The sequence below is a fragment of the Salmonella sp. SA15303 genome (assembly GCF_029962125.1).
GTDB classification, from domain to species: domain Bacteria; phylum Pseudomonadota; class Gammaproteobacteria; order Enterobacterales; family Enterobacteriaceae; genus Salmonella; species Salmonella enterica.
Genome location: NZ_CP123924.1, coordinates 173,015 through 230,685, shown reverse-complemented (window position 1 = coordinate 230,685; position 57,671 = coordinate 173,015). Strand labels below are relative to the sequence as shown.

At 52.9% G+C, this 57,671-nt stretch carries 51 protein-coding genes, 1 tRNA gene, 1 other RNA gene and 1 pseudogene (1 of these 54 cut by a window edge); 24 read left to right on the top strand and 30 right to left on the bottom strand.

Features of this window, described 5'->3' with window-relative positions:
- Window positions 1-44: 44 nt before the first annotated feature.
- From dppA to QEN31_RS01075, 3 genes are all read right to left on the bottom strand, one after another.
- A complete protein-coding gene (gene dppA, locus QEN31_RS01085) occupies window positions 45-1,652 on the bottom strand; it encodes a dipeptide ABC transporter periplasmic-binding protein DppA (RefSeq protein WP_000028047.1) in 1,608 nt (535 codons plus the stop codon).
- 555 nt (window positions 1,653-2,207) lie between these two features.
- Window positions 2,208-3,533, bottom strand: a complete 1,326-nt coding sequence (locus QEN31_RS01080; RefSeq protein WP_001136079.1) for a uracil-xanthine permease family protein — start codon at window positions 3,531-3,533, stop codon at window positions 2,208-2,210.
- A 57-nt stretch (window positions 3,534-3,590) separates the two neighbouring features.
- A complete protein-coding gene (locus QEN31_RS01075) occupies window positions 3,591-4,715 on the bottom strand; it encodes an aryl-sulfate sulfotransferase (RefSeq protein ID WP_000940803.1) in 1,125 nt (374 codons plus the stop codon).
- Window positions 4,716-4,864: 149 nt separating this feature from the next.
- On the opposite strand from QEN31_RS01075, the gene QEN31_RS01070 reads away from it, so the two are divergent.
- Window positions 4,865-5,872: a LacI family DNA-binding transcriptional regulator gene (locus QEN31_RS01070; RefSeq protein ID WP_000290692.1), complete on the top strand. Its 1,008-nt coding sequence runs from the start codon at window positions 4,865-4,867 to the stop codon at window positions 5,870-5,872.
- On the opposite strand, the gene QEN31_RS01065 is transcribed toward QEN31_RS01070, so the two are convergent.
- From QEN31_RS01065 to QEN31_RS01025, 9 genes are all read right to left on the bottom strand, one after another.
- Window positions 5,863-5,996: non-coding RNA, RtT sRNA (locus tag QEN31_RS01065), on the bottom strand. The two genes, QEN31_RS01070 and QEN31_RS01065, sit on opposite strands and share 10 nt — an antisense overlap.
- A 35-nt stretch (window positions 5,997-6,031) precedes the next feature.
- Window positions 6,032-6,108, bottom strand: a tRNA-Pro gene (locus tag QEN31_RS01060).
- 90 nt (window positions 6,109-6,198) lie between these two features.
- Entirely contained in the window at window positions 6,199-7,890 is a 1,692-nt protein-coding gene (gene eptB / locus QEN31_RS01055; RefSeq protein WP_001269259.1) for a kdo(2)-lipid A phosphoethanolamine 7''-transferase, read from the bottom strand.
- Between the two features lie 217 nt (window positions 7,891-8,107).
- Entirely contained in the window at window positions 8,108-8,635 is a 528-nt protein-coding gene (gene lpfE / locus QEN31_RS01050; RefSeq protein ID WP_000792957.1) for a long polar fimbrial protein LpfE, read from the bottom strand.
- Window positions 8,636-8,640: 5 nt separating this feature from the next.
- Entirely contained in the window at window positions 8,641-9,720 is a 1,080-nt protein-coding gene (gene lpfD, locus QEN31_RS01045; protein ID WP_099949591.1) for a long polar fimbrial protein LpfD, read from the bottom strand.
- A 17-nt stretch (window positions 9,721-9,737) separates the two neighbouring features.
- Window positions 9,738-12,266, bottom strand: a complete 2,529-nt coding sequence (gene lpfC / locus QEN31_RS01040) for an outer membrane usher protein LpfC (RefSeq protein WP_099949590.1) — start codon at window positions 12,264-12,266, stop codon at window positions 9,738-9,740.
- Window positions 12,267-12,288: 22 nt separating this feature from the next.
- Window positions 12,289-12,987: a long polar fimbrial chaperone LpfB gene (lpfB, locus tag QEN31_RS01035; protein WP_001082123.1), complete on the bottom strand. Its 699-nt coding sequence runs from the start codon at window positions 12,985-12,987 to the stop codon at window positions 12,289-12,291.
- 84 nt (window positions 12,988-13,071) lie between these two features.
- Window positions 13,072-13,596 carry a long polar fimbria major subunit LpfA gene (gene lpfA / locus QEN31_RS01030; protein WP_001519917.1) on the bottom strand — a complete coding sequence of 175 codons (525 nt, stop codon included), beginning with the start codon at window positions 13,594-13,596 and terminating at the stop codon, window positions 13,072-13,074.
- Window positions 13,597-14,113: 517 nt separating this feature from the next.
- The gene (locus QEN31_RS01025; RefSeq protein ID WP_000637070.1) at window positions 14,114-14,818 is read right to left on the bottom strand and encodes an autotransporter outer membrane beta-barrel domain-containing protein; all 705 of its coding nucleotides are present in this window, start codon (window positions 14,816-14,818) and stop codon (window positions 14,114-14,116) included.
- 156 nt (window positions 14,819-14,974) lie between these two features.
- On the opposite strand from QEN31_RS01025, the gene tag reads away from it, so the two are divergent.
- Together tag and QEN31_RS01015 are read left to right on the top strand one after the other, a co-directional pair.
- Window positions 14,975-15,556, top strand: coding sequence for a DNA-3-methyladenine glycosylase I (gene tag / locus QEN31_RS01020; RefSeq protein ID WP_001188414.1), 582 nt, complete (start codon window positions 14,975-14,977; stop codon window positions 15,554-15,556).
- Entirely contained in the window at window positions 15,534-15,974 is a 441-nt protein-coding gene (locus QEN31_RS01015; RefSeq protein ID WP_000619902.1) for an N-acetyltransferase, read from the top strand. Before tag ends, QEN31_RS01015 begins: the two co-directional genes overlap by 23 nt.
- Here the strand turns inward: QEN31_RS01015 and QEN31_RS01010 are convergent.
- Complete coding sequence (locus QEN31_RS01010) at window positions 15,943-18,276, bottom strand: molybdopterin guanine dinucleotide-containing S/N-oxide reductase (protein WP_000148453.1); 2,334 nt, start codon at window positions 18,274-18,276, stop codon at window positions 15,943-15,945. The genes QEN31_RS01015 and QEN31_RS01010 overlap by 32 nt on opposite strands.
- A gap of 152 nt (window positions 18,277-18,428) precedes the next feature.
- Here QEN31_RS01010 and QEN31_RS01005 point away from each other — a divergent pair, with 152 nt between their 5' ends.
- Both QEN31_RS01005 and ghrB read left to right on the top strand, forming a co-directional pair.
- Complete coding sequence (locus QEN31_RS01005) at window positions 18,429-19,091, top strand: OmpA family lipoprotein (RefSeq protein WP_000747548.1); 663 nt, start codon at window positions 18,429-18,431, stop codon at window positions 19,089-19,091.
- 218 nt (window positions 19,092-19,309) lie between these two features.
- A complete protein-coding gene (ghrB, locus tag QEN31_RS01000) occupies window positions 19,310-20,284 on the top strand; it encodes a glyoxylate/hydroxypyruvate reductase GhrB (RefSeq protein WP_000804674.1) in 975 nt (324 codons plus the stop codon).
- Window positions 20,285-20,333: 49 nt separating this feature from the next.
- Here ghrB and QEN31_RS00995 read toward each other — a convergent pair whose 3' ends face one another.
- The gene (locus QEN31_RS00995; RefSeq protein WP_000190524.1) at window positions 20,334-21,044 is read right to left on the bottom strand and encodes a DUF3053 domain-containing protein; all 711 of its coding nucleotides are present in this window, start codon (window positions 21,042-21,044) and stop codon (window positions 20,334-20,336) included.
- Window positions 21,045-21,482: 438 nt separating this feature from the next.
- On the opposite strand from QEN31_RS00995, the gene QEN31_RS00990 reads away from it, so the two are divergent.
- The 3 genes from QEN31_RS00990 (at window position 21,483) to cueP (ending at window position 22,987) form a co-directional block, all read left to right on the top strand.
- Window positions 21,483-21,773: an HTH-type transcriptional regulator gene (locus QEN31_RS00990; RefSeq protein WP_000455790.1), complete on the top strand. Its 291-nt coding sequence runs from the start codon at window positions 21,483-21,485 to the stop codon at window positions 21,771-21,773.
- Between the two features lie 288 nt (window positions 21,774-22,061).
- Window positions 22,062-22,274, top strand: coding sequence for a transcription antiterminator/RNA stability regulator CspE (gene cspE / locus QEN31_RS00985; protein ID WP_000014594.1), 213 nt, complete (start codon window positions 22,062-22,064; stop codon window positions 22,272-22,274).
- Window positions 22,275-22,447: 173 nt separating this feature from the next.
- Window positions 22,448-22,987, top strand: a complete 540-nt coding sequence (gene cueP, locus QEN31_RS00980; protein ID WP_000047149.1) for a copper-binding periplasmic metallochaperone CueP — start codon at window positions 22,448-22,450, stop codon at window positions 22,985-22,987.
- Between the two features lie 371 nt (window positions 22,988-23,358).
- Here the strand turns inward: cueP and QEN31_RS00975 are convergent, their stop codons facing one another.
- From QEN31_RS00975 to QEN31_RS00945, 7 genes and pseudogenes are all read right to left on the bottom strand, one after another.
- The gene (locus tag QEN31_RS00975; RefSeq protein ID WP_000533909.1) at window positions 23,359-23,844 is read right to left on the bottom strand and encodes a GNAT family N-acetyltransferase; all 486 of its coding nucleotides are present in this window, start codon (window positions 23,842-23,844) and stop codon (window positions 23,359-23,361) included.
- Window positions 23,832-24,119: a type II toxin-antitoxin system TacA family antitoxin gene (locus tag QEN31_RS00970; protein WP_000965886.1), complete on the bottom strand. Its 288-nt coding sequence runs from the start codon at window positions 24,117-24,119 to the stop codon at window positions 23,832-23,834. Before QEN31_RS00970 ends, QEN31_RS00975 begins: the two co-directional genes overlap by 13 nt.
- Window positions 24,120-24,296: 177 nt before the next feature.
- Window positions 24,297-24,764: a GNAT family N-acetyltransferase gene (locus QEN31_RS00965; RefSeq protein ID WP_000702452.1), complete on the bottom strand. Its 468-nt coding sequence runs from the start codon at window positions 24,762-24,764 to the stop codon at window positions 24,297-24,299.
- 171 nt (window positions 24,765-24,935) lie between these two features.
- Window positions 24,936-25,211, bottom strand: a pseudogene (locus QEN31_RS00960) (transposase); the annotation flags it as partial.
- A gap of 181 nt (window positions 25,212-25,392) precedes the next feature.
- Window positions 25,393-27,462, bottom strand: a complete 2,070-nt coding sequence (gene glyS / locus QEN31_RS00955) for a glycine--tRNA ligase subunit beta (RefSeq protein ID WP_001291736.1) — start codon at window positions 27,460-27,462, stop codon at window positions 25,393-25,395.
- Between the two features lie 9 nt (window positions 27,463-27,471).
- Complete coding sequence (gene glyQ / locus QEN31_RS00950; RefSeq protein WP_001168551.1) at window positions 27,472-28,383, bottom strand: glycine--tRNA ligase subunit alpha; 912 nt, start codon at window positions 28,381-28,383, stop codon at window positions 27,472-27,474.
- A gap of 138 nt (window positions 28,384-28,521) precedes the next feature.
- Window positions 28,522-28,824: a YsaB family lipoprotein gene (locus tag QEN31_RS00945; RefSeq protein WP_000605590.1), complete on the bottom strand. Its 303-nt coding sequence runs from the start codon at window positions 28,822-28,824 to the stop codon at window positions 28,522-28,524.
- Window positions 28,825-28,989: 165 nt separating this feature from the next.
- Between QEN31_RS00945 and QEN31_RS00940 the strand changes: the two genes are divergently transcribed.
- Window positions 28,990-29,985, top strand: coding sequence for an acyltransferase (locus tag QEN31_RS00940; protein ID WP_001182588.1), 996 nt, complete (start codon window positions 28,990-28,992; stop codon window positions 29,983-29,985).
- A 22-nt stretch (window positions 29,986-30,007) separates the two neighbouring features.
- On the opposite strand, the gene QEN31_RS00935 is transcribed toward QEN31_RS00940, so the two are convergent.
- The 3 genes from QEN31_RS00935 to xylA form a co-directional block, all read right to left on the bottom strand.
- The gene (locus QEN31_RS00935; RefSeq protein ID WP_000340935.1) at window positions 30,008-30,361 is read right to left on the bottom strand and encodes a YiaA/YiaB family protein; all 354 of its coding nucleotides are present in this window, start codon (window positions 30,359-30,361) and stop codon (window positions 30,008-30,010) included.
- 174 nt (window positions 30,362-30,535) lie between these two features.
- A complete protein-coding gene (xylB, locus tag QEN31_RS00930) occupies window positions 30,536-31,990 on the bottom strand; it encodes a xylulokinase (RefSeq protein ID WP_000275326.1) in 1,455 nt (484 codons plus the stop codon).
- A gap of 99 nt (window positions 31,991-32,089) precedes the next feature.
- Window positions 32,090-33,412, bottom strand: coding sequence for a xylose isomerase (gene xylA, locus QEN31_RS00925; protein WP_001149561.1), 1,323 nt, complete (start codon window positions 33,410-33,412; stop codon window positions 32,090-32,092).
- Window positions 33,413-33,774: 362 nt separating this feature from the next.
- On the opposite strand from xylA, the gene xylR reads away from it, so the two are divergent.
- Window positions 33,775-34,953, top strand: a complete 1,179-nt coding sequence (gene xylR, locus QEN31_RS00920) for a D-xylose utilization transcriptional activator XylR (RefSeq protein WP_000459824.1) — start codon at window positions 33,775-33,777, stop codon at window positions 34,951-34,953.
- A 60-nt stretch (window positions 34,954-35,013) separates the two neighbouring features.
- On the opposite strand, the gene QEN31_RS00915 is transcribed toward xylR, so the two are convergent.
- On the bottom strand, window positions 35,014-35,838 hold the full coding sequence (locus QEN31_RS00915) for a protein bax (protein ID WP_001575119.1): 825 nt from the start codon (window positions 35,836-35,838) through the stop codon (window positions 35,014-35,016).
- A 315-nt stretch (window positions 35,839-36,153) separates the two neighbouring features.
- Between QEN31_RS00915 and QEN31_RS00910 the strand changes: the two genes are divergently transcribed.
- Together QEN31_RS00910 and avtA are read left to right on the top strand one after the other, a co-directional pair.
- Window positions 36,154-38,181 carry an alpha-amylase gene (locus tag QEN31_RS00910; RefSeq protein ID WP_000761305.1) on the top strand — a complete coding sequence of 676 codons (2,028 nt, stop codon included), beginning with the start codon at window positions 36,154-36,156 and terminating at the stop codon, window positions 38,179-38,181.
- A gap of 173 nt (window positions 38,182-38,354) precedes the next feature.
- Window positions 38,355-39,605, top strand: a complete 1,251-nt coding sequence (avtA, locus tag QEN31_RS00905) for a valine--pyruvate transaminase (protein WP_000144381.1) — start codon at window positions 38,355-38,357, stop codon at window positions 39,603-39,605.
- Between the two features lie 36 nt (window positions 39,606-39,641).
- Here the strand turns inward: avtA and QEN31_RS00900 are convergent, their stop codons facing one another.
- A complete protein-coding gene (locus QEN31_RS00900) occupies window positions 39,642-40,115 on the bottom strand; it encodes a 4Fe-4S dicluster domain-containing protein (RefSeq protein WP_001078820.1) in 474 nt (157 codons plus the stop codon).
- Window positions 40,116-40,231: 116 nt separating this feature from the next.
- Window positions 40,232-41,032: an IclR family transcriptional regulator YiaJ gene (gene yiaJ / locus QEN31_RS00895; protein ID WP_000081340.1), complete on the bottom strand. Its 801-nt coding sequence runs from the start codon at window positions 41,030-41,032 to the stop codon at window positions 40,232-40,234.
- Window positions 41,033-41,261: 229 nt separating this feature from the next.
- On the opposite strand from yiaJ, the gene yiaK reads away from it, so the two are divergent.
- The 10 genes from yiaK to araD all read left to right on the top strand — a co-directional run bounded on the left by yiaK (window position 41,262) and on the right by araD (window position 50,283).
- Entirely contained in the window at window positions 41,262-42,260 is a 999-nt protein-coding gene (yiaK, locus tag QEN31_RS00890; RefSeq protein WP_000869012.1) for a 3-dehydro-L-gulonate 2-dehydrogenase, read from the top strand.
- Window positions 42,261-42,271: 11 nt separating this feature from the next.
- The gene (locus QEN31_RS00885) at window positions 42,272-42,736 is read left to right on the top strand and encodes a YhcH/YjgK/YiaL family protein (RefSeq protein WP_000576056.1); all 465 of its coding nucleotides are present in this window, start codon (window positions 42,272-42,274) and stop codon (window positions 42,734-42,736) included.
- A gap of 23 nt (window positions 42,737-42,759) precedes the next feature.
- Window positions 42,760-43,692: a DUF4862 family protein gene (locus QEN31_RS00880; protein ID WP_000794981.1), complete on the top strand. Its 933-nt coding sequence runs from the start codon at window positions 42,760-42,762 to the stop codon at window positions 43,690-43,692.
- Between the two features lie 138 nt (window positions 43,693-43,830).
- Window positions 43,831-44,304, top strand: a complete 474-nt coding sequence (gene yiaM, locus QEN31_RS00875; protein WP_000832313.1) for a 2,3-diketo-L-gulonate TRAP transporter small permease YiaM — start codon at window positions 43,831-43,833, stop codon at window positions 44,302-44,304.
- 2 nt (window positions 44,305-44,306) lie between these two features.
- The gene (gene yiaN / locus QEN31_RS00870) at window positions 44,307-45,584 is read left to right on the top strand and encodes a 2,3-diketo-L-gulonate TRAP transporter large permease YiaN (RefSeq protein ID WP_000301822.1); all 1,278 of its coding nucleotides are present in this window, start codon (window positions 44,307-44,309) and stop codon (window positions 45,582-45,584) included.
- Window positions 45,585-45,595: 11 nt separating this feature from the next.
- Window positions 45,596-46,582 (top strand): 2,3-diketo-L-gulonate TRAP transporter substrate-binding protein YiaO, encoded by a 987-nt coding sequence (yiaO, locus tag QEN31_RS00865; RefSeq protein WP_000766336.1) that lies wholly within the window; start codon window positions 45,596-45,598, stop codon window positions 46,580-46,582.
- Between the two features lie 3 nt (window positions 46,583-46,585).
- Window positions 46,586-48,082, top strand: coding sequence for an FGGY-family carbohydrate kinase (locus QEN31_RS00860; RefSeq protein ID WP_000074064.1), 1,497 nt, complete (start codon window positions 46,586-46,588; stop codon window positions 48,080-48,082).
- On the top strand, window positions 48,079-48,741 hold the full coding sequence (gene ulaD / locus QEN31_RS00855; RefSeq protein WP_000089527.1) for a 3-keto-L-gulonate-6-phosphate decarboxylase UlaD: 663 nt from the start codon (window positions 48,079-48,081) through the stop codon (window positions 48,739-48,741). Before QEN31_RS00860 ends, ulaD begins: the two co-directional genes overlap by 4 nt.
- Complete coding sequence (locus QEN31_RS00850) at window positions 48,734-49,594, top strand: L-ribulose-5-phosphate 3-epimerase (RefSeq protein WP_001244031.1); 861 nt, start codon at window positions 48,734-48,736, stop codon at window positions 49,592-49,594. Before ulaD ends, QEN31_RS00850 begins: the two co-directional genes overlap by 8 nt.
- Window positions 49,588-50,283 (top strand): L-ribulose-5-phosphate 4-epimerase, encoded by a 696-nt coding sequence (araD, locus tag QEN31_RS00845; protein ID WP_000893169.1) that lies wholly within the window; start codon window positions 49,588-49,590, stop codon window positions 50,281-50,283. The genes QEN31_RS00850 and araD overlap by 7 nt, the downstream gene beginning before the upstream one ends.
- A 160-nt stretch (window positions 50,284-50,443) precedes the next feature.
- Here araD and QEN31_RS00840 read toward each other — a convergent pair whose 3' ends face one another.
- Window positions 50,444-51,259, bottom strand: coding sequence for an AraC family transcriptional regulator (locus tag QEN31_RS00840; RefSeq protein ID WP_000891805.1), 816 nt, complete (start codon window positions 51,257-51,259; stop codon window positions 50,444-50,446).
- A 263-nt stretch (window positions 51,260-51,522) separates the two neighbouring features.
- Here QEN31_RS00840 and QEN31_RS00835 point away from each other — a divergent pair, with 263 nt between their 5' ends.
- Window positions 51,523-53,478 carry a glycoside hydrolase family 127 protein gene (locus QEN31_RS00835; RefSeq protein WP_001101492.1) on the top strand — a complete coding sequence of 652 codons (1,956 nt, stop codon included), beginning with the start codon at window positions 51,523-51,525 and terminating at the stop codon, window positions 53,476-53,478.
- A gap of 173 nt (window positions 53,479-53,651) precedes the next feature.
- On the opposite strand, the gene aldB is transcribed toward QEN31_RS00835, so the two are convergent.
- On the bottom strand, window positions 53,652-55,190 hold the full coding sequence (gene aldB / locus QEN31_RS00830; protein WP_000183988.1) for an aldehyde dehydrogenase AldB: 1,539 nt from the start codon (window positions 55,188-55,190) through the stop codon (window positions 53,652-53,654).
- Window positions 55,191-55,358: 168 nt separating this feature from the next.
- Here aldB and QEN31_RS00825 point away from each other — a divergent pair, with 168 nt between their 5' ends.
- Complete coding sequence (locus tag QEN31_RS00825) at window positions 55,359-56,240, top strand: ROK family protein (RefSeq protein ID WP_001188273.1); 882 nt, start codon at window positions 55,359-55,361, stop codon at window positions 56,238-56,240.
- 284 nt (window positions 56,241-56,524) lie between these two features.
- Here QEN31_RS00825 and selB read toward each other — a convergent pair whose 3' ends face one another.
- Window positions 56,525-57,671, bottom strand: partial view of a selenocysteine-specific translation elongation factor gene (gene selB, locus QEN31_RS00820; protein ID WP_000582387.1) — the 3' portion only. 704 nt of this gene lie beyond the right edge of the window; 1,147 of the gene's 1,851 nt are visible here — the last part of the coding sequence; the start codon falls outside the window, past its right edge; the stop codon is at window positions 56,525-56,527.

Genomic DNA, 57,671 nt, shown 5'->3' with positions numbered 1-57,671 from the left:
CGCTTATCCGGCCTACACAACACCGGGGCGCAGCGCTCTTTTAATTATTCGACAGAGACGTTTTCGAAGTGATGTTTGCCTAATGGATCAACCACATAGCCTTTAACTTCTTTACGCACTGGCTCATAAACCGTGGAGTGAGCGATGATCAGCGCTGGCGCCTGGTCATGCATCACAACCTGGGCCTGTTTATAGAGCTCAATACGCTTGTTGTGGTCATCGGTCGCACGCGCAGGCTGAATCAGGTCTTCAAACGGCTTATAACACCATTTTGAATAGTTGGAGCCTTGCTGGGCGGCATCGCAGCTGAACAGCGTGGCGAAGAAGTTATCCGGATCGCCATTATCGCCGGTCCAGCCCATCATCACCGTCTGGTGCTCGCCATCTTTAGCGCGCTTGAGGTATTCGCCCCATTCATAGGTGACAATTTTGGCCTGAACGCCAATCTTCGCCCAATCCGCCTGGATCATTTCCGCCATACGACGCGCATTCGGGTTATAGGGACGCTGTACCGGCATCGCCCACAGATCGATGGTGAAGCCTTTTTCCAGACCGGCTTCTTTCAGCAGCGCCTTCGCTTTTTCCGGATCGTAGCCATAGTCTTTAATATCGTCGTTGTAGCCCCACATTGTCGGCGGGATCAGGTTTTTCGCCGCAACGCCCGCGCCCTGATAAACGGCTTTGATGATGGCCTCTTTATTCACGGCATAGGTCAACGCCTGGCGAACTTTGACATCATCCAGCGGTTTTTTCTGCACGTTATAGGAGAGATAACCCACGTTCAGACCGGCCTGCTCCATCAGGTTGATGTTTTTATCTTCTTTCATGCGCGCAATATCCGCCGGGTTCGGATACGGCATCACCTGACATTCGTTCTTCTGCAGTTTGGCGTAACGCACAGAGGCGTCAGGCGTGATGGAGAAGACCAGACGGTCAATCTGCGGCTTCGTGCCCCAGTAGCCGTCAAAGGCTTTGTAGAGAATGCGGGAGTCTTTCTGATATTGCACCAGTTGGAACGGGCCAGTGCCGACCGGGTTCAGATCCACTTTTTCCGGCGTACCGGCTTTCAGCATGTTGTCAGCATATTCTTTGGAAAGAATAGAGGCAAAGTCCATGGCTAAATCGGCAAGGAACGGCGCTTCCGGACGCGTCAGCACAAACTGCACCGTGTGATCGTCGACCTTCTTCACTTCGCTAATCAGATCCGGCAGCCCCATGCCTTCAAAGTATTCATAGCTGCCGCCAGACACTTTATGGTACGGGTTCTGCTCGTTTTTCTGCCGGTCAAAAGAGAACACGACATCATCGGCGTTCAGCTCGCGCGTGGGTTTGAAATCCTTGCTGGATTGCCATTTCACCCCTTTACGTAGGTGGAACGTATAGGTTTTACCGTCTTCGCTGATATCCCACTTCTCAGCAAGACCCGGGATCACTTCCGTGGTGCCGGTTTTGAATTCAACCAGACGGTTATAGATAGGTACGGAGCTGGCATCATAGGTGGTGCCAGACGTAAAGAGCTGTGGGTTAAAGCCTTCCGGCGAGCCTTCTGAACAATAAACCAGGGTTTTGGCCTGCACGCTTGCTGCAACGGTCATGGCCACCAGGCTCAAACCAAGCTTCAGCATCCCTGACTTCTTCAAGGAAATACTCATTCTTCTGCTCCAATTGTGATGTATGTTGTTTTGCCCTTTGCAAAGGCTTTTACCGCCCGGCCTTTTTTGTTTTTTACCTGGTCAGGTCAGTAGTGAGAGGTGGGGATTCCGTTCGCATAATCGACTGAGTTGCAGTGCGGATTCTCCATAAAATGCCCCTCATTCCCTACAATCTGTCAATAGAATGTCAAAACGTCAATACAGGTAACCAGCTTTTACAACAACGGTGAGAATTAACAAACAAAGATTAAAAAAAGTTCAGAAGGGTATTTTCAGCAGGGAAATTTGTGCTATGGCCAGAAAGGCAGAGTTATTCACTTAATATTTTGCAACAGTTAGTGATTAACAATTAGACATTAATTGAAAAATTTCTTTCGATATGTTGATTATCTGAGCGATTAATACCACTAACGCTAAAACGCACAGGCGAAAATGCTGAGGTTATCCATAAGCCGTGTGCAAAAAAGAGTTATACGGACGTTGAAAAACACCATCGAATATGTCACAAAATTGTAAATAAGTAGGCCGTCGTGCGGCCTACCGCGATCACAAAAACTAACTTTTGACCCTGGCCTGCGTGCGCTTTTCGCTCCAGTTAAACAACGAGTTCACCAGAATCGCCGTCAACGTCCCCGCTGCCATGCCGTTGCCAAAGACCATCTGTACGCCCGCCGGGAAATTCTGATACAGGCCGGGTACCAGTATAGGTAGCATTCCCATGGCCAGCCCCATCGCCAGCGCGTAGGTTTTACCCGGCGTATGCAGTGGCTCACGCGCAATCATATCAATACCGATAACCCCGATAATGCTGAAGACAATCACCGCCGTACCGCACACCACCGAACCTGGCAGACAGGTCGCCAGACGTACCAGCGGCGCGAATATGGCAATCAGGATTAACAATCCTCCGGCAGCCGCAGTCACGAAACGCGATTTCACATTAGTGGTGCGTACCACCCCAATATTTTCGCCGGAGGTGATAATTAAGGAGGTGCCAAAAATCCCCCCCAGCAGCGACATTACCGCATCACCACGAATGGTGCGTGGAATCGCCTGCTGCACATTTTGCGTGGAATTGACTATTTCCGCGGTCGCAATCGTTTGCCCGGTTGCTTCAGCCATAGAGATGACCGCGTAAATCAGTAACGGCAGCGAGGCGGAGAGATCAAAAATCGGCCAGCCGAACGGCAAAAGCTGTGGGAAACTAAACAGCGGCCCGTGACTCACACCGCTAAAATCGGTGCTGCCCAGCGCCATTCCCAGCAACGTTCCCGCTAAAAGGCCGAACATCACCGCCAGCTGGCGCAAAATACCGCTAAACGCCAGCGCGAAAATCAGCGTTATCAGGATAGTCCCCAGCGATAAAATGATACTGGTTGGATGAGCGAAGTCGGCGCTCCCTGGCTGGCCAATGATCAATCCGCCGTACAGGCGAATAAGGTTAATCGACACCATTAGCAGCATGATGCCAATGATAAAAGGGGGAAAATGGTGCAGGCAGCGGCGGAAAATCGGCAACGCGATAAAGTAGAACAGCGAGGTCAGAATTACGGCGCCAATCGCGGTCTGGATATTGGTCTGTAAAGCGATCGCAACGAAAATCGCAATCGGCGCGCCCCCCGGTACCATAATAAACGGCAAACGCGCGCCCACCCCTTTCACACCCAGGCTTTGCAAAATAGCGCCCAGACCGCACATCAGAAAGGTCGCGCTAAGTACCGAGGCGGTCACCGTATCGGTAAAGTGGAGCGCTTTGGCGATCAGAAAGACGGAGGTAATGGGGGTGGCGGCAACGACCAGCACATGCTGAAGCGCCAAAAGTAAGGTGGTTTGCCAGGGTAATGCATCGTTATCCGGCGTAGTAAGGCCAGGTTGCGGCATGATTAACTCCCATAAAACATCAAAAAAATAACCGCCAGCGCGGGCTGGCGGTCTGTATTATTTCAACCAACTAATGGCATCAGCGGCATAGCGATGCGCACGGAAGGCGCTGTTCTGTTTTCCAGGAATAATGCCTTTACTGAGGTGCTCCGGATATTCATTAAAGAACGGAATGATATATTCCCATACCGTTTCGCCTTCCGGGGTGACTTCAAACAGGCGGCCAAACGCCGATTCACAGATAAAGGTGTTGCCGTTCGCCAGCCGCTGCGCGCTCCCCATATACGGCGAGAAAAACGCCGGCGGGAAGATATCGCGATACTGCCAGGTAATCGCTTTGGTCTGCGGATCGAACTCCAGCACCGTGGAATGCGGCGAGGTGACGCCGGGACGCAGGTTGCCGTTATCGAAAACCAGAATCGACCCGTTCTCCATCTCAACCGGCGTGTGCTGCTGCGCTACGACTTCCGGCCCTGCATGCCAGATAACCTTCCCGCTCTCTTTATCCACGGCAATGACGCCGGAAGTGGTACGCAGGCTCATCAGCACCAAGCCATCACGGGTGACGGACAGGCCGTTAATCATCGGCCAGTGGCGGCGGTCGAAAATATCATGAATCGGGAAATCTTCCGGATTCAAATGCTCCCAGGCGCGCCATTCCCAGACCACTTCACCGTCGCGATTGACCTCTTTGACGACGTCGCTCTGAATGATGCCGTCCGGCGCATCGCGGCGCGGGTCGCCGCCGGTAACACGGGCGGCGATATCGGCAGGCAACGGCGACGCGGCGGTATACAGCAGATTACCGTTCGCCAACCATTGCGCATCATGGTGATGGTAAATATCTTCGTAATGCCAGACGATTTCGTTATCCGGCGTCACTTCGTAGAAGTCGCCGCCGTGCCAGAGATCCCACGCCGGATAGAGGTTCGCTGAAGTGCGGTGGCTGCCGTTATAACCCAGATTACCGTTCGGCAGCAGCACCGCATCACGCCCGGCGCGAACCGGAAGCTGCCACTGATGCGCGACTTCGCCCTGCTCGTCCACCAGGTAAACCCGCCCTTCGGCGGTTTGCGGCGCAAAAAGCGTATAGCCGCCAAAGCTCTTCGCCTTATCAGCGTAGATAAGGCCCGCCAGACGGCGTCCAAGGGTGAAAGTCGAATCCTGAGTTAAGTGTGCCACATCGCCTCCTGAGGAATAAATTTGCGCCAAAATACCCCATTAAAACGTTTTAATGAAGGGTTTTTTACGATCCTCACTGAAAAAAAGCAAACGTTACCGTCTGGTAAATATGCTACCCTGTGCGCAAATTTTCGCAGGTCAGGAAGCAGATGGCTGTTCAAAATAAAAAACGCGCAAAGTTGATTGATGTTGCCCGCCATGCAGGCGTGTCGCCAGGGACAGTATCCAATGCATTGCACAACACTCGCTTTGTCGAGCCGCAGACGCGACGGCGTATTGAAGAGGCCATTGCTGCGCTCAACTACACGCCGAATATTCGCGCTCGCCAGTTACGAACCGGCAAAACCAATACCATTGCTTTGCTCTCTTCGGTGCCGCTGGCGATTGCCTCCGGCGCATCACGACTGGGATTTATGATGGAGGTGGCGTTAACGTCCGCGATGATGGCGCTGGAAAAGCAGCATGCGCTGATTCTGGTGCCGCCGGGGGCAAATCCACTGGATGCCGTCAGCTTTGACGCGGCGATCCTGATTGAGCCGGCGGAGAACGACCCGCAGCTCCAGGCGCTGGCGCAAGCGGGCATTCCCTGCGTCACCATTGGCCGCACGCCGGGGACCGACACGCCTGTGCCGTGGGTTGAGCTGCACTCGGCGGCAACAGCACAGCTTCTGCTAACGCATCTGGAGACCTCCGGCGCCAGCAAATGTGCGTTATTTGTCGGTAACACTCGGCGAACATCAGTTCTGGAGAGCGAAGCGGCTTACCAGCGCTGGTGCGCGGGGCGCCAGGCCCCCGTCGTCTACTCTCTCAATGAAAGCGAGGGTGAAAATGCCGGCTACCAGGCCGCGCAGCAGCTATTACAGGCGCATCCCGACGTTGACGGCGTGCTGGTGCTGATCGATACCTTTGCCAGCGGCGCGGTACGCGCTTTCCAGGAACAGGCAGTCGCTATCCCGGAGCGGATGCGCGTGGTCACCCGCTATGATGGTATCCGCGCGCGCGAATCGCTGCCGCCGCTGACGGCTGTGAACATGCATCTTGATGAGGTGGCGCGACAGGCAATCACGCTCCTGTTTGCCGTTTTGTCGGGTGAGAAGATCAGCTACAGCGACGGGATCATGCCTGAACTGGTGGTGAGAGCGTCAACCTGCCGGTGATAGAGGATGACTCGCCACTACGTGGCTCGCCCTGCGGGCCGTTGCTGACGCAACGTTCTCTCGCTTCGCTCGAGTCGAACCTCTTGCCCCCGGAGGTTCTCATCCTCGTCAGACTTCAGATACAAAAAAACCCTGCTCATTGAGCAGGGTTTCTGAATTTGGTCGGTGATAGAGGATTCGAACCTCCGACCCCTTCGTCCCGAACGAAGTGCGCTACCAGGCTGCGCCAATCACCGAATGCGGGCGCATCTTACTGCTCAGGCGCACGCCCGTCAATCCCTTAGTCGCAAAATACAATTCAATCGGCGAGAAAGTCGGCAGACAACCTACTTCGCGGCGACTTTCTGCACATCGGGAATATGGCACCAGTTGTTGTTCTGGTTAATGCCGCCATTCGGCGATGTATACCCCAGGCAGCCCATTATCGTATCGTATAGCTCCACATGACGACGCGGCACTTTGATCTCCGCCTGCTGTTTCAGGTGAGCGAACATCTGCGCATGTTGCGGACTGGCAAGATATTTATCCGACATCCATACCAGCATCGGAACACGGAATTGCTCCGGCGGCGCCATATTGCGCGGCGTACCGTGCAAATGTTCGCGTTCGTTAATCGACTCGCCGTGGTCAGCCGCGTAGAACACAATCGCTTTTTTATCACGTAGCTGATCGAACACACTGGTAATAAAGTGATCCACATAGGTCACGGAGTTATCGTAAGAGTTGATCATCTGCGCTTTCGTGCAGCCGCTATCGACCCCAATACATTCGGGCTTCCACTGAGCGTAGCTGCGCGGATAACGCTGCGTATAGTTAAAATGCGATCCCTTGGTATGCAGGATAATCAGATGCTTACCCTCCGGATTCTGGGCAAGCGAGTTCTGCATCTCATCAATCAACAGCATGTCATCCACCGTTTTACCGCGGTTACGCGGCTCGGCGCCAATCTGCTCGCGGTAAGAGATATTATCCGCCATGGTATTGCTATAGAACCACATCTCGCTCTGCATGGCGTACAGATCGGAACTGAATCCGAGCTGTTTGAGTACGGCAAAAACATTCTGCTCTTTTAAGGTACGCTGCGGGTTATTATCCGCCCCGCCTTCCCGTACAAACATACAGCGTAAAGAAAGCTTCGTCGCGGTATCGCAGGAATAGCCGCGGAACGCCGCCAGATTTTTTTCCTGCGCCAGCTTCGGCGTGGTATTACGCTCGTAGCCGAAAATCCCCATGTGATCCCAACGGGTCGTCTCACCGATAATGAAAACGACGTAGGTGTCATCCCCATCTTTCGGCGCAACATAGGTAAATTTCCTGGCCGGGTTTATTAACGAATTATTGTCCGACGACTCATCTACCTGCGCCCAGGCATACAGCCCTAACGCAGATAACCAGTTTGAGGGCAGGTAGGAGTTCGCCACCACGCCGCCATAGCTGGGTAAGTCGATGCCTGTCGCCCGTTCAACCTTTTTTTGCTGTATATCCAGCAGGCGAATAGGCGCCCACACCATTACGCCTGCGAGTACCACTACAGCGGCGCTGCGAAAACGCTGCCCCGGCGTACGTAGCTGGCGCAACAACGTGTAGCGACAGTGGTTACTCCAGATAAAGATGAGCGGAAGCACGCTCACGGCAATCAGCCACAATACAAAGTGCAGCCCCACCACCTCTTTCGAGAGATCGATATCGGTGGTCATAACAGACGCAATAATGCCGTAGCCAATCACCACGTTCAGGAAGGTCATGTAATAACTGGCGCCAGCGGAAAACAGCACCACCAGCGTGGCCAGCACACGCCAGACGCGTCGGCCAAACAGTGAAAGAAGACGAAGTAAGAAGAAAGTGACCAGCACCGTGGCGCCCAGTTCGACAACTGCGGAGAGGCCTTTCCAAATGGTAAATTCTTGTGCATAACTGCCGAAACGGCGGTAAAACACGGCGCAATTCATAAACAGACCGATATAGAGCGCAAGCAAGAAACTAAGTTTCTGTTGCGTCATCGATTTAATGTATCTCATGCAAACAAACCCTGGGAATCGGGATAAAAACGACCTGTACAACGATTCTTTAATCAAACAGGTAAATATGCGGCTAACGCAGATGTAAGAAAGTCTACAAGCACGGTTAAGTAGACCACAAGCAGAGGGGAAAGTGGCAACGGAGAGTGTGATCGGAGAAGATTTTTACAAAAAATCACTAAAAATGGAAAAGGGCCAGCGAACTGGCCCTCAGTGATTATTCGTATGTGACGCTAAAATTCACCGTCGCATTCGCTGTGCCAACGGTGGCATCCGGCTTAACAGGCACATAGCTGGCGATATAGTTCAGCTTGTTCGTACCATCAAACCAGACAGTGTGTTCGACAGGCGTAGAGTCGGTACTGGAGGGGTATTGTTGCTCCCCACCAGATGTTTTAATTTTTAACGCCACGCCCGTCGCGCCGCCGCTATCCAGGGCAAAAAGCGAGGGGTCAGTCGGGTCCGGAGAACCGTCCATCGTAACGCTGGCCTTTGTGGCATACGCGCAATCTTTTAAGCCGATGCTAAAGTTTTTCTGGTTCAGCTCTTTACCCACTTTTACCGGGCGCTGAAGCACCACGGTCTCCATATTGACGTCGATACTGTCGTTTTCCAGTTCACAGGTAGCCGCCTTAATAGTAATGGTAAAGTGGATATCACCAGCAGAACCGATATTCGACGGTGCCGCCATCGCGGAAGCGGTAAGCAGTAAACACGCTGGCATCAAAGCATGAAGGTTTTTCATCCTGCTTACTCCACATCAATACGCATGGTGGCAATTCCCTCGAAATCCCCGGCGGCCGGCAATTTGCCGGTGGTACTGATAGGGTAAGCCGAAATGGTCGTTGAGGCGGTACGGTGCGTGTCGTCAACAAGACCCGATACGCTCAGCTCCTGATTAACACTGGCGTCATTTGGCACCAAAATTTTACCGTTAGCGCCCTCAATGACGGCACCGATATCCGGGTTGCCCATGTCGATGGCATCCGAATCATTAGCGTTTGGCATTCCCTCAATACGCAGGAAGATCTTTACGCCATCGGAAATATTGGTGCATTTAAACTGCAGCTCTTTGGTGAATTTCGTGGCGTTCTTTGCAACTTGTCCTTTGCGATCTTTAAAATCAGTGGCCTTAAATTCCCCAAACGGAATTTCCAGCGTGCTGCCGCTGGAGAGTTCACAGCCCTGAGGTACCGTAATTGAACCACTGATATATACAGACGACGCAGGTATACTGCCATATACACTGGGTTTCTTTGTCACAAAAAGGTCCATTATTTTGGTGCTAGGTATAATACTTTCACCCACAAACGGATGGAGAATATAGAGCGATAAGTGACCTTTGCCACCGGATGTCCATATTGCATCTTTACTACTTGCATTTTGCGAACACTGAGAGCGGTTGTTTGTCAGGTTACCTACATTCTCAAACGGTGTGTTAACGTATTCTCCTCGTCCCCCCGAAATCAGTACATCGCTCGCAATGGCAATATTATTATTGATCTGGTAATAGGAGCGACTCTCTATATTCGTAACAAAGGCCAGAGGAACCACAGCCTTAAATAAGGTGTCATTTATAAGAGAGGTATCATCAGGGCATTCACAGGACATCGCATAGGTTCCACCTAAATTCCAGCTATCGAAATCTACGAAGGTCGCACCCGTTGTGTTCTTTGACGTATCTGAAACTGTTTTATTTATGGTGGCACTGAAGATATGTGTTCCACCTTCAGGAGTACATGGTCCAAAATCTGCCGCTGCCAGCGCCTGCCCCGAAAACAGCACCGACCCGCCCAACAGGCCCGTAAACATTATCAACTTTTTCAACATAATCGTTTCCTTCCCTGTTACCGGCAGACGGCATTCGCCATCACCGCGCCGGTATTATCCTGTTGTTCCGGCAGCGTAAACGCCACGCGGCATTGCTGTGCCTGGTCTTTACCCCAGTTCACCTGAAGGGCACCTTTCTCCGGCATCCCGCTGATATAAAGCTGACCGTCTTCACCCACAATGCTGCTGGACTCTTTTGTGGTATCCAGCAGCGTGGCGGTAGCACCAAACGGCACCGCTTTGCCATTGGCCTGCGTCAGATTCATCAGCACACGATAGCCCACTCGGGTATCGAAGCGGGCACGAACAATCGCGCCGCGTGTCGGCACTACGTTGACGGAGGCGGTATCCAGGTCAACCTGGTTGTTCAGGCTGTCGCTTCGCAGTGAGACTTCCGTTTCACGGTACGGAGTAAGGTAAGGTACGACCGCATTACCCATCCAGTCCACTTCCACACCACCGTTGTTGATCACGTGCGCGCCGCGCGCGCCCGGCGCGGAGATAATGGCCATGGATTCACCCAGCGGTTGAGAAAGAGTGATACCTTCGCTATGGGCTATCACACCGCCGCGCAAACCGTAGTTCACCTGCTGGCCGTCACGGTTGTAGTTGTAACCCAGGCTGGCGCTACCCACGCCGCCCTGGTAATCCAGGTTCACGCTGCCGCTGTTACCCACGCCGTTGCTGCCGTAGCCTTCCTGCACACTATAGTTCAGGTTGTGGTCTTCCAGCGCGGTGCCGCTCACCCCTAACTGCTGGTTGGTTCGGCCATGCTGATCGGTCGTGAGGTGGTAGTTACTCCACACGCGTCCCAGTGGAATCGACATGGAGAATGACAGTAAACGATCGCTCTCATCCCACTCCGGGCTTTTCGTCCAGGTGTAAGCAACGCTGTAGTTCACGCGGCCAATACGGCCGTTATAACCGGCATTCAGCGAACGCTGTTTACCTTCATCGTTCCAGTAGTCCTGCTGCGTGACGTTAAAATAGACCGAGCCCCAGGCGCCCAGTTGCTGCGTCACGTTGCCCTGAATCTGACTACGTTTGTGGTACTGGCTATAAGAGCTGTCCGCATCGCTGCGCACATCCGTCGCTTCCTGGAAGGTGTAATAGCCGCTGGTCGAATACTTGTAACCCAGCAGACGGAAATCTGTACCGCTGTTAAAGCTCTTGGAGTAGAGGAAACGATAAGACTGACCTTCCGAATTCTCCTCATTTGCCAGCTTGCTTTTTGCCTGGGTTACATCGATGGAGATCGCGCCGATATAACCGAAGTTTTTACCTAATCCTCCCGCCAGCGAGTAATAGTCGTCAGAGAAGATCGCACCACCGTAAACGGTAAAGCCATACGGCAGGCCGTACATGGCATCAAGCTGCCCGAATTTCGGCTCGGCGCTGTTATAGTTCCCGGCACGGTATTCCCCGGCGGAAAGGCTGTATTTGAGATGGCCTTCACGCTGGAGGAGCGCCACCGAGGAGAACGGCTGAACGAACTTCTGCTCACTGCCGTCCGATTCTTTAATGGTGACCGTCAGGTCGCCGCTGTTTGAGGTTGGATACAGGTCGTTAATTTCAAACGCACCCGGCTGAACAAACGTACGGTAAATAACGTAGTTGTTCTGCTCAACGGTAACTTCGGCGTTACTTTTGGCAATACCCCGGATGACGGGCGCAAACCCGCGCTGGCTGTCAGGCAGCATCTCTTCGTCGGAAGTTAACTGCACACCGCGCATCTGAACGCTGTCAAAAATATCACCGGCAGTGGAGGTATCCCCCAACGTCAGCTGTGATTTCAGCGGTACAATGGCACGGCTTAAGGATGTGCCAATGTTATCCCATGTGTTGTTACCGTCGTTTCGCGTCCAGGTGCTATAGTTACGTAACCGCCATGCCCCCAGGTTCATACCGCTGCGCAGATTCAGATAGTAGCTGTCGCTGTTGTAGCTGGTTTCACTGTCGTGTGCGTCATAGCTGGCGTTGCTGCCGGAAAAGTTATAATCCACCAGCAGGGCATTCACCCCTTCGTCCCACTGCGATTCTGGCACCGTACCGCGCGCTGTCTGCTTCATCGCAGCCTGCGGGAAGCTCATGATCAGGGTCTGGTCTGCAAAGTCGAAATGGCTGGCGGCCTGGGGAATAATGTCGTCAAAAGCAACACAGGCTTCAGGCGGGGCCATTTTCAGCGCCGGGAAGCTATCAATACGCACGCCCATATCTTCAAGCTGCACGCGGCTTAAGCACGGCACCAGGGATTCACCCATTTTTGCGCGCTGCGCCTCTGTCGCTGCCTTAAACTCCAGGGTGCGAGACTCCATTTTTTTTTCGTTGACCACCACCGAGACGCGGTATTTACCTGGCAGGTGTTCAGCTTTATTGGATTCATACATTGAAAGGTCAACGTGCTGATCAATACCCGGCACATCCTCCAGAAAGCGCGGGTTAAATGTTCCCGCATACGCGGGGAGCGTACCCGCTATCATCAGCGCAAGCGCAGACTGCGTGAAACGCGAGGTCTTATTGCCCAGAGGAAGATGCGTCCATGTCATAGTAATAATCCTTTAAAACGTGTTAGTTAACGCGCTGTGTCAACATGTCGCCAGCAGTGCCAAAGTCATTAATAATGTTGTATTTAACTTCGCTTACCTTGCCGGTGCCGGCTGGCAGTTCAATATTCAATGAGCCTTTTGCCGGAACCATTCCCGTTTTTTCAATATCACGGCCGTTGGCATAAAATTTATTAAACGTCAGGTTAAAGGCAGATGGGTTTTCCACTTTGATCTGGTTAGCCCCTGCGCTGGTGAACTGCAGTTTGTTCCAGCCGTCCATGCTATTGCCTTTCAGGCCCGCCGGGCGATAGAACAGTTTTAAGCGGGTACGTACGGCGATCTGCAGTACGTTTTTAGCTTCCGCGTCTTCACTTTTGGCAGGAATAGCTTTTACGTTAATCCAATAAACGGACTCGCGATCCTGCGGTAACGTGTTCGTCGTATTAACAATACGTAAAACGTTATTTTTAGTCGGGCTTAATTTAAATAACGGTGGAGTGATGATAAAGGGCGTCTTTTTATTACCGTTAGCATCATCAATCCATGACTGAATGAGAAATTCATCCGTGGTGCTTTTATTATTTACCGTAAGAGAAGCTTCCTTTCTACTACCGTCATAAATAACACGCGTGCTGCTTAATGCCACGCCTCCGGCAAAACTGTTTTGAGCAATCAACGCCAGCACCAGTGCTGTGCAAGATATCAAACGTGAGCGGTTCATGATTCTCTTCCTGAGCCTCCGCTGGAAAAAATGGCAACGGGATTTCCGTTGCCATTATGATTGTCTGTATTAACGAAAATTCGATTATTCGTAGGACAGGTTGAAGTCCACTTCTGCGTTACCGTAACCAGTGGTTACAGTATCTTTTGTTGCAACGTAGTTAGCGGTGTAGTACAGCACGGTCTGACCAGCAGCCAACGTAGTGGTGGATTTACCGGTGTTCATTTCAACAAGCTTGTTAGCGTTGTCGTAGATACCGATGCCCACGCCAGTTGCCGCACCTGCTTCAGTGTTAACAGAAACCAGTGTCGCATCGTCTGTATCACCAACGCCATTGAAGCTTACGTTAACTTTGGTATTAGAGGTGATGTCACAGTCTTCCAGTTTGATCTGGAAAGGCTTAGAAGAAGACTTGTCGCCAATGGCTTTGAAGATATTTTTCTTAACCTGACCCAGCACAACTTCCTGGTTCTGGGAGTCAGTAGAAACGACGCATGGCGCGTCAACGATTTCACCGGTGAATTTAATGGTGCCGTCACCAGATTCAGCAGCGAAAGCAGAAGTGGAAACTACAGCGAGAGCAGACAGAGCAAAAACAACCTTTTTCATTAAAAACTCCATTTATGACGGTAGATAACAGAACGCATCCTTAGGATTATCTGCATTCTGTGAGGAAATGGAGTGTATAGAGGTGGGTATTGGATACTATAATTAGTATATATAAAAATAATTGTTAGTTAATCTTAAAAAGAATAGAAATCAATATATTACAAATGGAATGTACATAAATGTAATTTTTTATTAAGAATAAATTAATATAATTAATATATTATTTCTTCCTATTCATAAATAAGTTAAATGTCTTCCTTATTTATTAGACGTTTTTTTAACTACAATTGATTAGGTATTTGTGCTAAATAAAAAAAAGGGCACCAAATGGGTGCGCTGTACGCCTGGTGTTGCATGTGTTACGCAGACGCTTCGCTAACCCCCTCCCGCTGCGGCTGGCGAATAGTGGTGGAAAGTGCCAGCGAGATAATTAACAGCGCAAAGATAACGCAGAAGGTTAGCACCCTACTTCCGCCACAAGAGCTGTTATCACTGCGTTTCGATTATAATTTTTAAGTTAAAACCTGGCGCTCACCCCCAAGGTATACAAATAATCGCTATCCGTAGCGCTATTTTCCGCCTGGGAAAACGCCGCATACGCCGCCAGGTGCGGGTTAAGTAACACGTCCGCGCCTACGGTGACATCCAGCCAGTTTCCCGCCTGATTTCCTGCGGTCATACGACTCAACCCGGACTGCGCTTTCCAGATATTCTCCCCAAACTGTTGGTTATAGCTGATTTGCGCCCAGGGACGGACATCGCCGAACTGCGAGTTTACCCGCCAGCCTAACGTACTGACGCTGGCGTGCCATAACGGATCGGTAAACGCTAATGTCGTCGCGCTATCGCCATATTCGTTATACATTGATGACGTCGAACCGTCGTAATGCAGCGCCGCGACCGGCCCAGTGGTCACGCGTCGGGAAAGCGGAAAATTCCAGCCCATACTGATACCGCTGGTCGCATCAAGCGGGGTTTCATCCGCCAGGCTAAGCACCGGCCCCACCGTATTTTGCGTAGACTGAATACGTTCGGCCAGTATGTCGTTGTAATTCGGTTGGTGATCGCTGTCCCAGGTATAGCGTTCCGTCGTATGCCCCGGAGCCGCTTCAGCGATATATTCTTGTTGCCAGGCATATGTGGTATTGATAAAAAACGAGCAGGCCATAAGGCCCGCCAGACAACGCAATGTCCGGCGACCACGGCGTTTTCTTACAATCATCAACGCGACTCCAGAGTAGAGCCGAATTCGGCGATATTATTGTCATTGAATGAAGGATGTCGGGCATCAGCCCTGTATTAACTATTGTCCTTTTAGCGGGCCCGTCAAGGCGGGTTGAAGGAAATTTTCGCGGTAACCACAATAACGAGGAAGTCTATGCAGCGTTGCGACTGGGTCAGCCAGGACCCCCTTTATATTGCCTATCATGATAACGAGTGGGGCGTACCGGAAACTGACAGCAGAAAGCTGTTTGAAATGATCTGTCTTGAAGGTCAACAGGCCGGTTTATCCTGGATCACCGTGCTTAAAAAGAGGGAGAACTACCGCGCCTGTTTTCATCAGTTTGATCCGGTACGCATCGCAGCTATGCAGGAGGAGGATGTCGAACACCTGCTGCAGAACACGGGCATCATACGACATCGCGGTAAAATTCAGGCCATTATCAGTAACGCCCGCGCCTGGCTTGCGATGGAGCAAAACGGCGAGTCTTTCGCCGATTTTGTCTGGTCATTCGTTGATGGCCAGCCGCAGATCACCCAGGCGGCCAGCCTGGATGAGATCCCTACCTCAACACCTGCGTCCGATGCGCTTGCTAAGGCATTGAAAAAACGCGGTTTCAAGTTTGTCGGTACGACTATCTGTTACTCCTTTATGCAGGCGTGCGGACTGGTCAATGACCATATTACCGGCTGTTTTTGCCATCCGGGAGAAAAACATGATTCGCAAATCCCAGAGTGAAGACATGGCGTCTATTCTGGCGCTGTGGATGAAAAGTACCATTTATGCCCATCCCTTTATCGAAGAACGTTACTGGCACGAGAGCGAAGCAATTGTACGCGACGTCTATTTACCCGCCGCGCAAACCTGGGTATGGGAGGAAAATGGACAACTGAAAGGCTTCGTCAGCGTACTGGAAGCCCGTTTTGTCGGGGCGCTGTTTGTCGCCCCCGACGCGTTAAGACACGGCATTGGCAAAGCGCTTCTGGAATATGTCCAGCAACGTTTTCCTCTGCTGAGCCTTGAGGTTTACCAGAAAAATCAATCCGCCGTAAACTTCTACCATGCGCTTGGTTTTCGTATTGAAGATAGCGCCTGGCAGGAGGATACCGCCCACCCCACCTGGATTATGAGTTGGCAGGCGGATCAAACGCCGTAAGCGGTAGCGCCGGGCCGGTATATTTCTCAAACCAGACCAGCGCGGTGTTGCCCGCACAACCGTTCCCCAGCCGGGAACTGGGAAGATCTTTTGTCAGGACGTTTACCGCACCGTTTTTGCATATGCCGCCTGCGGTAGGTTCAGGGTCCGGCCATGCGCCTTCGTGAATACAGATCACGCCAGGCCGAATTCCGTCGGTAACGACCGCGCCCGCCAGAACCTGCCCGCGATGATTCCAGACGCGTACCGTATCGCCATCGACGATTCCGCGCGTTGTCGCATCCTGCGGATGAATCGTCACCGGTTCGCGTCCGGCCACCGCATACCGCTCCCGTAACGAACTGTAGTTAAGCTGGCTATGCAGACGGTGCGCCGGATGCGCGGAAAGTAGCTGAACCTGCCCCGCATCGGCGTTCCCGTGCCACTCATCCGGCGCCAGCCACATCGGATGACCGGGACAATCCGCATAACCATAGCTGGCAATGCGCGCAGAATAGATTTCGATTTTGCCGCTGGCCGTTTTTAGCGGATGGTTATCAGGATCGCGGCGAAAATCCGCGAAGCGCACAAACTGCGCGTTGGCGGGATTTTCCGGCATCTCCAGTAAACGGTTAGCCTGCCAGAATGCGGCAAACGGCGGCAGCGTCACCCCCTGGCTGGCGCCACGCTGGGCGGCAATATTGTAGAAAGTCTCCAGCCACGCCAGCTCGCTTTTTCCTTCGGTGAACCGAGCGTAACCGCCGGCTTCCCACCGTTCGCTCAGTTCAGCAAAAACGTCAAAATCATTCCGCGCCTCCCACCGGGGCGACACGACCTGCTTCATCGGCGCCAAATGCTGATTGCTATAGTCGCCGGTCATGGTTAAATCGTTACGCTCATAGCTAGTGGTCGCAGGCAGAACAATATCCGCGTGTTTCGCGGCGGCCGTCCAGAAACATTCCGAGATAACGACCAGTTCCGGTTTTTGCCACGCGCGAATCAGACGGTTGGTATCCTGATGATGGGTAAAGTTCGCGCCGCCCGCCCACCAGATAAAACGAATATCCGGGAAGCGGCGATCCATCCCATTGTGTTGGTAAAACCCACCGGGGTTTTCCAGCGCCTCGACAATACGCGCCACCGGTATTTTATCTACCGCATCGACCCCGCCAGGGATGCTTCCCTGCATCGAGGCTAACACGGCGGCGCGGCGCGTCGGGTTTCCGCCGTTAGCAAAATGATAAGAAAAACCAAACCCGCCGCCAGGCGTACCAATTTGCCCCAGCATTGCGGCCAGCGTAACGATCATCCAGTGCTTTTGCTCGCCGAACTGCTGACGCTGCATTCCCCAGCCAGCCATCAACATGGTGGTGTTATGATGAAATATTTCTGCCAGTTCGCGGATTTTCACCGCAGAAACGCCGCAAATTTCCGCCGCCCATTCCGCTGTTTTGGCCGTACCGTCGGTCGTGCCCAAAAGATAGTCGGCGAAGCGGTCATAACCCGTTGTGCAGCGGGCAAGGAACGCTTCATCCTGCCAACCGTTTTCCACCAGCGTATGGGCGATCCCCAACATTAACGCCACATCGGTGCCCATATGCGGGGCGATCCACTCCATCTTATCGCCAAAAAAGTCGACGCTTTCCGATCGCATCGGATCGATGCAGATCAGGCGCTTGCCGCTTTGTCGCAACGCCGCAAAATAGTCGAGCCCCTGTTCATCCGAGGCATTCCAGGCAATTTTCAGAGTATTCAGCGGGTTCGCGCTCCAGAGCACCACCACCTCGCTGTGTTCCAGCACCACCGGCCAGCTAGTCTGCTGCTGGTAAACCTCGTTGCCACCCACCACATAAGGCATGATAGCCTGCGCCGCGCCGGTGGAATAATCGCCAAGATGGCCGGTATACCCTCCCGCCAGCGCCATGTAACGCTGCAATAGTGTAGCCGCTTTATGCAATACGCCGTTCGAACGCCAACCGTAGGAGCCGGCGAAGATGGACGATGGCCCATAACTTTCGCGAATACGTTTGTGCTGAGCGTGGATCAGATCCAGCGCGTCATCCCAACTTACGCGAACAAACTCATCCTGCCCGCGTATGCCTTGCGGCTTATCGGGAGAAGCCAGGAACCCTTTACGCACCATCGGGAAGCGAACCCGCGTTTTACTGTGCACCTGGTCATGCACAACGGTTTGCAGGGAGTTTTGGTGTGCCGTCGGGAGTTCGCCATACGAGGCAAAAATGCGTTCTCCGTCGGTTTCAACGCGGACTGGCCCCCAGTGTGCGGCGGTCAATACCGAGTGACGCGATGGTGCGTGGGTCAATGTTCGCTCCTGAATTATTGGGATTATTTATTTTGCCGATCAATGTTACTTACAAATTTCAGAGTTTTCCCTGGAATTTTCTTCATGTGCAGACGTCATAATCAACCGCCACGGTCGCTGTGGTAAAAATAAAAAAGTGATAAGGATTTAAGATGAAAAAACGTGTATTTGTGATTGCTGCCATCGTGAGCGGCGCCCTGGCAGTATCTGGCTGCACAACAAACCCTTACACCGGCGAACGCGAAGCAGGTAAATCCGGCATTGGCGCGGGTATTGGATCGCTGGTCGGCGCAGGCATCGGCGCACTCTCCTCCTCCAAAAAAGATCGCGGTAAAGGCGCGCTGATTGGCGCGGCGGCTGGCGCGGCGCTGGGCGGCGGCGTGGGTTACTACATGGACGTACAGGAAGCGAAACTGCGTGACAAAATGCGGGGCACAGGCGTTAGCGTGACGCGAAGCGGCGATAATATCATTCTGAATATGCCGAATAATGTCACCTTCGACAGCAGCAGCGCGACGCTGAAACCGGCAGGCGCTAACACGCTGACCGGCGTGGCGATGGTGCTGAAAGAGTATCCCAAGACCGCCGTCAATGTGGTGGGCTACACCGACAGCACCGGTAGCCACGATCTGAATATGCGTCTGTCGCAACAGCGTGCTGACTCCGTCGCCAGTTCGCTGATCACCCAGGGCGTTGACGCCAGCCGTATCCGTACCAGCGGAATGGGTCCGGCGAACCCGATCGCCAGCAACAGTACGGCAGAAGGTAAAGCGCAAAACCGCCGCGTCGAAATTACCTTGAGTCCATTGCAGTAAACTACCGTACCGGGTAAGGCGGCATGCTTTACCCGGCCTGCATTATTCCCTCGCCAGACCGGATACACCTCGCATTATTCGGTATTCATTCACCATTTACCACGATACGGCTGCCGACAACGGGAAAATCGGCTGGTCGATTATTGCTAAGCGGGTTAATAATAAGCCTGTTCCGGTTGGCGCATGCCGCGCTTACCTTTTGATTTACGGAGAGTCGCATGAAGCCGTCCATCATTCTCTACAAAACCCTGCCTGATGATTTGCTGCATCGCCTGGAGGCGCATTTTACCGTCACCCAGGTACCGAACCTGCATCCGGAAACGGTAGCGCAACACGCGCAGGCATTTGCCAGCGCGCAAGGCCTTCTGGGCGCCAGCGAAACCGTTAACCGCGCGCTGCTGGAAAAAATGCCGGCGCTACGCGCGGCGTCAACCATCTCGGTGGGATACGATAATGTCGAGGTGGACGCCCTTACTGCCCGCAAAATAGTCCTGATGCACACGCCTGCCGTTTTGACGGAAACCGTTGCCGATACGGTGATGGCATTGATGCTGGCCACTGCCCGCCGCGTGGTGGACGTCGCAGAACGGGTTAAGGCGGGTGAATGGACAGAAAGCATTGGCCCGGCGTGGTTTGGCGTCGATGTCCATCACAAAACGCTCGGTATCGTTGGGATGGGGCGTATCGGGATGGCGCTGGCGCAGCGAGCGCACTTTGGGTTTACCATGCCGGTTCTCTATCACGCCCGTCGGCGGCATCAGGAGGCGGAAGACCGGTTTAACGCCCGCTACTGCGATCTGGATACGTTGTTGCAGGAGGCTGATTTTGTCTGCGTGATCCTGCCGCTAACGGCAGAAACGCGACATCTGTTTGGCGCAACACAGTTTGCCAGAATGAAATCGTCCGCCATTTTTATTAATGCCGGACGCGGCCCGGTGGTCGATGAAAACGCGCTGATTGCCGCGCTGCAAAACGGTGAAATATATGCGGCAGGTCTAGATGTCTTTGAACAGGAACCGCTATCTGTGGATTCGCCCCTGCTGAACATGTCTAATGTCGTCGCGGTGCCGCATATTGGCTCGGCAACGCATGAGACGCGCTACAACATGATGGCCTGTGCGGTGGATAATTTGATTGATGCGCTGCAGGGAAAAATAGAGAAGAACTGCGTCAATCCGCAAGCGGCGGGATAACGCTACAGGCCCGATAAGCGCTGGCTTGCGCTTATCGGGCAGACTGTCATTACTGGGTCGCGTTTACCGCCGCCGTCCAGGCCTGATTAAACGCCTGATGCTGCGAGGCCAACGGCCCAATCAACGCATTATATTGGCTGGCCTGCTGTGAGGTCGGGAACTGAATGCCGTTCGCGACAAAGCTCACCTGCTCGCCCTGTTGCGCAATATAATCGCCCACTTGTACCAACTGCTGCGTAAAGATCTGCGCCGCCGGGATCAGCGGCTGCAAAGCATCTGCCGGCACGGTGACTACTTTTTTGTAGACCTGATCAAACACAGGTTTCAGGTCATCGGCCTGCTTTAACGCGCCATGCGCGGCATCAGCCTGCAGTTTTGCATTCTGCAACTGTTGCGCCAGCACGCCTAACGAACCATTTGCCTGCCGCAGCGGCTCGCGTTGCGTCATATAATCCTGCGGAACGCGGATGGCGTTAACGCTATCGACCACCGGGCGCAGACCGGAATCCATCGCCTGGTTTACCTGCTGCGAGTAGCCATACAGTATCGCGTAATCAGACACGAACGGACCAAACTGTTTTTTCTGATCGGCCGTCAGCGTTGGTAAACGCTCTCCGCTACGCATTGCTGTATTCTGCAGGAAATCGACAAACGCTTTGCGCTGATCGCCTTCTTTATCAAAACACCCGCTCAGGCTAAACACCATTAATAACGCCACAACAGGCGCAAACCAGCGAGAGCAGGACTTACCTGTCGCCATTGTTAATACTCCTTTCACCCAAAAATGCGCACAACGACACCTGCGTGCCTGACGGCTTACAAGGATAGTCCAGGTCAGGCTTGCAGGATACCCTTTCCACGCGATCTTGTAGCGGAAAATTATGTTTATCTGCATCAATGCTTAATTTGTTATTTTATTGTTAATTTTTGACCTGACACTGCGATAAAAAACGCGGCAAGAAAGCTTTCCAGCGGGGAGTGTAATATTTTTTTAATCTTTACAATTATTTTCTGAAAGACGGATATACCTTCCTGGATCAAATTGTTAGCGTCCTAAAAGTCGCGTAGCGTAAGGCATCGAAACGAATCGATAGCGCTTCCTGGCGGCGCGTCGCCCCCCACCCGCAAGTTTCCCGACTATTCTTAAGAGGCTTCGATGCATTTCACGATCCCGCTGTGTGATTTACAGGAGTTCTCAATGGAATATAAAGATCCGATGTTTGAGCTGCTGAGCAGCCTGGAACAAATTGTTTTTAAAGATGAAACGCGAAAGATCACCCTGACGCAAAAACCCAATCCTTTTACCGAATTTGAACAGTTACGGAGAGGAACGGGACTAAAAACAGATGAATTCGCCAGAGCGCTGGGCGTAACGGTTGCCATGGTTCAGGAATGGGAATCGAAACGCGAAAAACCCACGCCAGCAGAGCTTAAATTAATGCGCCTGATACAGGCGAACCCACGCTTAAGTAAGCAATTGATGGAGTAATTTTTACCCCTTTCTGTTTTTAACGGTCCTGCGTAAGGACCGTTTTCCCCGCCCGATTACTGGCCTGGAGAAATAAAGTAAAATAAAAGTTGCATCGCCCGCCATTACATGAGTTAATGTGCTCAACGGTTTGACGTACAGACCATTAAAGCAGTTTAGTAAGGCAAGTCCCTTCAAGAGTTATCCATTAGATACCCCTCGTAGTGCGCATTTCCTTAACGCTTAAAAAATCTGTAAAGCACGCCATAACGCCGAAAGGCACACTTATTTTTTAAAAGGTAATACACTATGTCCGGTAAAATGACTGGTATCGTAAAATGGTTCAACGCTGATAAAGGCTTCGGCTTTATTACTCCTGATGACGGTTCTAAAGACGTGTTCGTACACTTCTCCGCTATTCAGAACGATGGTTACAAATCTCTGGACGAAGGTCAGAAAGTTTCCTTCACCATCGAAAGCGGCGCTAAGGGCCCGGCAGCTGGCAACGTAACCAGCCTGTAAGCTTAAAAAGCTCAGCATTTTGAATCCCTGCCTGATGGCGGGGATTTTTTTTATTCCAATTCCCCCCTCTCCCCCAGCATAACTTTGCATTACTTTACCCTGCGTCCCTTTGACCTTTCCCTTAGGGGAACCCCTATAGTAGGCAGGGAGATTGTTCACAAGGAATTGAAGTTATGTCGAAATCATCATGGTTATTACTTTTGGGTTTATGCGCCAGCGGCTCCGCGCTTGCGGCATCCTCAGAATCCGCTTTTCTGGCGCAACATGGGCTGGCGGGAAAAACGGTTGAGCAGATCGTGGATACGATTGATCAGACGCCGCAGAGCCGTCCTTTGCCTTACTCCGCGTCGATTACCAGTACCGAACTCAAATTATCTGACGGAGAGCAGATTTATACGCTGCCGTTAGGCGACAAATTCTATCTCTCTTTTGCGCCCTATGAATGGCGGACACACCCCTGTTTTAACCACAGCCTTTCCGGCTGTCAGGGAGAAATGCCGAATAAACCGTTCACTGTAAAAGTGACAGACAGTAAAGGCGCTGTCATCGTACAAAAAGAGATGCAAAGCTATCGAAACGGATTTATCGGTGTTTGGCTACCGCGCAATATGGAAGGGACGCTGGAAGTAAGCTACAACGGTAAAACGGCGTCACATGCCATTGCCACCAGTGATGACAGCCAGACCTGTCTGACGGAATTACCATTACGTTAAAAAAATGCCCGATAACATAATGGGTTATCGGGCCTATAAAACGCCAACAAGATAAAATTAACAGAGTGCCTTGAGAATGCATAACGCCACAAGAATGGCAGAGGTGGGCTCACTTTGTACTGACCCCAAAAACCTGGACAGATTAACCGAGGCATCAGCGAAAGAGTCCATTTAATACATGGGCTCTTTTTTGTTTCTGGCTATAACTAAATAACATTGTCCGCAATCGAATTATCCATTCCGTTGCTTTCTTGCATCACGCGGATTCCTGTCTCATCAATATTTTGTTCGTCGTATTCTTCCTGAATTTAACCTTAGACATTCTATCAAATTATCGCTTATAGCGATTTGAACATAACAGTCTTTGCATTCTATTGAGGGAGCCTAAGGAACAATGTTCGCTGCTGAGTTTGTGATGATTTGAAACCATGGTGAATGTAGAAATTTTTGGCTTCTTCGGTAAGTGCATGAACCATGATTGCACGTACACCAATATTCTCGGCAACCCGATAGCAACGAAGCACTGCATCATGAAGTAAATCAGCACCAAGCCCTTTTCCATGGAATGAGAGATCGACAGCAAGACGGGCAAGTATAATGACAGGGATGGGATCTGGCATGTTACGCCGAAGGTTGCCTGTCGCTTCTGTATGGTTGACGCTACCGGTGGCCAGAGAGTAAAAACCGGCTACTTGCTTCGTGTCTTTCTTGCACACCACAAATGTTCTGGCCGCTCCGAGAGCCTGGTTTTTGAGGCCCTTTTGCTTCAACCAGTCATCGAGCACAGCTTCACCGCTGACGAACTCAGCTACCTGATGAAAAGCGGACAAAGGTTCTGGTGCTGTTACACGTCCCACTGAGGTTTCCTTGCCAGCAGTTTTTCGATAACGGGATCATCTGCGACCGGTGCATCAAGCAGATTGATGAACTCCTCATATTGCTCATCGTTAAAGTTAAATACACGGCGGTCAAGGATCACTTTCTCGGCAGCCTGGCAGGCCGTTTCCAGAATGAAATCTGTACGTGACTTGTGAAGGATTTCCGCAGCTGCATCAATGAGCGCCCGCTGCGATTCCTTAGCTCTAAGGTTAAGTTGAACATCTGATTTCATGAGACACCCCTTGTATAGCATTTGCTTTACAAGAATAGCACAACCACCATGTATAGCAAACGGTATACATCAAGTCGTCGTTTTTCATTTTTTGAATACTGATGTTCGCTTTGTGCCAGAAGCGGAAATTGCTCATTGTAGCGGTTTACTGAGTTCAACAAGGCAAAAGAACAATGCTGCCTTTCTGCAGGCTGACTATTATTTCGCCAAACATTTCCTCATCAGAGCATTTTGTAATGTCACTCCACGGCAAATAGGAAAGCCTCGCTCCACTATATGAAAGCCGTGTCGTAGAAAGAACACTTCCGCAGCCTTACTTACATTTGAAGTAAGTTCACTAATTCCACGCTGTCTGGCTTCCTCATGAATGCAATTCATCAGTAGTGTCCCTACCCCCTGTCTTGAATAGGTTCCTGATACAAAGAAATGATCAATGTATCCATTTGGTTGAACATCTGCATATCCAGCTATTTCACCATCCAGCTCTACAACAAAAGGTTGTAATTCCTTAATGTGATTGGCCCATCGCTCCAGGTCGATATCTGCTGGGGCCCAAGCATCAATTTGTTCACGTGTGTAGTAGTGTGATGCGATCGTATGTACAGATGAGAAAAAAACTCTGAATAACGATATTTCATCCCCATTACTGAACCTTCTGATTTTCATAAAACCTCATTGTGAGAGTTACTTGTAGAACAATACTAATTTTTGTGAAATAGGGCGTCCGTTCCTCGCTCATAGCAGACATTTGCGTGACCGTATCCACCAACGTTCAGGTTTCCTGATAGCATCCCTGTACAGACCTTGTTAATTTCTGCCTGGATAGCTCTTTAGGCGCTATTCAACCGGGCTGAGTCCGTTAAATTTAAGGCTAATTCGTCGGGTATTGTAGTATCGTATGTAATCCTCAATAGCTATCTTAAGTTCATCAATATCCTTAAATTTACTGGTGTAAAAACTTTCTGATTTTAAAGTCCCGAAAAAACATTCTGCACAGGCATTATCAAGGCAGTTGCCTTTGCGGGACATACTTTGGATGATGCCAAACTCTCGTAACTGATACTGGTACCATCAATGACGGTATTGCCAGCCCTGATCTGAATGAAGAACCGGATTGGTACCCGCATCAAGTCTGGCAGTACCGCCAGCGTTAATGTATTCCTGAAATAATTCTTGCCAATCAATAGAGATAACCGCGTCTATGAGTTACAGAATTATTAGCGAATCAACTAATACTATTTATGTTATAAAAAAACCTGCCCGAGAGCAGGTTTTTGTTTATTTAACTGAACGCTTATTGAAGTAACGAAATATCCGCAACCTGCAGGAACAGTTCGCGTAGTTTCGACAACAGCGTCAGGCGGTTGATACGGATATCTTTCTCTTCCGCGTTAACCATGACATTTTCGAAGAATTCATCCACCGGAGCGCGCAGAGCAGCCAGCTCAATCAACGCTTCCTGATAACGACCATCGGCAAAGTACGGCTGAAGCTTATCACGCAGTACAACCAGATGTCTGGCCAACTCAATTTCCGCCGCTTCTTTCAGTACGGAGGCGTGGACGATATCGTTCAGCGGCTCAGTGGCTTTCGCCAGGATGTTGGAGACGCGCTTGTTCGCCGCCGCCAGCGCAGAGGCTTCTTCCAGGGTGCGGAAATGAGACACCGCCTTCATGCGGGCATCAAAATCTGCCGGACGGGTCGGACGACGCGCCAGTACCGCCTGGATAGTGTCGACGGTGTAACCTTCATCCTGATACCAGGCGCGGAAGCGACCCAGCATAAAATCGATCACATCATCGACTACGTTGGCATTGGTCAGCTTGTCGCCATACAGACGCACCGCTTCTTCGGTCAGCGTTTGCAGATCAAGAGCGAGGTTCTTCTCAACGATGATGCGCAGCACGCCCAGCGCGGCACGACGCAGCGCAAACGGGTCTTTGTCGCCTTTCGGATGCTGACCAATACCGAAGATACCCGCCAGAGTATCCATCTTATCGGCGATCGCCAGCGCGCAGGCCACCGGGTTAGACGGCAGGTCATCACCGGCAAAGCGTGGCTGATACTGTTCGTTCAGCGCCACGGCCACATCTTCCGCTTCACCATCATGGCGCGCGTAGTGCATCCCCATCACGCCCTGGGTGTCGGTGAACTCGAAGACCATGTTGGTCATCAGGTCGCACTTGGAGAGCAGGCCCGCACGAGTGGCGTGGTTGACGTCAGCGCCAATCTGACCGGCAATCCAGCCCGCCAGCGCCTGAATACGGTCGGTCTTGTCGCGCAGCGTGCCCAGCTGTTGCTGGAACAGCACGGTTTGTAGACGCGGCAGATGGTCTTCCAGACGTTTTTTACGGTCGGTATTGAAGAAGAATTCAGCATCTGCCAGACGCGGACGCACCACTTTCTCGTTACCGGAGATAATCTGGGTCGGATCTTTCGACTCGATGTTGGCGACGAAGATAAAGTTCGGCAGCAGCTTGCCCGCGTTGTCATAAACCGGGAAATACTTCTGGTCGCCCTTCATGGTGTACACCAGCGCTTCGGCAGGCACGGCGAGGAATTTCTCTTCGAATTTCGCCGTCAATACCACCGGCCATTCCACCAGCGAAGCTACTTCTTCCAGCAGGCTTTCGCTCAGGTCGGCATTACCGCCAATCTTACGTGCTGCTTCTTCAGCGTCCGCTTTGATTTTGGCTTTACGCGCTTCGTAGTCGGCAATGACTTTACCGCGCTCCAGCAGAATTTGCGGGTACTGGTCAGCATTGTCGATAGTGAACTCCGGCTCACCCATAAAGCGGTGGCCGCGAATGACGCGGTCAGACTGAATACCCAGAATAGTCGCCGGAATGACCTTATCGCCCAACAGCAGGGTCACGGTGTGCACCGGACGCACGAAGTGTACGTCAGACGCGCCCCAGCGCATCAGTTTCGGGATCGGTAGTTTCGCCAGCGAGGTGGCTACCATGTTCGGCACCAGCGCTTCGGTACTTTCGCCCTTCACGTGGGCACGATACAGCAGCCATTCGCCTTTGTCGGTCTTCAGACGCTCGGCCTGATCAACGGTGATCCCGCAGCCGCGCGCCCAGCCTTCTGCCGCTTTGCTCGGTTTGCCTTCGGCGTCAAACGCCTGAGCAATCGCCGGACCACGTTTTTCGACTTCGCGATCGGGCTGAGATTCAGCAAGATTCGCCACTTTCAGCGCCAGACGGCGCGGGGCGGCAAACCATTCAACGTTACCGTGCGCGAGGCCGGCGTTATCCAGCTCCGCAGTGAAGTTCGCAGCAAAGGACTCAGCCAAACTGCGCAGTGCTTTTGGTGGCAGCTCTTCAGTGCCGATTTCCACCAGAAAAGTTTTCTCAGACATGGCCGCCTCTTACTTGTCTTTGTTGCACATCGGGAAGCCGAGGGCTTCACGGGAAGCATAATAAGCCTCTGCCACTGCTTTGGTCAGGGTGCGAATACGCAAAATGTAGCGCTGACGTTCGGTGACGGAGATAGCTTTACGCGCATCCAGCAGGTTGAAGCTATGGGCGGCTTTCAGAATACGCTCGTAGGCCGGCAGCGGCAGCGGGTTTTCCAGCGCCAGCAGCTGCTGGGCTTCTTTTTCATACTGCTCGAAGCAGGTGAATAAGAAATCCACATCGGCGTATTCAAAGTTATAGGTGGACTGCTCCACTTCGTTTTGATGGAACACGTCGCCGTAGGTGGTTTTACCCAGCGGGCCATCGCTCCAGACCAGGTCGTAAACGCTGTCCACGCCCTGGATATACATCGCCAGACGTTCCAGACCGTAGGTGATTTCACCGGTCACCGGCTTGCACTCCAGGCCGCCGACCTGCTGGAAGTAGGTGAACTGCGTCACTTCCATGCCATTCAGCCACACTTCCCAGCCGAGTCCCCAGGCGCCCAGCGTCGGGTTCTCCCAGTTATCTTCCACGAAACGGATATCGTGAATGGTCGGGTCCATACCCAGCTCTTTCAGAGAACCGAGATACAGCTCCTGAATGTTGTCCGGAGACGGCTTAATCACTACCTGGAACTGATAGTAGTGCTGTAAGCGGTTCGGGTTTTCGCCGTAGCGGCCATCGGTCGGACGACGAGAAGGCTGCACATAGGCAGTCGCCATCGGCTCTGGCCCCAGCGCGCGCAGGCAGGTCATTGGATGAGAAGTTCCCGCGCCGACTTCCATGTCCAATGGTTGAACAATGGTGCAGCCCTGGCGAGCCCAGTAATCCTGTAAGGTCAGGATCAAGCCCTGGAAGGTCCTGGTATCAAACTTTTGCATATTATTTCGTGCTGGATACGTGTGGATTTAAAGGAAGGAGCCAGTATACCCGCTGGATGCGAGATATACAGTATGAAACCGGTTTGTTTAGCGAAAATTGCCGGATTTCGCGGCATCACACCTCACCAGGCGCGGCTTTTACCGCATAGAAAGATGTAAAAACTGCCCATCTGCATCAAAAGAGCAGACAAAACTCTCTTTACGGAAAGTATTACCACGCATCTCATAGCTCCCCTGAAACTGTTCGAAACCGGTAACAGCAATTTTCTGTGCGCCAGTATTGTAACGCTGCGCCGCCTGAGCTTTACACAATGCTTCCATATCCAGCGTGCGTGTTGGGCTCACTTTACTCTGCTGGGCTTTTTGCGTCGGTGGAGGTGTCGCTGTGCATCCCACCAGAGCGATGGCTATCATCACAGAACAGAAATACTTCATTATCATTTTTATTACCGTCTGGTTTGCTGGTCAGTCTTATTATTAAGGTTTGTGGGTAGCAGACACATTGTGCGAATCTCCTTACGCCATCACAAGATGTAGCGTAGAAAGTCGGATTTTTCCAGTGAGCCACCGCGCTGGAACTCTATTGAAACGGAAGCTGAGGAACTGATGCAGCCTAAAATTAACTGGATTGATAACCTGCGAGGGATCGCCTGTTTAATGGTAGTGATGATCCATACTACAACGTGGTACATCACCAACGCCCACAGCGTCAGCCCGCTAAACTGGGATATTGCGAATGTCCTGAATTCGGCTTCGCGCGTTAGCGTTCCCCTGTTTTTTATGATTTCAGGCTATCTTTTTTTTGGCGAGCGCTGCGCGCAACCGCGGCATTTTTTACGTATCGCCCTGTGCCTTATCTTTTACAGCGTTGTCGCCCTGGCTTACATTTCACTTTTTACTTCGATCAACGTCGAGCTTTCGCTAAAAAATGTGCTGCAAAAACCCGTGTTTTACCACCTGTGGTTTTTCTTTGCGATTACGGTGATCTACCTGGTATCGCCATTAATCCAGGTAAAAAACGTGAGCGGCAAAATGCTCCTGATGCTGATGGTGATCATTGGTATTATTGCTAACCCAAATACTGTGCCGCAAAAAATCGGCGGCGTTGAATGGTTGCCCATCAATCTGTATATCAGCGGCGACACGTTCTACTACATTCTCTACGGTATCCTGGGCCGCGCCATTGGAATGATGGAGACGCAAAAGTCATCGCTGACGCTTATCTGCACTGCCCTGTTCATCATCGCGGTATTTGTTATTTCTCGCGGCACATTGCATGAATTACGCTGGCGCGGAAATTTTGCCGATACCTGGTATCTGTATTGCGGTCCCATGGTGTTTATTTGCGCCGTCTCACTGTTCACGGTAGTTAAAAATAAGCTGAATGCGCGGACGTTACCTGGACTGGGGCTTATCTCCCGCCACTCGTTGGGCATTTATGGTTTCCACGCACTGATTATCCATGCGCTACGTACTAATGGTCTGGAGTTAAAACGTTGGCCGCCGTTAGACATCGTGTGGGTTTTTGCCGCGACGGTGACAGGAAGCCTGCTACTTTCCATGCTGTTACAGCGTATTGATAAACGGAAATGGGTTAGCTAAACGACAATGATGGCTCCGGCCATCATTCATCATCACTGTAGGAAGCGTAAAGATCGGTTCCATATATACTGACCCCCAGCGCCACCAGACACAGTATTTTCAGCGCGCCCGCCAGCGCCAGGTTAAATACGCCGACCGCGACCATGCCGATGCCAAGCAACAGCAAAGATTTGCAACGAGAAAGCAAGCGGCCATTTCCCGTGTGTTCCTGGCGAATTAAGACTGGAAAACCACACATGACGATTGCCGCAAAAAAATATCCCTTTTCGCTTAATGTATGACAGCCTGGCCACAGTCCCACCAGGTATACCACTGCACCGACAACTAACATTCCCAGGCCGAATATCCGTTTCCTGCGCGCAACGTGATCGTCCATCTCACTCTCCTTGTGGTTGTGTGAGACACATTAAGCGAAGAAATAGCGATGAAAAAGGCGCCTGCTCAGCAATAATATAAAAATCAGAAAACACACATACTTACTTCGATATAATTCAATAGAATTAATATTTACGGGAAATGCCTTTCAGCCAAAACTGAAAGGCATTCTGACTTATGACATCAACGGCAACAGCTGCTGATAAAGTCGACGGAAGGTTTCACGACGTTGTTGATAAACCGCATGACGCTGCGCATCAGGATAATGCGCCTGCTCCAGCGGCAACTGCGGCAATACATCGGCGAGCGGGGTCTGTTTATTCACCGCAATTTGCGCCAGACGCGCCGCGCCCAGCGCTGGCCCTACATCGCCGCCAGTACGATAATCAAGCTGTAGCCCGCTAATATCAGATAGCATCTGACGCCAGTATTCGCTGCGCGCCCCGCCGCCGATAAGCGTCACGCTGGCGGGTTTGACGCCGCAGGCGTGAACCACATCCATACCGTCCGCCAAAGCATATCCCACGCCCTCCAGTACCGCCCGCGCCAGTTCCGCCGGGCCATGCTGATGGGTTAAACCAAAGAAAACGCCTTTTGCCTGCGGATTATTATGCGGCGTGCGCTCGCCGGACAGGTACGGCAAAAACCAGATCGAATCGGCATGCTCATCCGCCTGCTGTGCGGCGGCAATCAGCGCCGGGACGTTCTCCTGCCCGGTGAGTTTAGCCGCCCAGTCCAGACAAGAGGCGGCGCTCAACATCACAGACATTAAATGCCAGCGTTCCGGCAGCGCATGGCAAAAACTGTGTACTGCGCTCTCCGGTTTACTCAGAAAGCCGTCGCTGACGGCAAAATAGACGCCCGATGTTCCGAGTGAGAGCATCGCCTGTCCGGCATCGATCATTCCTACGCCGACCGCGCCAGCCGCATTGTCGCCGCCGCCCGCCACCACAGGTACTGCTGGCATTCCCCATGCGCTGGCCACCTCCGGCAGCAACGTTCCGGTAATGTCACTACCTTCAAATAACGCTGGCATCTGCTGTCGGGTTAAATGACAGGCGTTGAGCATAACGTCGCTCCAGTCGCGCTTTTTCACGTCCAGCCACATCGTTCCCGCCGCATCCGACATATCGCTGGCAAAGACGCCTGTCATTCGCAGCCGCAGAAAATCTTTCGGCAGCAGAACCTTGTCTATCTGGTAGAAAATATCCGGTTCGTGGCGCTGCACCCAGACTAATTTGGGCGCGGTAAAACCGGGCATCATCAGATTACCGGTTATCGCACGCGACTGCGGCACCTGTTTTTCCAGCCAGGCGCACTCTTCGCTACAGCGTCCGTCATTCCATAAAATCGCTGGTCGCAGAACCTGCTGACGGCTATCAAGCAATGTCGCGCCATGCATTTGTCCGGCGATGCCCAACGCCCGGACGCCACTTAACGACTGTTGCCGACCTAAACCTTTAACCGCACGATCCGTCGCCTGCCACCACTGCTCTGGTTCCTGTTCCGACCATAAGGGATGCGGACGCGATACGGTCAGTTTTTCAGTATGCGTAGCCAGCACATCGCCCTGCTCATTCAACAGGATAGCTTTTACACCCGATGTACCAAGATCGATCCCGATATACATAGTGTGGGTTCCTTTACTGAAAGCGCCCGGCAGCGCTACGCTTACCGGGCTAATCACGACTACAGGCCGGGCTAACGCGGAGTCGCCCGGTAGATAGGGTTATTTATCAAACAGATAACGGTTAACCAGATTTTCTAACAGCTCCTGATGACCGCTTTGATGTACTGGCGCCAGATTATGCTGCTCCGCATACTGCGCCAGTTCGCCTAAGGAGAGTTGTCCTTTCAGAATCTGCTGACCCAGCTCGCCATTCCAGCCGGCATAGCGCTTCGCCACGCGTTTATCCAGCTCGCCGTCTTCAACCATACGCGCGGCGATTTTCAGCGACAACGCCATCGTATCCATCGCGCCGATATGACCGTAGAACAGATCGTATTTATCGGTGCTCTGGCGACGAACTTTGGCGTCGAAGTTGAGACCGCCCGTCGTGAATCCGCCCGCTTTCAGGATTTCGTACATCACCAGCGCGTTCTCTTCAACGCTAATCGGGAACTGATCGGTATCCCAGCCCAGTTGCGCATCGCCGCGGTTGGCGTCAACGGAGCCAAAAATACCCAGCGCGATAGCGGTTGCGATTTCATGGTGGAACGAATGGCCCGCCAGCGTCGCGTGGTTCGCCTCAATGTTCACTTTGATCTCTTTTTCCAGGCCGAACTGTTTGAGGAAGCCATAGACCGTTGCAACGTCATAATCATACTGATGTTTTGTCGGTTCCTGCGGTTTCGGTTCAATCAGCAGTGTGCCCTGGAAACCCATTTTATGTTTGTGCTCGACCACCATTTGCATAAAGCGGCCAATCTGTTCGCGTTCCTGGCGCAGATCGGTATTCAGCAACGTTTCATAACCTTCGCGCCCGCCCCACAGGACGTAATTTTCGCCGCCCAGTTTATGCGTGGCGTTCATTGCCGTAACCACTTGCGTCGCTGCCCAGCTAAAGACTTCCGGATCCGGGTTAGTGGCGGCGCCTGCGCCATAGCGCGGGTTGGTAAAGCAGTTCGCCGTTCCCCACAGCAGTTTTACGCCGCTCTGCTCCTGTTTCGCCGCCAGCACATCCACCATCTGCGCGAAGTTGTTTTTATATTCTTTCAACGACGCGCCTTCCGGCGACACATCCACGTCATGGAAGCAGTAAAAAGGCACATTCAGTTTGTGGAAAAATTCAAACGCCACATCCGCTTTGCGTTTCGCCAGCTCCAGCGCTTCGCCCGGTTGCTGCCACGGACGATTAAACGCGCCTACACCAAACATATCCGCGCCGTTCCAGCAGAAGGTATGCCAGTAACAGGCCGCGAAACGCAGGTGATCTTCCATACGTTTACCTAAAACCAGCTCGTCGGGATTGTAATGACGAAATGCCAGCGGGTTAGTCGATTGAGGGCCTTCATAGCGAACACGATCGAGTTGGTCAAAATAAGCCTGCATAGTGAGCTCCATAATCAGATAAGACGGCAAGTAAACGACATAACGTCATACTGGAATTTCCTGATTTATTGCTCAATTACGTTATTTCACACCGCTATTAAGAGAATCCCCAAATGTGCTCTGGCTCTCAAAAAAACGCTGAAAACCACAGAAGAAAAAAGCGATCGCGATCGAATCCTGGCAAATAAACAAAAAACCGTAATATATAGATAAGAAATGACAATTGTCATCCGCCGTTTGCTGTGATGAATTTCGCATAACGTTTCAGGCGCAAAATAATTTGTCATCATTCGCCAGACCGTTATGTCAGCCGTTTTGATAGTATCCATGAGTCCAGGTTCACTTTTGCAGGATATATCCTCATGTTTGATAAACGTCACCGTATCACTCTGTTATTTAACGCGAATAAAGCCTATGACCGTCAGGTAGTGGAGGGGGTGGGTGAATATTTACAAGCCTCGCAATCCGAATGGGATATATTTATTGAGGAAGATTTCCGTGCCCGTATCGATAACATTAAAGAGTGGTTAGGCGACGGCGTTATTGCCGATTACGATGATGACGATATCGCGCAATTATTGGCCGATGTCGACGTACCCATTGTCGGGGTCGGCGGTTCTTACCATCTTGCTGAAAATTATCCTGCCGTTCATTACATCGCCACCGATAATCATGCGCTCGTTGAAAGCGCTTTCCTGCATTTAAAAGAAAAAGGCGTTAACCGCTTCGCGTTTTACGGTTTGCCCGACTCCAGCCGCAAACATTGGGCGGCGGAACGGGAATACGCCTTTCGCCAGCTGGTCGCCGAGGAAAAATACCGCGGCGTAGTCTATCAGGGGCTGGAAACCGCGCCGGAAAACTGGCAGCACGCGCAAAATCGCCTCGCCGACTGGCTTCAGACGCTGCCGCCGCAAACCGGCATCATTGCCGTAACGGATGCCCGCGCCCGTCACGTATTGCAGGCCTGCGAACACCTGCATATTCCGGTGCCGGAAAAACTTTGCGTTATCGGTATTGATAACGAAGAGTTAACCCGTTACCTGTCGCGCGTCGCGCTTTCCTCCGTCGCGCAGGGGGCGCGGCAAATGGGCTATCAGGCGGCGAAGCTGCTGCACCGTTTGCTGGCGCGTGAAGAGATGCCTTTACAGCGCATTCTGGTGCCGCCGGTGCGCGTCATTGCGCGCCGCTCGACAGACTATCGCTCCCTGACCGATCCGGCGGTTATCCAGGCGATGCACTTTATTCGTAACCATGCCTGTAAGGGCATTAAAGTCGAGCAGGTGCTGGACGCGGTTGGGATTTCACGTTCAAACCTGGAAAAACGTTTTAAGGAAGAAGTTGGCGAGACGATACATGCGCTGATCCACGCCGAAAAGCTGGAAAAAGCGCGTAGTTTGTTGATTTCTACCACGTTGGCGATAAACGAAATTTCGCAAATGTGCGGCTACCCGTCGCTGCAATATTTCTATTCGGTGTTTAAAAAGGAGTACGTCACTACGCCGAAGGAGTATCGCGACCAGCATAGTGAAGCGTTGTTGTAGTTTATCCAGCCTACAGATGCCTTGTAAGCCGGATAGCGTAGCGCCATCCGGCACACAGAATTACATATGCGCGGCGATCAGACGCTGGTTGTCCTGGTACATCGCGAACAAGTAGTTGTTATAGCGCGACCCCTGGGTAGAGTAACCCTTCAGCTTATGAATCATCGCCGTGGCGGTGACTTCCTGATCCGCCTTACGCAGTTGGGCGCGCGACTTGCGGAAAGAAGAATAAGCCGGATGCGTGTTCAGGTTGGCGACATACGCGCTCACCGACTCCTCAACCGACGCGAATTGCGAGTAACCTTTCACCTTACCCGGCGTATTGGTACAACGCCCTTTCGTGCACTTCATGCCGAACAGGTTATTGTTGCTACGCGCCAGTTTAGAGGTTCCCCAGCCGCTTTCCGCCGCCGCCATCGTCGCCACCATGCTGGTTGGGATAATGTCGACGCGCTCCAGCAACGTATTCCACGGAATACGACGCGTGTTGCCGGACCAGCTCACTTTATAGCGCTTCGCGATATCTTTCATACGCGCGCGTTCAGACGGCGACCAGCGGTTCTGGTACTGTTTTGAGATCAGCCAATTACGGTCCGCGGTAATCGCGGCATTTTGGCTGGTGATGTAAGGCATAACGGTCCGGAGAAACGCTTTTTTTCTGGGGGTTCCGGAAGGGTATTTTCGCAAATCAGGAAGTGAACTGCTCTTTGCACTATTGCGAGAATACTCTTGTTTACTGCTAACCTGTTTATAACTTGTCTCAGTTATGTGGGACTTTTGACTCGTTTGTGTTGCGTGCGTCTTTGCCAGCACCTCACCCGAAAATGCGATGGTGAGTAACATAAGAATCATTGCCCCATATCGTCGCATGGGAGTCAATATCATTAGGTCTCCTGGTCGGATTGATACATTCCAACACCTTTTATTTTTCACGAAGTTGAGGTTTGAACCCCAAATTCTAGCAAAAATAGGCTTAAAAAGCACCTCAGGGAATAGTCTTAATCCGAAACTATGTCAAGTATTAACGATAACAGGCAGCAATAATGCCAATAAAATGTGGTGCTTATCGCAAATAGAGGCGTTTTTTTGCGCCTCGTCGCTCACCCTCGCGTCTCCTCCTGCGCGACTCTCTGCTGAGGAGGAGTTCATTCGCCTAAAAACCAGGCAAGCTGATGAATATTGCCCACAAAGGATAGCGTGATGAAACTTGCCGCCTTCGCTCTGACGCTGATACCCGGTATCGCGATCGCCTCATCATGGACCTCACCCGGTTTTCCGACGTTCTCGACGCAGGAAACCGGGCGCTTTACCAGCCATGCTGCATTAACAAAAGGTACACGCGCGTTAACGCTCCATATTGACCAGCAGTGCTGGCAGCCCTCCGGCGCCATAAAACTCAACCAAATGTTGTCGTTAAAACCCTGCGAAGGCGCGCCGCCGCAATGGCGTTTGTTTAAAGATGGCGACTATACGATAACGGTAGATACCCGCTCCGGTACGCCGACCCTGTTGTTATCGATAAAAACTGAACCTGAACGCACCGCGCAGCTCGCCTACCAGTGTCCCGTCTGGGATGGGTCGCCGCTCACGCTGGATGTTCGCCAAACCTTTCCGGAAGGGACGGTAGTGCGCGATTATTACAGTGGTCAAACCGATACCGTCCAAAACGGGCAAATCACGCTGCAACCTGCCGACAGCCACGGGCTTTTATTGCTGGAACGCGCGGAAACCCATGCGCCGGCGCCTTTTAACTGGCGCAACGCCACCGTTTATTTTGTGCTTACGGATCGCTTTCGCAATGGCGATCCAACCAACGACCACAGCTATAGTCGCCATAAGGATGGTATGCAAGAGATTGGCACTTTCCACGGCGGCGATTTGCGCGGGTTGACGAGTCAACTGGACTATCTACAGCAATTAGGCGTGAACGCCTTGTGGATAAGCTCGCCGTTTGAACAGATCCACGGCTGGGTCGGCGGCGGGACAAAAGGCGATTTTCCTCATTACGCCTATCACGGCTATTACACTCAGGACTGGACGACGCTGGATGCCAATATGGGCAGCGAAGCCGATCTCCGCGCGCTGGTCGACGGCGCGCACCAGCGCGGCATCCGTATTTTATTTGACGTAGTAATGAATCATGCCGGTTACGCCACGCTGGCGGATATGCAGGAGTATCAGTTCGGCGCGCTCTATTTATCCGGCGCGGAACGGCAAAAAATTCTCGGCGATCGCTGGACAAACTGGCGACCCGCCGCCGGACAAAGCTGGCACAGCTTTAACGACTACATCAACTTCAGCGACAGCGCCGCCTGGGAAAAATGGTGGGGGAAAAAGTGGATTCGTACCGATATTGGCGACTACGACAGTCCGGGATTTGACGATTTAACCCTGTCGCTGGCCTTCCTGCCGGATATAAAAACGGAATCTACCACGCCTTCCGGTCTACCCGCGTTCTATGCCAACAAACCCGATACTAAAGCAAAGTTCATTGAGGGCTATACGCCACGGGATTATCTGACTCACTGGTTAAGCCAGTGGGTACATGATTACGGCATTGACGGGTTCCGGGTCGATACTGCCAAAAACGTTGAGCTTCCTGCCTGGCAACAGCTAAAAACCCAGGCCAGCGCGGCGTTACGTGAATGGAAGCAGGCCAATCCGGACAAAGCGCTGGATAATAGCCCGTTCTGGATGACTGGCGAAGCGTGGGGCCACGGCGTCATGAAAAGTGATTATTATCGCTATGGTTTCGACGCGATGATCAATTTTGATTATCAGGAGCAGGCGGCGAAAGCGGTCGATTGCCTGGCGGAAATGGGGCCAGTCTGGCAGCAGATGACGGATAAAATGCAGGATTTCAACGTATTAAGTTACCTCTCCTCGCATGATACGCGCCTTTTCCGTGAGGGCGGTGATAAGGCGGCGGAACTGCTGCTGCTTTCGCCAGGCGCGGTGCAGATCTTTTACGGCGATGAATCCGCTCGTCCCTTCGGCCCCACCGGCTCCGACCCGCTGCAAGGCACCCGTTCAGATATGAACTGGCAGGACGTGAGCGGAAAGTCAGCCGCAGCCGTCGCGCACTGGCAGCGTATTAGCCAGTTCCGCGCCAGACATCCCGCCATCGGCGCAGGCCAACAAACCACGCTGACGCTAAAACACGGGTACGGTTTTGTACGCCAGTACGGCGACGATACGGTGATGGTCGTCTGGGCGGGCCGCCGCTAATCGTGGCGCTACCGGTCTCCTCGCGTACCGGTAGCCCCTTCAAAACAAAAAACTAACCTGATAAAAATTTGTAGCATAAAACATCAACACCACCGCCTGACCCCCATTTGCGCCCCGCCATTTGTAGCGTTATGGTTATCCACTTTGACAGACAGTTCGATAGATCACCCGTTATGACATTTTCACTTTTCGGCGATAAATTTACCCGCCATTCAGGCATTACCCGCCTGATGGAGGATCTCAACGACGGCTTACGCACGCCAGGCGCCATCATGCTTGGCGGCGGTAACCCGGCACACATCCCTGCAATGCAGGATTATTTCCAGACGCTACTGACAGATATGGTAGAAAGCGGCAAAGCCGCTGATGCGCTTTGTAATTATGACGGTCCCCAGGGAAAAACGGCGCTACTGAATGCACTGGCCGTACTGCTACGTGAAACGCTGGGATGGGATATCGAACCACAGAATATTGCGCTGACAAATGGCAGTCAGAGCGCGTTTTTCTACTTATTTAATCTCTTCGCCGGACGTCGCGCCGACGGCAGTACGAAAAAGGTACTATTCCCGCTTGCGCCGGAATACATCGGCTATGCAGATTCCGGTCTGGAAGACGACCTCTTCGTTTCGGCGCGGCCGAATATTGAACTGCTGCCGGAAGGCCAGTTTAAGTATCACGTCGATTTTGAGCATCTGCACATCGGCGAAGAAACGGGGATGATTTGCGTCTCGCGCCCAACCAACCCAACCGGTAACGTTATCACCGACGAAGAGCTGATGAAGCTGGACAGACTGGCGAATCAGCACAACATCCCACTGGTGATTGATAACGCTTACGGTGTACCGTTTCCGGGCATTATCTTTAGCGAGGCGCGCCCGCTGTGGAACCCCAATATTATCCTATGCATGAGCCTCTCGAAGCTGGGGCTGCCCGGTTCCCGCTGCGGGATTATCATCGCCAATGATAAGACGATTACCGCCATTGCCAACATGAACGGCATCATCAGCCTTGCGCCCGGGGGCATGGGCCCGGCGATGATGTGCGAAATGATTAAGCGTAACGATCTGCTGCGGCTGTCGGAAACGGTTATCAAACCTTTCTACTATCAGCGCGTTCAACAGACGATCGCGATCATTCGTCGCTATTTATCCGAAGAACGCTGCCTGATTCATAAACCAGAAGGCGCAATATTTTTGTGGCTGTGGTTTAAAGATCTGCCGATTACCACCGAGTTACTCTATCAACGCTTGAAAGCGCGCGGCGTGCTGATGGTGCCGGGCCACTATTTCTTTCCCGGACTGGATAAACCCTGGCCGCACACACACCAGTGTATGCGGATGAACTACGTGCCTGAACCGGACAAAATCGAGGCGGGCGTAAAAATTCTGGCAGAAGAGATAGAACGCGCCTGGCGTGAAGGCTGACGGTTATTCCGGCCATCATGCAGGCCGGAACGACGTTCAGAAAGGTTGAGAATAGAGGCGCTGGCGCTGCACGTGTGCTGCGTCAACGCACTGTAACGCACTGGTCGGGCAGGCTTCCACGCACGCCGGCCCCGCTTCCCGATGCCAGCAAAGATCGCATTTAATCGCCTGCGCGCCTGACGCGGACGCCACCACAGTCATCGCGCCAAACGGGCAAGCCAGCATACAGCTTTTACAACCAATGCAGCGCGATGACGTCACGAAGATATGCCCCCGATCACGGCGAATCGCCTGTACCGGGCAGACATTTGCGCACGGCGCGTCCTCACACTGATGGCAGACCGTGGCCGTGGTGAAGCTATCCTCTTTTATCACCCGGATACGCGGCACAAAGTCCGCCGTCGTCACCGCCGCGCTATTCTGCTGTTCCTGGTGCGACACCACGCAGGCGACCTCGCAGGTACGACACCCGATACACGCCGACGCATCCGCCATAATAAACCGGTTCATTGTTCTCCCCCTGCGTTAAAACGCCAGAATGCCAGAGAGCCATTCCCCGCCGCTTTGATCCCACTACGCAAACGGACAAATTTTGTCAGATGCCTGATAAAACCTGGCGAGCTGTCTTATTCGCGAACGGTAAATCCCAGCTCGTTAGAGATAGCCTGTGCGGTTTCACGCAACGGTTTGAGCAGATTTTTCTCGCCGATCTGTTTTAGCCGTGACGTCGACAGTGAAATAGAAATGGCGTAAGGCACTCGATGGTGAATATCAAACACAGGCACAGCAATACAGGAAACGCCTAGTTCATTTTCTTCGCGATCCATCGCCATGCTGGTTTCACGAATTTGCGCCAGCTCATCGTACATTGCTGGTAAATCGGTAATGGTATTACGAGTCAGCGGCTGGATCTGATCTTTATGGCTTTCCCAGTAAGACGCCACATAATCCGGCTGACCAAACGCCATATAAATTTTCCCCATCGCCGAGCAGTACAGCGGCATATGCTGGCCAATGTAGGCACGCGTGCGCAGCATACCGGTGGTCGGTTCCAGCTTATAAATCAGGATAGCGTGGTCATCTTCACGGCTGGAAAAATTCACCGTCTCGCCGGTGGTCAGGTTGAGCGCCTCAAGGTGCGGTGCCGCAACGTGGATGATATTCAGCGATGACAGGGCTTTTTGGCCGACGGCAATAAACTTTGTCGTCAGACGGTAGCTCCCGGCCGCCGGCGCTGGCGTCACATATCCGCAGGATTGAAGCCCCTGCAACAAACGATGGACGGTACTCTTGTTCAGCCCCGCCAGCTCCGACAGGTGCGCCAGCGGGCAACCGTTCGGGTAGTTACTCAAAATTTCTATCAACATCAGGCCACGAAACAGGCTCTGACTCCCCGCAGGCTTCTCTTTATCGTTGTTCTGGCTCATCAGAAAACTCTCTCCTTTCTTGGGCGATCAGATGGTAGCTCAAAGTGTGTTGCAGTTCACGATATCAGCATAAAAAACATAACCCGATGATTTTAATCATTTTTAAAAACCTTCTCTGGCGTTGCCATGTCAATTTTTGATCTATATATTTGGAACTAGATTTCGCATTATGAAATTTATAGACAAAAAAACATACTAAAATTTCTAACAATCGACCAGGAGAACAGGGATGAAAGTAACTTTCGAAGAGTTAAAAGGGGCCTTCTACCGCGTCTTGCGGTCGCGGAATATTGCGGAAGATACCGCCGACGAGTGCGCGGAAATGTTCGCTCGCACCACCGAGTCCGGTGTCTATTCCCACGGCGTGAACCGCTTTCCTCGCTTCATCCAGCAACTGGATAACGGCGACATTATTCCTGATGCTAAACCGCAGCGGGTTACCAGCCTCGGCGCCATCGAACAGTGGGATGCTCAGCGCGCTATCGGCAACCTGACGGCGAAAAAGATGATGGACCGGGCCATCGAGCTGGCTTCCGATCATGGTATTGGCCTGGTGGCGTTACGTAATGCTAACCACTGGATGCGCGGCGGCAGCTACGGCTGGCAGGCGGCGGAAAAAGGCTATATCGGCATTTGCTGGACCAACTCCATCGCCGTCATGCCGCCGTGGGGGGCGAAAGAGTGCCGTATCGGTACCAATCCGCTGATCGTCGCCATCCCGTCTACGCCGATCACGATGGTAGATATGTCGATGTCGATGTTCTCCTACGGAATGTTAGAAGTTAACCGTCTGGCGGGCCGCGAACTGCCGGTGGACGGCGGTTTCGACGATAACGGTCAGTTGACCAAAGAACCGGGCGTTATCGAGAAAAATCGCCGCATTTTACCGATGGGTTACTGGAAAGGATCTGGTCTGTCGATTGTGCTGGACATGATTGCCACCCTGCTTTCCAACGGCTCTTCCGTTGCCGAAGTGACCCAGGAAAACAGCGATGAATATGGCGTCTCGCAGATTTTCATCGCCATAGAAGTGGATAAGCTGATCGATGGCGCAACCCGCGACGCCAAACTGCAGCGGATTATGGATTTCATCACCACCGCTGAACGCGCCGACGACAACGTCGCGATTCGGCTGCCCGGCCACGAATTTACCAAACTGCTGGATGACAACCGCCGTCACGGTATCACCATTGACGACAGCGTCTGGGCTAAAATTCAGGCGCTGTAAGGAGCCACATCATGATTTTTGGACATATCGCGCAGCCTGATCCGTGCCGGTTACCGTCGGCCATAGAGCAGGCGCTCGATTTCCTGCGTAATACGGACTTTCGCACGCTGGAACCTGGCGTAGTGGAAATCGACGGCAAAAATATCTTCGCGCAGATTATCGATATGACCACCCGCGATGCTGCTGAAAATCGTCCGGAAGTCCATCGCCGCTATCTGGATATTCAGTTTCTGGCATGGGGTGAAGAGAAAATTGGGGTTGCCATTGATACCGGTAATAATCAAATCAGCGAGTCATTATTAGAACAGCGCGATATTATTTTTTATCACGACAGTGAACATGAATCATTCATTGAAATGATACCGGGAAGTTATGCCCTGTTTTTCCCGCAGGATGTTCATCGTCCAGGTTGTAATAAAAGCATTGCTACGCCGATACGGAAAATAGTCGTAAAAGTCGCCATAGACGTTTTATAAAATAGAGTTTACTGGAGCACAAAATGAAAAATAATACCGGTTATATTATCGGTGCGTACCCTTGTGCACCCTCATTTCACCAGAAGAGTGAAGAGGAAGAGACGGAATTCTGGCGGCAACTCTCTGATACTCCGGATATCCGGGGGCTGGAGCAGCCTTGTCTTGAACATCTTCACCCGCTCGGCGACGAGTGGTTATTGCGCCATACACCAGGGAACTGGCAAATCGTGGTCACCGCGATAATGGAAACCATGCGCCGCCGTAGCGAAAACGGCGGTTTTGGATTAGCGTCCAGTGACGAGGAACAGCGTAAAGCCTGCGTGGAATACTACCGTCATCTTTATCAGAAGATCAATAAAATCAATGGGAACAATACCGGCAAAGTCATAGCCCTTGAGCTTCATGCCGCCCCGCTGGCGGGCAATCCGAACGTGGCGCAGGCAACCGACGCCTTTGCGCGCTCATTAAAAGAGATTGCCAACTGGGACTGGTCCTGCGACCTGGTGCTTGAACACTGCGACGCGATGACCGGCCCCGCACCGCGCAAAGGATTCTTACCGTTGGTAAACGTACTGGAAACTATTGCCGACTATGACATAAGCGTCTGCATTAACTGGGCGCGCTCGGCTATTGAAGGGCGGGATACCTCTCTACCGCTGATCCACACGCAGCAGGCCAAACAGGCTGGAAAACTCGGGGCACTGATGTTCTCCGGTACAACGCTGGATGGAGAATACGGCGAATGGCAGGACCTCCATGCTCCGTTTGCACCTTTCTGTCCACAAAGTCTGATGACGGAGAAACATGTTAAAGAACTGATTACCGCCGCCGCTCCCGAACTGTTGCAGTTTACCGGTATTAAATTGTTGGAAATCAATGCCAGTGCCGATATTAATCACCGCATAAATATATTACGCGATGGTATTAACATGATGAAAAAGGCCACACGCCGCTAACCTGAATTAAACATCATCACCTTAATTCTCGGCCTGCAACTCAACGTTGCGCCGACCTAATATAAACCAAACATAAGAAATTAAGTTCCACTATTCAGCATCGAAAGAAATAAGTTTCTATAACCTGATGGAGTCGTTATGAAGCGGGTACTTGAGGGCATACTTGCGGTATTAATTGCCGTACTTTCCTGCATTGTATTTATTAACGTTATTTTACGTTACGGTTTTGAGAGCAGTATTTTGTCGGTAGATGAACTATCACGTTATCTATTTGTATGGCTGACGTTTATTGGCGCCATCGTTGCATTTATGGATAACGCTCACGTTCAGGTCACTTTTGTGGTGGAAAAACTTTCGCCAGCGAATCAGCGTCGTCTCTCGCTGCTGACGCATTCGCTGATTTTATTGTTATGCATCGCATTAGGCTGGGGCAGCCTGCAAAAAGCGTTGCAGGACTGGAGCGATCACTCGCCAATCCTCGGTTTACCGATCGGCCTGATGTATATCGCCTGTCTGCCCACAAGCGTTGCCATCGCGTTAATCGAGCTGCGTCGGCTTTATCACTTAATAACGCGTAACGATTCCTTTCAACAACCACAGCAAGGAGCCTAATCATGGCCGTGGTGATATTTCTCTGCTGCCTGCTCGGCGGGATCGCGATAGGTTTACCCATCGCCTGGTCGCTGCTGCTTTGCGGCGCTGCTCTGATGGCATACCTGGATATGTTTGACGTGCAGATTATGGCGCAAACCCTGGTTAACGGCGCGGACAGTTTCTCCCTACTGGCCATTCCCTTTTTTGTTTTGGCCGGTGAAATCATGAACGCGGGCGGCCTGTCAAAGCGAATTGTCGACCTGCCGATGAAGCTGGTCGGCCATAAGCCCGGCGGCCTGGGCTACGTGGGCGTTATTGCGGCAATGATTATGGCCAGCCTTTCCGGCTCTGCGGTAGCAGATACCGCTGCGGTCGCCGCGCTGCTGGTGCCGATGATGCGCTCCGCAAACTACCCGATCAACCGCTCCGTTGGGTTAATCGCTTCCGGCGGGATCATTGCGCCAATTATTCCCCCCTCGATTCCTTTTATTATCTTCGGCGTTTCCAGCGGCTTGTCGATCAGCAAGCTGTTTATGGCCGGGATCGCACCGGGCATCATGATGGGCGCGGCGCTTATGCTCACCTGGTGGTGGCAGGCCGGGCGATTAAATCTCCCTTCTCAGCCTAAAGCAACACCGCGTGAAATCTGGCAATCATTGGTTTCAGGTATCTGGGCGCTGTTTTTACCGGTGATTATCATCGGCGGCTTCCGTTCCGGACTTTTCACGCCAACGGAGGCAGGGGCGGTCGCCGCGTTTTACGCCCTCTTTGTCGCCGTGGTTATCTATCGGGAATTAACGTTTTCCAGTCTCTACCACGTGCTGGTCAATGCCGCCAAAACGACGTCAGTCGTCATGTTTCTGGTGGCTGCGGCCCAGGTATCCGCCTGGCTGATTACGATCGCGGAATTACCCATGATGGTGTCAGATTTGCTGCAGCCGCTGGTCGACTCTCCGCGACTCTTATTTATCGTCATTATGATCTCAATTATGGTCGTCGGTATGGTGATGGATTTGACGCCAACGGTGTTAATTCTTACCCCTGTATTATTGCCATTAGTTAAAGAAGCCAATATTGACCCGATTTATTTCGGCGTCATGTTCATTATTAACTGCTCTATTGGATTAATCACACCGCCCGTTGGCAACGTCCTCAACGTTATTTCCGGGGTAGCAAAATTGAAATTTGATGACGCGGTAAGAGGCGTATTCCCTTACGTTGTCGTCCTGATGTCGCTGCTGGTTTTATTTATTTTTATTCCCGAGCTAATTATCACACCGCTTAAATGGATTAATTAAAGGATAATATTATGAAATTACACGTTATTGCTCGTTCATTATTGATAGCTGGTCTGACGGTTTTCAGCGTGTCGTCTCTGGCGGCGCAATCTTTACGTTTTGGTTATGAAACACCGCAAACTGACTCCCAACATATTGCCGCGAAAAAATTTAACGAACTATTAAAAGAAAAAACTAACGGCGAATTAACGCTAAAACTCTTTCCTGACAGCACATTAGGTAACGCCCAGGCAATGATCAGCGGGGTGCGCGGCGGAACCATTGATATGGAAATGTCCGGTTCGAACAATTTCACCGGCCTGGCCCCTGTATTCAACTTACTTGATGTCCCCTTCCTGTTTCGCGATACCGCGCATGCGCATAAAACGCTCGACGGCAAAGTCGGCGATGAACTGAAAAAATCACTCGATTCAAAAGGGTTAAAAGTGCTGGCCTACTGGGAAAACGGCTGGCGCGACGTCACCAACTCCCGCGCGCCGGTAAAAACGCCGGGCGATTTGAAAGGCTTAAAAATCCGCACTAACAACAGCCCAATGAATATCGCGGCCTTTAAAATCTTCGGCGCGAACCCTATTCCGATGCCATTCTCCGAAGTCTATACCGGCCTCGAAACCCGTACGATTGATGCCCAGGAACACCCTATCAACGTCGTGTGGTCAGCGAAATTCTATGAGGTACAGAAATACCTCTCCCTCACTCATCACGCCTATTCGCCTCTGCTGCTGGTGATCAATAAAGCCAAATTCGACGCTTTAAGCCCGCAGTTCCAGGAGGCACTGCTGAGTTCCGCCAAAGAAGCGGGTGACTATCAGCGCAAACTGGTCGCCGAAGATCAGCAAAAAATTATCGATGGCATGAAAGAAGCCGAAGTTGAAGTCCTGACCGATATCGACCGTAAAGCCTTCAGCGATGCGCTGGGCAGCCAGGTGCGCGATATGTTCCTGAAAGATAACCCGCAGGGCGCCGATCTCCTGAAAGCCGTGGACGAGGTGCAATAAGTCATGAGCAACTACTGGCTGGGGTTAGATTGTGGTGGGAGTTGGCTAAAAGCCGGGTTGTACGATGGCGCAGGCCGGGAAGTAGCGGTGCAACGCCTGCCGCTGCACGCTTTAAGCCCGCAGCCAGGCTGGGTTGAACGCGATATGACCGAGCTGTGGCAACAGTGCGCCTCGGTCATCAGCAAACTGCTGGCGCACACGGGGGTGAGCGGCTCACAAATCCGCGGTCTGGGTATTTCCGCTCAGGGTAAGGGCCTGTTCCTGTTAGATAAAAGCGATCGGCCATTAGGTAAAGCGATACTCTCTTCCGACCGTCGCGCCATGGAAATTGTCCAGCGCTGGCAAAAAGAAGCGGTTCCGCAAAAACTCTACCCGCTGACCCGGCAAACCCTGTGGACCGGGCATCCAGTCTCCCTTTTACGCTGGGTAAAAGAGAATGAGCCGCAGCGCTACGCGCAGATAGGCTGCGTCATGATGACGCATGACTATCTGCGCTGGTGCTTAACCGGCGTGAAAGGCTGTGAGGAGAGCAACATCTCCGAGTCCAACCTCTACAACATGGCGACGGGCCAGTACGACCCGCGTCTGACCGAGTGGCTGGGCATCAGTGAAATCGACAGCGCGCTGTCCCCCGTGGTGGGTTCAGCCGAAATATGCGGGGAGATCACCGCTCAGGCAGCCGCCATCACCGGTCTGGCGGCGGGTACCCCCGTCGTCGGCGGCCTGTTTGATGTGGTTTCCACCGCCCTTTGCGCCGGTATTGAGGATGAATCGACCCTCAATGCGGTGATGGGCACCTGGGCCGTCACCAGCGGCATCGCTCACGGCCTGCGCGACCATGAGGCCCACCCTTACGTCTATGGCCGCTACGTCAATGACGGGCAGTATATCGTTCACGAAGCCAGCCCGACCTCCTCCGGCAACCTTGAATGGTTTACCGCCCAGTGGGGCGACCTCTCTTTTGACGAGATCAATCAGGCGGTCGCCAGCCTGCCGAAAGCCGGTAGCGACCTTTTTTTTCTGCCGTTTCTCTACGGCAGCAATGCCGGACTGGAGATGACCTGCGGTTTTTACGGCATGCAGGCGCTGCACAACCGCGCGCACCTGCTACAGGCGCTCTATGAAGGCGTGGTCTTCAGCCATATGACCCACCTCAACCGCATGCGTGAACGCTTTACCGAGGTTTGCGCCCTGCGCGTTACCGGCGGCCCGGCCCACTCCGACGTCTGGATGCAGATGCTGGCGGACGTCAGCGGTTTACGCATTGAGCTGCCGCAGGTGGAGGAGACCGGCTGCTTCGGCGCGGCGCTGGCTGCCCGCGTCGGCACCGGCGTATATCGCGATTTCCGCGAGGCCCAACGCGACCTGCAGCACCCGGTGCGCACGCTGCTGCCGGACATGACCGCGCACGCCCTCTACCAGCGCAAATACCGCCAATACCAGGATTTGATTGAAGCACTACAGGGCTATCACGCCCGTATTAAGGAGCACGCATTATGAGCCGACCATTACTGCAACTGGCGCTCGACCACACCAGTCTGGAAGCAGCCCAACGCGATGTCGCCCTGCTACAGGATCATGTCGATATCGTTGAGGCCGGAACCATCCTTTGTTTAACCGAAGGCCTTAGCGCGGTGAAAGCCCTGCGAGCGCAGTGCCCGGAAAAAATCATCGTCGCCGACTGGAAAGTGGCCGATGCCGGTGAAACCCTGGCGCAGCAGGCTTTTGGCGCTGGCGCTAACTGGATGACTATCATCTGCGCCGCGCCGCTCGCGACCGTCGAGAAAGGCCATGCCGTCGCGCAATCCTGCGGCGGTGAAATTCAAATGGAGCTGTTCGGCAACTGGACGCTGGACGACGCCCGAGACTGGTATCGCACCGGCGTGCGTCAGGCGATTTATCATCGCGGACGCGATGCGCAGGCCAGCGGGCAACAGTGGGGAGAAGCGGACCTGGCACGCATGAAGGCGTTGTCCGACATCGGCCTTGAACTATCGATTACCGGCGGCATTACCCCAGCGGATCTGCCGCTGTTCCGCGACATTAACGTTAAGGCATTTATCGCCGGACGTGCGCTGGCAGGTGCCGCCCATCCGGCGCAGGTCGCCGCCGAATTCCACGCCCAAATTGACGCCATTTGGGGAGAAAAGCATGCGTAATCATCCATTAGGTATTTACGAGAAAGCACTGGCGAAAGACCTCAGTTGGCCAGAGCGGCTGGTGCTGGCAAAAAGCTGCGGTTTTGATTTTGTCGAGATGTCGGTGGATGAAACCGACGAACGCCTTTCTCGCCTGGAGTGGACGCCAGCCCAACGCGCATCGCTGGTGAACGCGATGCTGGAAAGCGGCGTCGCTATCCCGTCAATGTGTCTCTCCGCCCATCGCCGTTTCCCTTTTGGCAGCCGCGACGAAGCGGTACGCCAGCGGGCGCGTGAAATCATGACCAAAGCCATTCGCCTGGCGCGCGACCTGGGGATCCGCACCATCCAGTTGGCAGGTTACGACGTCTATTACGAAGAGCACGACGAAGGCACCCAGCAACGTTTCGCCGAAGGGCTGGCGTGGGCGGTGGAACAGGCCGCAGCGGCGCAGGTGATGCTGGCGGTGGAGATCATGGATACCGCGTTTATGAACTCCATCAGCAAGTGGAAAAAGTGGGACGAGATGCTTTCGTCACCGTGGTTCACCGTTTATCCAGACGTCGGCAACCTCAGCGCCTGGGGGAACGACGTGACCGCCGAGCTGAAGCTGGGTATTGACCGTATCGCCGCTATCCACCTGAAAGACACGCTGCCGGTGACCGGTGACAGCCCCGGCCAGTTCCGCGACGTGCCGTTTGGCGAAGGATGCGTTGATTTTGTCGGCATCTTCAAAACGCTGCATGAGCTGAATTATCGCGGTTCATTTCTGATTGAGATGTGGACAGAGAAAGCCAGCGAGCCGGTGCTGGAAATTATCCAGGCCCGACGCTGGATTGAATCACGGATGCAGGAAGGAGGTTTCACATGTTAGAGCAACTGAAAGCCGAGGTGCTGGCGGCCAACCTGGCCCTCCCGGCGCACGGGCTGGTCACCTTTACCTGGGGCAACGTCAGCGCGGTCGATGAGACGCGCAAACTGATGGTCATCAAGCCTTCCGGCGTTGAATATGAGGTGATGACCGCCGACGATATGGTGGTGGTAGAGATCGCCAGCGGTAAGGTCGTTGAAGGCCATAAAAAACCGTCGTCCGATACCGCGACCCATCTGGCGCTCTATCGCCGCTATCCGCAGATCGGTGGGATCGTGCATACCCATTCCCGCCATGCGACGATCTGGTCGCAGGCCGGGCTCGATCTGCCCGCCTGGGGCACCACCCACGCCGACTATTTCTATGGCGCGATCCCCTGTACCCGGCTGATGACCGTTGAGGAAATTAACGGCGAGTACGAGTATCAGACCGGCGAGGTGATTATTAAAACCTTTGAAGAGCGCGGTCTCGATCCGGCGCAAATCCCGGCGGTATTGGTTCATTCGCACGGCCCGTTTGCCTGGGGTAAAAATGCCGCCGATGCCGTCCACAACGCCGTGGTGCTTGAGGAGTGTGCCTATATGGGGCTGTTCTCGCGCCAGCTGGCCCCGCAGCTACCGGATATGCAGCCTGAACTGCTCGATAAACACTATCTGCGTAAACACGGCGCGAATGCCTATTACGGGCAGTAATGCCGGCAGCCACAGCCTGTGTCAGATGGCGGCTGCGCCTTATCCGACCTACAAGATTTGCAATATCAATACGTTGTGATGAACTCTTGTAGGCCCGATAAGCAAAGCGCCATCGGGCATTCAGTTTGCAACCGCTTTGTCAGAGGGCCAAAGATTATACTCAAGAATTAACGTGTTCCTTACTGTAGCGCCGCTTCCAGGCGGTAGGCGTCAGGCCGGTGTGCTTGCGGAAGATCTGGCGAAAGTAACCAACGTCATTAAAACCGCACCGTTCCGCCACCTCTTTTAACGAACGCGCGTCGCTAATCAGCAACTTTTCCGCCTCGCGCACCCGCTGGCGGTGGATGGCTTCCGTTAGCGTAAGGTGAAATACCCGCCGATAAACGCGTCCCAGATAATCCACATTGCAATGCAGTTCTTTCGCCAGAACCGCGCTGGAAAGCGGCAGGTGATAGTGCGTTCGAATCAGCTGCTGCGCTTTCCAGGCCAGCGACACGCCAGCGGCCTCGGCGTTTTCATTCTGCCGGGCGTCAACGGTGAGCTGCTGCAAAATCAGCAGCACGATGAACTCCAGCGCCGGGCTGCGCTGGTGCTTTTCCTGCTCGTTCATAAACTGGCGAAAAAGCGCAATCAGCGCCTGCGGATCGGCAACCTGGGTATGCTGCGGCACGGAAAGATGCGTCAGCCAGCGCGGGTCGCTGTCCGGCGCTTTGACCTCAAAATGGAGCCAGTAAAATTTAAGATCGGCGGGAAACTCCTCAACGCCAATATGGCGGCGATGCGGCCAAAGCAACAGGCTTTCCCCGGCTTCGACACAGAAAACACATTCTTCTTCCTGAATTTTCAGGCAGCCTTTTTCCACAAATATAATTTCCCACGATTGCAGACGCCTGGCTGGATGACGCCCAATACCGCGAGAAATAAATAATCCGCCGTTTTGGACTTTAATCGGTAATGTTATGGATAATTCGAGCATTAATATGTCATTTCCCGCTCATTCAGCACCGTATTTCATATTAGCTTTTGATTATTAACTAAAAATAGTCATTTCACTCGATCCATCTCACATTTTTAAATGCGGGTCGGAATCGTCATCTTTTTTTACTCTTTTATCGCCTTGTCGCTCACCGCTATCTGGGCAAAATGAATCAGGTCATAACGCGAAAATAAAAATTACTGCCATAAAATACCCCGTCAGCGAGGAATATCTATGACCTCTACAGCCTTAAGGAGCACGAAATGAACGTACTGGAAGTCGATCTGCATAAACTGACGGTCAGCGATCCGTTCCTCGGACAGTATCAACAACTGGTTCGCGATGTGGTTATTCCTTACCAGTGGGATGCGTTAAACGATCGTATTCCAGAGGCTGAACCCAGCCATGCCATTGAAAATTTCCGCATTGCCGCAGGCCAGCAGACGGGCGACTTTTACGGCATGGTCTTTCAGGACAGCGACGTGGCGAAATGGCTGGAAGCGGTTGCCTGGTCACTGTGCCAGAAGCCCGATCCCGCGCTTGAGAAAACCGCCGATGAGGTGATTGAACTGGTGGCCGCCGCGCAGTGTGACGATGGCTATCTCAATACGTACTTTACGGCAAAAGCCCCGCAAGAACGCTGGAGCAACCTGGCGGAGTGCCATGAGCTTTATTGCGCCGGGCATCTGATTGAAGCGGGCGTCGCCTTCTTTCAGGCCACCGGCAAGCGTCGGCTGCTAGACGTCGTTTGTTGCCTGGCCGATCATATCGACAGCACTTTCGGCCCTGGCGAAAATCAGCTGCACGGCTATCCGGGCCACCCGGAAATTGAGCTGGCGCTGATGCGTCTGTATGAGGTAACAGAGCAGCCGCGCTATATGACGCTGGCAAGCTACTTTATCGGACAGCGCGGCACCCAACCGCACTTCTACGACGAAGAGTACGAAAAACGCGGCCAGACCTCGTACTGGCATACCTACGGCCCGGCGTGGATGGTCAAAGACAAAGCCTACAGCCAGGCGCATCTGCCAATTTCGCAGCAGCAGACGGCCATTGGCCACGCGGTACGTTTTGTCTATCTGATGACCGGCGTGGCGCATCTCGCTCGCCTGAGCAACGATGAAGGCAAACGCCAGGACTGCCTGCGCCTGTGGAAAAATATGGCACAGCGTCAGCTGTATATCACCGGCGGGATTGGCTCGCAGAGCAGCGGCGAATCCTTTAGCAGCGATTACGATTTACCGAATGATTCGGTCTATGCGGAAAGTTGCGCTTCAATCGGCCTGATGATGTTCGCCCGCCGGATGCTGGAAATGGAAGCCGATAGCCAGTACGCCGACGTGATGGAGCGCGCGCTGTACAACACCGTCCTCGGTGGTATGGCGCTCGATGGCAAGCATTTCTTCTACGTCAACCCGCTGGAAGTGCATCCAAAATCGTTAAAATTCAACCATATTTACGATCACGTTAAGCCCATCCGCCAGCGCTGGTTTGGCTGCGCCTGCTGCCCGCCGAACATCGCCCGCGTGCTCACCTCCCTTGGTCACTACATCTACACGCCGCGTGCGGATGCGCTGTACATCAATATGTACGTGGGTAACAGCATGGAAATACCGGTTGGAAATGGCGCGCTCAAACTGCGGATTGGCGGGAACTACCCGTGGCAAGAGCAGGTGAAGATCGCCATCGACTCTGTGCAGCCGGTACGTCACACGCTGGCGCTACGTCTGCCGGACTGGTGCCCTGAGGCAAAAGTGACGCTCAACGGGCTGGAAGTGGAGCAGGATATTCGCAAAGGTTATCTGCATATCCGTCGAACCTGGCAGGAGGGCGATACGATAACCCTGACGCTGCCGATGCCGGTTCGCCGCGTGTATGGCAATCCGCTGGCGCGTCACGTCGCCGGTAAGGTGGCCATTCAGCGCGGGCCGCTGGTCTATTGCCTTGAGCAGGCCGATAACGGCGAAGAACTGCATAATCTGTGGCTACCGAAAGAGAGTGAGTTCCGGGTCTTTGAGGGCAAAGGGCTTTTTGCGCATAAGATGCTGATTCAGGCTGAAGGCGAGAAGCAAAGCGCCCCAGATGCGCAGCATCAGGCGTTGTGGCACTACGATAACGCGCCGTCATCGCGCCAGCCGCAGACGCTAACGTTCATTCCGTGGTTTAGCTGGGCCAACCGTGGCGAGGGCGAAATGCGGATTTGGGTTAACGAGCGGTAATACTGTGCCGGATGGCGGCTGCGCCTTATCCGGCCTACAAGATTTGCAATATCAGTATATTGCGATGAATTTTTGTAGGCCCGATAAGCGCAGCGCCATCAGACATTACCACCAGGCTAATATCAACGCGGTAGGCCCGATAAGCGCAGCGCCATCGGGCATTACCTCTTGCGTCAGAACAGCCCCAGAGGCTTATCGGAATAGCTCACCAGCAGGCACTTGGTTTGCTGGTAGTGTTCCAGCATCATCTTATGCGTTTCGCGCCCGATGCCCGACTGCTTATAGCCGCCGAACGCAGCATGTGCCGGATAGGCGTGATAGCAGTTGGTCCATACGCGCCCGGCCTGAATGCCGCGCCCCATCTTATAGGCCAGATTGCCGTTGCGGCTCCAGACGCCAGCGCCCAGGCCGTATTGGGTATCGTTAGCGATTTCCAGCGCCTCCTCCATGGTTTTAAAGGTGGTTACCGCCAGCACCGGGCCAAAAATCTCCTCCTGAAAGACGCGCATATTGTTCTTACCAAACAGAATGGTAGGCTCAAGGTAATAGCCCTCTTTAAGTTCGCCATCCAGTTCCTTGCGTCGCCCACCGGTCAGAATATCGGCCCCCTCTTTTTTACCGATATCGATATAATTGAGGATAGTTTCAAGCTGGCCGTGGGAGACCTGCGCCCCCATCTGTGTACCGCTATCTAGCGGGTTCCCGCTGCGAATGCTCTCTACCCGGCGAATAGCGCGCTCCATAAAGCGCTCATAGATGGACTCCTGGACCAGCGCACGGCTTGGACAGGTACACACCTCGCCCTGGTTAAAGGCAAACAGGGCAAATCCCTCCAGCGCTTTATCAAAGAACGCATCTTCCTCATCCATCACGTCGGCGAAGAAGATATTGGGCGACTTGCCGCCTAACTCCAGCGTTACCGGAATAATATTCTGCGTGGCGTACTGCATGATCTGTTGACCCACTTCCGTCGAACCGGTAAACGCCACCTTCGCGATACGTTTCGAGGTCGCCAGATATTCGCCAATCTCGCCGCCCGCGCCGTTCACGACGTTGACGACGCCCGGCGGTAACAGATCGCCAATGACTTCCATTAACAGCAGAACGGAAAGCGGCGTCAGGCGTGCCGGTTTAAGCACCACGCAGTTACCCGCCGCCAGCGCTGGCGCCATTTTCCAGCTTGCCATCAACAACGGAAAGTTCCACGGGATTATCTGCCCCACGACGCCAAGCGGTTCGTGAAAATGGTAGGCCACGGTTTCGCTATCAACTTCGCTAATCCCGCCCTCCTGCGCACGTATACAGGAGGCGAAATAGCGGAAATGATCGATCGCCAGCGGTACGTCGGCGGCGCTGGTTTCACGAATCGGTTTACCGTTATCCCAGGTTTCCGCTGTCGCCAACAGCTCGAGGTTTTGTTCCATCCGATCGGCGATCTTAAACAAGATAGCGGCACGGTCTTGTACTGACGTATGCGCCCACTTATCTTTCGCCTTATGCGCGGCGTCGAGCGCTAAATCGATATCTTTTTTACCGGAGGAAGCGACTTCACATAGCGGCTGGCCGGTCACTGGCGTCAGGTTTTGATAATATTCGCCGTCGGCGGGCGCAACCCAGTCACCGCCGATAAAATTGTCATAGCGGGCTTTTAACTTCAGTGGGTACCCGTATTCACCTGGCTGAATACGTGTTGAAGGGGGATTGTTCGTCATGACCAACTCCTTATTGTAAAGGTACTCCACAAGGGTAGACGGTACTGGTGAATTTTTCGCCAATGGTTTCCCGCTTTACGACAGCAATCACGAATTACTTTCCTTTACGTTTCTCCGTCTGGTTTTAGCCATACTAAACAGGTGCCTGTTTAACGTACGGAGAACACTATGCAGCAATATATCGGTATTGATGTGGGAGGAACTCACGTCAAATATGGCGTGATTAACAGTGACGGCGAAGAATTAACCCATCATCAATTCGATACGCCAGAGGACGCCTCCACGTTTACCCGCAAATGGCAGGATGTGGTGGCGCGTTGCCAACAGGACTATGACATTGCGGCAATCGGGGTCAGTTTCCCCGGCCATATTAATCCCCATAACGGTCATGCGGCAAAAGCGGGCGCGCTGGCTTACCTGGATGACGTCAACCTGATGGAGTTGTTCAGCGGGCTGACCGATCTGCCGCTGGTCGTGGAGAACGACGCAAACTGCGCGGCGCTGGGCGAAATGTGGCGAGGCGCCGGGCAGCATTATGAAAACATGGTCTGTATCACCATTGGAACCGGCATTGGCGGCGGTATTATCGTCGGACGAGAACTGTATCGCGGCGCACATTTCCATGCCGGTGAATTCGGCGTCATGCCGGTCGGGAATAATGGCGAAAGTATGCATAAAATCGCGTCAACCAGCGGATTAATGGCGTCGTGCCGCCAGGCGCTGGCGCTGCCCGCCGAAGAGATGCCGCCTGCGGATGTGATCTTCGAACGAATGGCGACCGATGTTCATCTGCGTGAAGCGGTCAATGACTGGGCGCGTTATCTGTCACGCGGCGTTTACAGCGTGATCTCTATGTTTGATCCGGGCGTGGTGCTGATCGGCGGAGGAATAAGCGAACAGGAAAAGCTCTACCCGCTCCTGACGCGGCATCTTGAAACGTTTGAAATGTGGGAGGCGCTCCAGGTGCCGATTCAGCCCTGCCAACTGGGAAATCAGGCGGGCAGGCTGGGCGCCGTCTGGCTGGCGCAGCAAAAGCTCGCCCGAAGCTAACGAGTTACGCCTTATCCGGCCTGCATCGTCTACGCAGGCCCGGTAAGCGTCCGCGCCACCGGGCAAAGGCGTTACATCGCCGCGCGATAAATTTCCACAATCTCATCGTGAGTCGCCTGACTAAGGCGCAAAGAATATGGGCAAAACTATTCTGATAATAGGTTCACGCTGGCTATTTTAAGAAGCCAGAAAAATAAAAAGCACATCTGGTTCATTTCCTGATGTGCTTTTTATAAAGCAACGCAATAATTGTATTGCTTCATTTGTTATTTAATTTAACCATTTCATTCTTTTTGCGGAAATAATAACGCATCACGTAATAAATGATCATTCCCACGACGTCGTGTAAATCCAATCCGGTCAAAATATTCAAGGATCTGAATGGCCAGTTTCCGCCCTACATTCAGCCTGTCGCGAAAATCCGCCGCACACGTTGATCCTCTCTCTTGATCCAGCTCGCGGATCATATTGGCGAAAGCGACAATCCGATCGTTACGATAGTACCGATCTTTTACGATCGCGGTAATGATGCCTTGCTGTGCCGCCTGCCGCAGCACCAGCCGCATCAATTGTTCTTCCGTTCCGGTCTCTTTCGCCAGATCGCGTACCCACCAGGGCTCATCGCCAAATAGCGGTTCGACTTTTTGCCAGACGGCCTGCTGCTCATCGCTAAATCCTGCTTTATGATCCGGCAGATGCAACCAACCGTGATGGCTATGAATCAGGCCGTCGTCGCGCATCCGCTCGATCAGCATCAGAACCAGCGCTTCATCCTCCATCGGCAGGGCCATGCGGCGTAAACGCTCGCGTCCCGGCCCCGGTTCATCGCGGTGCTGTTCGTGGTAGGTCGCCAGCGTATCAAGAATCTTACGCTGCCAGCGGGCGGCGACGGGCGCGCTTAACAGATTGTCTCCGGCCTGGATAAAACCATGTTGCTCAATAAGCTGACGCATACCGACAGGATTAAGCTGACGCGCCCAACCGAAATCCGGCAGGTTGACGGCGCCGCGTTCCAGATGAATGGCCAACGCCGCGCTATCGTCCTGCGCGGCGGCAAGCGTTGAAAGCCAGTGCAAATAATCTGGCTTACGTTTACCGCGACGCGGCGCCTTAAGCGTCACCACGCGTGCGCCGGCAAGGGTGGCGCGTGCGGAAATATCACGCAGCACCAGTCTGTCATTATCGGCCAGCCACAACGGCGTATCAAAGATCAGCTCGGCCAGCCCGCCTTCCAGCAAAGAGACGCGACCGGTCACATGGCTGGCGGCATGGTGAATATGTAGCGGTTGCCATTGGGAAAGCGGCGCATGAAGCGCCAGAGAAACGATCACCCGGGAAAAAGCTTCCCCCACCGGCGCATCGGAAAGCAGCCAGTCGCCGCGGTTAAGCTGCTCCTTCTCCGCATCGCCCGCAATATTGAGCGCAATACGT

Coding starts and splice junctions, on each gene's coding strand:
- dppA (WP_000028047.1), bottom strand. CDS start 1,652: ATGAGTATTTCCTTGAAGAAGTCAGGGATGCTGAAGCTTGGTTTGAGC.
- QEN31_RS01080 (WP_001136079.1), bottom strand. CDS start 3,533: ATGCCGCAACCTGGCCTTACTACGCCGGATAACGATGCATTACCCTGG.
- QEN31_RS01070 (WP_000290692.1), top strand. CDS start 4,865: ATGGCTGTTCAAAATAAAAAACGCGCAAAGTTGATTGATGTTGCCCGC.
- eptB (WP_001269259.1), bottom strand. CDS start 7,890: ATGAGATACATTAAATCGATGACGCAACAGAAACTTAGTTTCTTGCTT.
- lpfE (WP_000792957.1), bottom strand. CDS start 8,635: ATGAAAAACCTTCATGCTTTGATGCCAGCGTGTTTACTGCTTACCGCT.
- lpfD (WP_099949591.1), bottom strand. CDS start 9,720: ATGTTGAAAAAGTTGATAATGTTTACGGGCCTGTTGGGCGGGTCGGTG.
- lpfC (WP_099949590.1), bottom strand. CDS start 12,266: ATGACATGGACGCATCTTCCTCTGGGCAATAAGACCTCGCGTTTCACG.
- lpfB (WP_001082123.1), bottom strand. CDS start 12,987: ATGAACCGCTCACGTTTGATATCTTGCACAGCACTGGTGCTGGCGTTG.
- lpfA (WP_001519917.1), bottom strand. CDS start 13,596: ATGAAAAAGGTTGTTTTTGCTCTGTCTGCTCTCGCTGTAGTTTCCACT.
- QEN31_RS01025 (WP_000637070.1), bottom strand. CDS start 14,818: ATGATTGTAAGAAAACGCCGTGGTCGCCGGACATTGCGTTGTCTGGCG.
- tag (WP_001188414.1), top strand. CDS start 14,975: ATGCAGCGTTGCGACTGGGTCAGCCAGGACCCCCTTTATATTGCCTAT.
- QEN31_RS01015 (WP_000619902.1), top strand. CDS start 15,534: ATGATTCGCAAATCCCAGAGTGAAGACATGGCGTCTATTCTGGCGCTG.
- QEN31_RS01005 (WP_000747548.1), top strand. CDS start 18,429: ATGAAAAAACGTGTATTTGTGATTGCTGCCATCGTGAGCGGCGCCCTG.
- ghrB (WP_000804674.1), top strand. CDS start 19,310: ATGAAGCCGTCCATCATTCTCTACAAAACCCTGCCTGATGATTTGCTG.
- QEN31_RS00995 (WP_000190524.1), bottom strand. CDS start 21,044: ATGGCGACAGGTAAGTCCTGCTCTCGCTGGTTTGCGCCTGTTGTGGCG.
- QEN31_RS00990 (WP_000455790.1), top strand. CDS start 21,483: ATGGAATATAAAGATCCGATGTTTGAGCTGCTGAGCAGCCTGGAACAA.
- cspE (WP_000014594.1), top strand. CDS start 22,062: ATGTCCGGTAAAATGACTGGTATCGTAAAATGGTTCAACGCTGATAAA.
- cueP (WP_000047149.1), top strand. CDS start 22,448: ATGTCGAAATCATCATGGTTATTACTTTTGGGTTTATGCGCCAGCGGC.
- QEN31_RS00970 (WP_000965886.1), bottom strand. CDS start 24,119: ATGCTATACAAGGGGTGTCTCATGAAATCAGATGTTCAACTTAACCTT.
- QEN31_RS00965 (WP_000702452.1), bottom strand. CDS start 24,764: ATGAAAATCAGAAGGTTCAGTAATGGGGATGAAATATCGTTATTCAGA.
- glyS (WP_001291736.1), bottom strand. CDS start 27,462: ATGTCTGAGAAAACTTTTCTGGTGGAAATCGGCACTGAAGAGCTGCCA.
- glyQ (WP_001168551.1), bottom strand. CDS start 28,383: ATGCAAAAGTTTGATACCAGGACCTTCCAGGGCTTGATCCTGACCTTA.
- QEN31_RS00945 (WP_000605590.1), bottom strand. CDS start 28,824: ATGATAATGAAGTATTTCTGTTCTGTGATGATAGCCATCGCTCTGGTG.
- QEN31_RS00940 (WP_001182588.1), top strand. CDS start 28,990: ATGCAGCCTAAAATTAACTGGATTGATAACCTGCGAGGGATCGCCTGT.
- QEN31_RS00935 (WP_000340935.1), bottom strand. CDS start 30,361: ATGGACGATCACGTTGCGCGCAGGAAACGGATATTCGGCCTGGGAATG.
- xylB (WP_000275326.1), bottom strand. CDS start 31,990: ATGTATATCGGGATCGATCTTGGTACATCGGGTGTAAAAGCTATCCTG.
- xylA (WP_001149561.1), bottom strand. CDS start 33,412: ATGCAGGCTTATTTTGACCAACTCGATCGTGTTCGCTATGAAGGCCCT.
- xylR (WP_000459824.1), top strand. CDS start 33,775: ATGTTTGATAAACGTCACCGTATCACTCTGTTATTTAACGCGAATAAA.
- QEN31_RS00915 (WP_001575119.1), bottom strand. CDS start 35,838: ATGATATTGACTCCCATGCGACGATATGGGGCAATGATTCTTATGTTA.
- QEN31_RS00910 (WP_000761305.1), top strand. CDS start 36,154: ATGAAACTTGCCGCCTTCGCTCTGACGCTGATACCCGGTATCGCGATC.
- avtA (WP_000144381.1), top strand. CDS start 38,355: ATGACATTTTCACTTTTCGGCGATAAATTTACCCGCCATTCAGGCATT.
- QEN31_RS00900 (WP_001078820.1), bottom strand. CDS start 40,115: ATGAACCGGTTTATTATGGCGGATGCGTCGGCGTGTATCGGGTGTCGT.
- yiaJ (WP_000081340.1), bottom strand. CDS start 41,032: ATGAGCCAGAACAACGATAAAGAGAAGCCTGCGGGGAGTCAGAGCCTG.
- yiaK (WP_000869012.1), top strand. CDS start 41,262: ATGAAAGTAACTTTCGAAGAGTTAAAAGGGGCCTTCTACCGCGTCTTG.
- QEN31_RS00885 (WP_000576056.1), top strand. CDS start 42,272: ATGATTTTTGGACATATCGCGCAGCCTGATCCGTGCCGGTTACCGTCG.
- QEN31_RS00880 (WP_000794981.1), top strand. CDS start 42,760: ATGAAAAATAATACCGGTTATATTATCGGTGCGTACCCTTGTGCACCC.
- yiaM (WP_000832313.1), top strand. CDS start 43,831: ATGAAGCGGGTACTTGAGGGCATACTTGCGGTATTAATTGCCGTACTT.
- yiaN (WP_000301822.1), top strand. CDS start 44,307: ATGGCCGTGGTGATATTTCTCTGCTGCCTGCTCGGCGGGATCGCGATA.
- yiaO (WP_000766336.1), top strand. CDS start 45,596: ATGAAATTACACGTTATTGCTCGTTCATTATTGATAGCTGGTCTGACG.
- QEN31_RS00860 (WP_000074064.1), top strand. CDS start 46,586: ATGAGCAACTACTGGCTGGGGTTAGATTGTGGTGGGAGTTGGCTAAAA.
- ulaD (WP_000089527.1), top strand. CDS start 48,079: ATGAGCCGACCATTACTGCAACTGGCGCTCGACCACACCAGTCTGGAA.
- QEN31_RS00850 (WP_001244031.1), top strand. CDS start 48,734: ATGCGTAATCATCCATTAGGTATTTACGAGAAAGCACTGGCGAAAGAC.
- araD (WP_000893169.1), top strand. CDS start 49,588: ATGTTAGAGCAACTGAAAGCCGAGGTGCTGGCGGCCAACCTGGCCCTC.
- QEN31_RS00840 (WP_000891805.1), bottom strand. CDS start 51,259: ATGCTCGAATTATCCATAACATTACCGATTAAAGTCCAAAACGGCGGA.
- QEN31_RS00835 (WP_001101492.1), top strand. CDS start 51,523: ATGAACGTACTGGAAGTCGATCTGCATAAACTGACGGTCAGCGATCCG.
- aldB (WP_000183988.1), bottom strand. CDS start 55,190: ATGACGAACAATCCCCCTTCAACACGTATTCAGCCAGGTGAATACGGG.
- QEN31_RS00825 (WP_001188273.1), top strand. CDS start 55,359: ATGCAGCAATATATCGGTATTGATGTGGGAGGAACTCACGTCAAATAT.